This window comes from Pseudomonas sp. VEM90, assembly GCF_054611535.1.
Genome location: NZ_JBTRAR010000024.1, coordinates 57,005 through 114,484, shown reverse-complemented (window position 1 = coordinate 114,484; position 57,480 = coordinate 57,005). Strand labels below are relative to the sequence as shown.

Here is a 57,480-nt window from a genome sequence, read left to right as displayed (position 1 = left end):
CACGGCTGATGGAGCAGCCCGAAGTGCGCGAGGCGGTGGTGCTGGCGGTGGAGCTGGCCGGCAGCCTGCAACTGGTGGGCTATGTGGTACCGAGCGAGGCAGGCACCGATGAGCAGGCCCTGCGCGAACAACTGCAGAGCGCACTGCGCCGGGTGCTGCCGGAGTACATGGTGCCGATGCACCTGCTGTGCCTGGCGCAGATGCCGCTGAGCCCCAATGGCAAGCTAGAGCGCCGGGCATTGCCGGGTGTCGATGCGCTGCTGGCGATGCGTACCTTCCGTGCCCCGCAAACCGAGCTTGAGTGCCAGGTGGCGACCATCTGGGCGGATATCCTGCAGTGCGAAGCGGTCGGGCTGGATGACGATTTCTTCGCCCTGGGTGGCCATTCGCTGTTGGCTACCCAACTCATCGCCCAGGTACGTGAGCAGTTGCAGGTGGATATTGCGCTCAAGTCGGTGTTCGCGGCCACTGACTTGCGCAGCTTCTGCGACGTGATCCAGGCCGCGCAGCAGGCCCATGCGCCGGTGCAGGATGAATTGGCTAAATCTCTGGAGGCCCTCAAACGTTTAACAGGAGATGAGCTGGAACAGCTAATTTCTTGACGAGGGTAAGGGTGTGCAAGAGTTGATCGGAGCGGTAGGGGAGCTGTCGCCAAAGGAACGCAAGGCTTTGGCGATCATGCTGAAACAGAAAGGGATCGATCTGTTCAGCATTGCGCCAGTGTTCAGGCGAGACTCCAGTGAACCGGCACGCCTTTCCTTCGCGCAGGAGCGACAGTGGTTTCTCTGGCAGCTCAAGCCGGACAGCACGGCCTACCATGTGCCGACCGCGCTGAGGTTGCGTGGGGCGCTGGACGTGGTGGCCTTGCAGCGCAGCTTCGATGCGCTGTTGGAGCGCCACGAGTCCTTGCGCACCACCTTCGAATCTACCGAGCAGGGGCCTCTGCAGGTCATTCATCCCGCGACGACGCTACCGATTGTCCAGGAAGACTTCAGTGCCGGCCCCCCCGAAACCCTGCAGGCCCGTCTGCAGCAGCGGGCGCTGGCCCTGACCCAGGAGCTGTTCGACCTGCAGGCCGGGCCGTTGTTGCGGGCGCGCCTGCTCAAGATTGCCAGTGAAGACCATGTACTGGTGCTGACCCAGCACCATATCGTTTCGGACGGTTGGTCGATGCAGGTGATGGTCGACGAGCTGGTGAGCGGCTATGGCGCCTTCAGTCAGGGCCAGCTGCCTCAGTTGCCGGCGCTGCCGGTGCAATATGCCGACTATGCCGCCTGGCAGCGTCAGTGGATGGAGGCCGGCGAGCGCGAGCGTCAACTGGCGTACTGGACCGAGCGCCTGGGTGGCAGCCAGCCGGTGCTGGAGTTGCCGCTGGACCATGCACGTCCGCAAGAGCAGAGTTTTCGCGGCGCGCGTGAGGCCGTTGAACTGCCGCTCGAGCTGGTGGCCGGGTTGCGCGGGCTGGCCAGGGCGCAAGGCGTCACCCTGTTCAGCTTGTTGCTGGCCAGCTTCCAGGTGTTGTTGCATCGCTACAGCGGCCAGGCTGACATCCGTGTCGGCGTGCCGGTGGCCAACCGCGGGCGTGCCGAGATCCAGCGCCTGATCGGCTTTTTCGTCAACACCCAGGTACTCAAGGCCGATATCGACAGCGGCATGCCGTTCGCCACGCTGTTGCAGCAGGTCAAGGAAGCGGTGCAGCAGGCCCAGGGTCATCAGGATCTGCCGTTCGAGCAACTGGTCGATGCGTTGCAGCTCGAGCGCAACCTGGGCCAGGCTCCGTTGTTCCAGGTGATGTTCAACCACCAGAGCGAGGACCGTGAGCGCGCCACCGGGCAACTGCGTGGTTTGAATGTGGAGGCCCTGGCGTTGCCGCGCACCACTGCGCAGTTCGACCTGACCCTGGATACCCATGAGTCCCCCGAGGGGCTCAGTGCGTCCCTCAGTTATGCCCTTGACCTGTTCGAGCCTGCGACCATCGCGGCCATGGGCGAGCACTGGCGCAACCTGCTGGAAGGCATCGTCGCGCAGCCGCAACAGCGCATCGGTGAGCTGCCGATGCAGGCCCCGGCAGCCATAGGCCGGGCCATCGCCGAATGGAACCCGGCGCCGCGCGGCTGGGCCATTGATGACAGCCTGCACCAGCGGATTGCCGCCCAAGCAGCGCGGGCACCCGACGCGGTGGCACTGAGCTGGGAAGGGCAGGCGCTGACCTACGCGCAGCTGGAATGCCAGGCCAACCGTCTGGCCCACCGGTTGATCGGGCAGGGTGTCGCGCCCGAGGTTCGGGTGGGCCTGGCCTGCGAGCGCGGCGTGCCGATGCTGGTGGCCATTCTCGCCATCCTCAAAGCCGGTGGCGCCTATGTGCCGCTGGATCCGCAATACCCGGACGAGCGGCTGGCCTACATGATCGAGGACAGCGGCATCGCCCTGTTGCTGGCCGACCCGCAGTTGATCGGGCGCCTGCCGGTACCGCCGGGGTTGGTCCTGCTGTCGCTGGCCGAGCCGCTGGACGCTTATCCGCAGCATGCGCCCGAGGTGGCGGTGACGCCGGACAACCTGGCCTATGTCATCTATACCTCGGGCTCCACCGGCAATCCCAAGGGCACATTGTTGGCGCACCGTAACGTGCTGCGCCTGTTCGCCGCTACTGAGCATTGGTTCGGCTTTGCCAGTGATGATGTGTGGACGCTGTTCCACTCCTATGCCTTCGACTTCTCGGTGTGGGAGATCTTCGGTGCGCTGCTGTACGGCGGGCGGCTGGTGATCGTGCCCCATGAAACCAGCCGCTCGCCGCAGGCGTTCCTCGAGCTGTTGGTCGAGCAGCGGGTTACGGTGCTGAACCAGACGCCTTCAGCCTTCCGCCAGCTGATGCAGGTGGCCTGCGACCCGAGCATGGCCAAGCCGGAACTGGCCTTGCGGCACGTGGTGTTCGGTGGCGAGGCGTTGGAAGTGAAGGCGCTACGGCCATGGTTCGAGTGTTTCGGTGACAGTGCGCCACGCCTGGTGAACATGTACGGCATCACCGAAACCACGGTGCATGTGACCTACCGTCCGTTGTCGTTGGCCGACCTCGAACTGGCCGCCAGCAGCCCGATCGGCGAACCGATCGCCGACCTGTCCTGGTATCTGCTCGACGGCGACTTGAATCCGGTGCCCAAGGGCTGTATCGGTGAGTTGTTCGTTGGTCGTGCGGGCCTGGCCCGGGGTTACCTGAACCGCCCCGATCTGAGCGCCGTACGTTTCGTGCCGGACCCGTTCGGTGAATCGGGTGCGCGCTTGTACCGCACCGGTGATCTGGCGCGTTACCGTCAGGACGGCGTGATCGAGTACATCGGGCGAATCGACCATCAGGTGAAGATCCGCGGCTTCCGTATCGAGTTGGGTGAGATTGAGGCGCGCTTGCAAGCCTGCGTTGGCGTGCGCCAGGCGGTGGTATTGGCGCAGCCAGGGCCTTCCGGCCAGCAGTTGGTGGGCTACGTGGTGGCACAGGAGCCGGCGCAGGATGCAGCCGGCCTGCGGGAAGGCCTGCGCCAGGCGCTCAGGCGCGACCTGCCCGACTACATGGTGCCGGCCCATTTGCTGCTGATCGAGCATTTGCCGCTTACCAGCAACGGCAAGCTCGACCGTAAGGCGTTGCCGCAGCCGGATGCGAGCGAGCTGCAGCAAGCCTATGTGGAGCCGGAAACGGTACTGGAGCAGCAGATAGCAGCGATCTGGCAGGACGTACTCAAGCTTGAGCGAGTAGGCCTTGCCGACAACTTCTTCGAGCTCGGTGGTGATTCGATCATCTCCATCCAGGTGGTCAGCCGGGCGCGTCAGGCGGGTATCCACTTCACTCCCAAGCAATTGTTCCAGCACCAGACAGTACAGGGGTTGGCCGGTGTCGCTCGTCAGGGCAGCGAAGCCAGTGTGGTCGATCAGCGGCCGGCGAGTGGTGTCAGCGCCTTGCTGCCAATTCAACAGCGCTTCTTCGAAGCCGCGATTGCCGAACCTTCGCACTGGAACCAATCGGTGCTGCTCAAACCTCGCGAGCGCCTTGAGACGGCGGTTTTGCAGGGGGCGCTAAAAGCCTTGCTGAACCATCACGATGCCCTGCGCCTGCGCTTCGTACATGCCGTCCACGGCTGGACTGCCAGCTTCCAGTCTGTCGTCGATGTGGCGGATGTGTTCAGGCAGGAGCAACTGGCCGATCTGGACGCGCTGCCAGCGTTGGCTGAGCGCGCTCAGCGCAGCCTGGATATCGCTGTTGGTCCACTACTGCGCGCGGTGTTGGTCGAGCTGGGTAATGGCGAGCAGCGCTTGCTGCTGGTGATCCACCACCTTGCGGTCGATGGTGTATCGTGGCGGGTCCTGTTCGAGGACCTGCAGCAAGCCTATACCCAGATCCTGGCTGGCCAGGCGCCGACCCTTCCTGCCCGTACCTCGTCGGTGCAGGCCTGGGCTGAGCGATTGCTGGAGCATGCCGATAGCCCGGCGGTCAAGGCGCAGCTGCCTTATTGGCTGGCCCAGCAGGCTGGCGTTGAGAGCGCTTTGCCGCTGGACTACCCGCAAGGTGGGCTCGCGCAACATTCGGCTCGCACCGTGCACTGCCAGCTTGACCGCGACACCACGCGTCGTTTGCTGCAGGAGGCGCCGGCAGCCTACCGCACCCAGGTCAATGACCTGTTGTTGACCGCTCTGGCCCGTGCCCTGGTGCGTTGGACCGGCGCGCCTTCAGCTGTGGTGCAACTGGAAGGACATGGCCGTGAGGAGTTGTTCGAGGCAGTCGACCTGACCCGCACCGTCGGTTGGTTCACCAGTGTATTCCCGGTCAGCCTGAGCCCAGCCGAAGGCCTCGGCGACTCGCTGAAGATGATCAAGGAACAACTGCGTGCGATCCCTGACAAAGGGCTGGGTTATGGCGTGTTGCGTTACCTGGGCGATGCCCAGGCGCAGGCTGCGTTGTCCGGCATGCCCCAACCGCAAGTGACGTTCAACTACCTTGGTCAGTTTGACGGCAGCTTTGACGATCAGGCTGCCTTCCTGCGCCCGACTGGCGAGCCACGCGGCCTGGAGAAGAGCCCCCTGGCGCCGCTCGAGGAACAGCTGGCGATCAATGGCCAGGTATACGGCGGCGAATTGAGCCTGGGCTGGACATTCAGTGAAGCGCAGTTTGACAGTGCCACCATTCAGGGGGTGGCTGACGCGTTCGTGGCCGAGTTGCGTGCCTTGGTCGACCATTGCTGCGACCCTCGAGTGCAGGGTGTGACGCCGTCGGACTTCCCGCTGGCGGGTCTCAGTCAGACCCAGCTGGACGATTTGCCGTTACCCGCGGGGCAGCTGGAGGACCTTTACCCATTGGCTCCCATGCAGCAAGGCATGTTGTTCCACACCTTGTATGAGCAGCAGGCTGGTGACTACATCAATCAGATGCGCATCGAAGTCGATGGTCTGGACCCGGAGCGTTTCCGCCAGGCCTGGACGGCCGCGCTGCAGGCCCATGCGGTACTGCGCACCGGATTCCTCTGGCAGGGCGCGCTGCAGACCCCGTTGCAATGGGTGAGCAAGGCGGCGGTGTTGCCGTTCATCGAATACGACTGGCGCGAGCGCGACGACCTGCCGGCGGCGCTGGAGGCATTGGCGCTGGCGCAGCGTCAACAAGGTTTCGACCTTGGTCAGCCGCCGCTGTTGCGTCTTGTACTGGTACGCACCTCGGCTCAGGGCTACCACCTGATCTACACCAATCACCATGTGCTGATGGACGGCTGGAGCAACTCGCACTTGCTCGGAGAAGTACTGCACCGCTACAGCGGCGTGCAGCCTGCTACCCAGCCGGCTCCATACCGCGACTACATTCAGTGGCTGCAGGCCCAGGACGCGGATGTGAGCGAGCAGTTCTGGAAAGGCCAGGCCCAGGCGCTGGAGCAACCCACGCTGTTGGCCCGTGCCTGCTCGGCTGGCGCGTTGCTTGAGCAGGGGTATGAGGATCATCGTCACAGCCTGGAACAAGCGTCCACCCGGCAGCTGACCGACCTGGCAAAACGTGCCAAGGTCACCGTCAACACTGTGTTGCAGGCGGCATGGCTGTTGCTATTGCAGCGTTATACCGGTCAGTCGACCGTGTGCTTTGGTGCCACCGTGTCGGGGCGACCCGCGGAGCTCAAGGGGGTCGAAGGACAGATCGGTCTGTTCATCAATACCTTGCCGGTGATCGCCACGCCGCAAGCGCAACAGAGCCTGGGCAACTGGCTGCAGACATTGCAGGCGCAGAACCTGGCGCTGCGCGAGCAGGAGCATACGCCGCTGTTCGAGGTCCAGCGCTGGGCTGGGCAAGGTGGCGAAGCACTGTTCGACAATATCCTGGTATTCGAAAACTACCCAGTGGCAGAGGCCTTGCAGGAGGCTTCGCCGCAAGGCTTGCGTTTTGGTGAAATCGGCAACCGCGAGCAGACCAATTATCCGCTGACCTTGGCCGTGGCGCTGGGCGACTGCCTGGCGCTGCACTACAGCTACGATCGTGCCAGCTTCGATGCCGCGACCATCGGGCAGCTTGACCGGCATCTGACTAACCTACTGGCTCAGATGTGTGCACTTGGCGAGTCGGCATGCCTGGACGAACTCAAACTGATTGATAGCGCAGAGCAGCGCGTCACACTGAACGATTGGAACCCAGTCCCACGTAGCTGGCCGGCACAAGGCAGCCTTCATGCCCGCATCGCCGAACAGGCCGCGCGCAACCCGCAGGCCGTTGCGCTGAGCTCGGGTGGGCTGCATGTGACTTATGGCGAGCTGGAGTGCCGCGCCAACCGTCTTGCTCATCGCCTGGTGGAGCTGGGTGTGGTGCCGGAAGTACGGGTGGGGCTTGTCTGTGAGCGAGGCCCGGACATGCTGGTGGCGATCCTGGCGATCCTCAAGGCTGGCGGTGCCTACGTGCCGCTGGACCCGCAGTATCCGCAGGAGCGTCTGGCCTACATGATCGAGGACAGCGGCATTGCCTTGCTGTTGGCCGAGCCAGGGCTGGTGGGTGGGTTGCCGGTGCCTGCCGGGGTCGCCCTGGTGGCGCTGGGCGAGTCGCTGCAAGGTTATGCCGAATACGCGCCACAGGTGACGGTCACTGCTGATAACCTGGCATACGTGATCTATACCTCTGGCTCTACCGGCAAGCCCAAGGGGGTATTGCTCCCCCACGCCAACGTCTTGCGCCTGTTTAGTGCCACCGAGCACTGGTTCGATTTCGGCGCGCAGGACACCTGGACATTGTTCCACTCCTACGCATTCGACTTTTCGGTATGGGAGATCTTCGGCGCATTGCTGTACGGAGGGCGATTGCTGATTGTGCCGCACGAGACCAGCCGCGCGCCGGAGGCATTCCTCGAACTGCTGGTCGAGGAGCGGGTCACGGTGTTGAACCAGACCCCATCAGCATTCCGTCAACTGATGCAGGTGGCCTGCGCGCCAGAGCGAGGCGTGCCGGAGCTGGCCTTGCGCCACTTAGTGTTTGGCGGCGAGGCGCTGGACGTGAAAGGCTTGCGACCGTGGTTCGAGCGTTTCGGTGACAGCGCGCCACGCCTGGTGAACATGTACGGCATCACCGAAACCACGGTGCATGTCACCTATCGTCCGCTGGTGTTGGCTGACCTGGAGTTGGCAGCCAGCAGCCCGATCGGCGAGCCGATCGCCGACTTGTCGTGGTACCTCCTGGATGCCGACCTCAACCCGGTGCCAATGGGCTGTACGGGGGAACTTTACGTTGGGCGCGCGGGCCTTGCCCGCGGCTATCTGAACCGCGCCGAGCTGACAGCTACACGCTTTGTGCCCGATCCCTTCTGCGCTGACGGCGGACGGCTGTATCGCACTGGTGACCTGGCGCGCTACCGGCGAGATGGCGTAGTGGAGTATGTCGGGCGCATCGATCACCAGGTGAAGATCCGCGGCTTCCGTATCGAACTGGGTGAAATCGAAGCGCACCTGCAGGCTTGCGATGGCGTGCGCGAGGCGGTAGTGCTGGCCCAGCAAGGGCCTTCTGGCCAGCAACTGGTGGGTTATGTGGTGGCCAGCGATGCGTCGGTAGATACCGCCAGCCTGCGCCAGGCACTAAAGCGCGACCTGCCGGACTACATGGTGCCTACACATCTGCTGTTGATCGACCAACTGCCGTTGACCAGCAACGGCAAGCTGGATCGCAGGGCACTGCCGCAACCGGATGCAAGCCAGTTGCAGCAGGCCTATGTGGCGCCTGAGAGCGCGCTGCAGCAACAGCTCGCGACAATCTGGCAGGAGGTACTCAAGCTGGAGCGGGTTGGCCTGGCCGATAACTTCTTCGAGCTGGGCGGGCACTCGCTGCTGGTGGTCAACGTGGTGTCGCGCATTCAGCTCGAACTCGGCCTGCAGCCGACACCGCAGCAACTGTTCCAATTTCCGACGCTGGGCGCCTTCGCCGAGCAACTGGCCGATTCCGGTGAGCAATTGAATACATCGAAACTGAGCATGCTTGAGAGCCTGTTCGACGAAATGGAGGAAGTGTGATGGACGCTGGTGCAGCTGTGCGGATCGCCAAGCGGTTCATTACCCTGCCGCTGGAAAAGCGCAAGGCCTTCCTGGCCAGAATGCTCGAGGAGGGAGTATCGCCGGCAAACCTGCCGATCCCCGAGGTCCGTCAGGATTTCGCGACATTGCCGTTGTCCTACGCCCAGCAACGGCAGTGGTTTCTTTGGCAACTGGAGCCACAGAGCCCGGCCTACAACCTGTCGGCAGCCTTGCGTCTGCGCGGCGAGTTCGACGTGGCCTTGCTCGAGTACTGCCTGAATCAGCTGGTGGTGCGGCACGAGGGCTTGCGCACGCGCTTCGTTACCGAGGATGAACAGACCCGCCAACAGGTTGATGCGCAACTGCAACTGAAGGTACAGGTGCAGGCTGCTCACGCCGCGCTGGCCGAACGTGCCGAGCGTATCGAGGCGTTTGTCGATGTTCAGGGCAGGCAGCTGTTCGACCTGCAGGCCGGGCCATTGATGCAGGTGGCGGTACTGGAGCTGGCCGACGATGATCGTGTGCTGATGCTGACTCAGCACCACATCATCAGTGATGGCGTTTCGCTGCGTGTGCTGGTCGAGGAACTGATCACGCTGTATACCGGTGCCGTGCAGGGCCAGCAGGTGACCTTGCCGCCGCTGGCAATCCAGTACGCCGACTATGCCATCTGGCAGCGGCACTGGATGGAGGCGGGCGAACTGGAGCGCCAGTTGTCCTACTGGACCGACTACCTGGGTCATGAGCAGCCGGTGCTGGAGCTGCCCATCGATCATCCACGGCCGATGGAGCAAAGTTTCCGTGGAGGCCAGTACCGCCTGACAGTGGACAACACCTTGCTTCATGGCCTGCAGCGCTTGGCGCAAAGCGAAAGTGCCACCCTGTTCATGGTGTTGCTGGCGGCGTTGCAACTGTTGTTGCAACGCTACAGTGGCCAGCACGACATCCGCATCGGCGTACCCATGGCCAACCGCAACCGGGTGGAGACCGAGGGTACGGTAGGCTTCTTCGTCAATACCCAGGTGCTGCGCGGGCAGGTCGACCCGCAGCAGGACTTCATCGCTTTACTGCGCCAGGCTCGTATCTCCACACTGGGTGCCCAGGCACACCAGGATCTGCCGTTCGAACAACTGGTCGACGCACTGCAGCCGGAACGCTCCCTTAGCCGCAATGCGCTGTTCCAGGTGATGTTCAACCACCAGCGCTCGGCTCAGCGGGATACCCGCTTGCCGAACCTGGCTTTGCCGGGCCTACAGGTCGAAGGGCTTGAGCGCGACAACCTGACAGCCCAGTTCGACCTTACACTCGATACCTTCGAGCATGAGAACGGGCTGTCGGCGACCTTCAACTATGCGGCCGACCTGTTCGAGCCTTCTACCATCGAACGCCTGGCGGGGCATTGGCACAACCTGCTGCAGGCCATCGTCGCTGCGCCACGTGAGCGAGTTGGTGAGTTGTCGATGCTCGGCGCCACTGAACGCCAGGCGTTGCAGCAGTCGGCACCGAACAAGGTTGCGCAAGTGCTCAGCGTACCGGCAATGATCGCTGACCATGCGCGGCGCAATCCTGAGCAACCTGCGGTGTTGTCAGCGGATGCCACGCTGAGCTATGGCGAGCTGGAGCGACAGGCCTGCCGTTTGGCGGCCGACCTGCTGGCCCGTGGCGTCGGCCCCGACGCTCGCGTGGGCATCGCCCTGGAGCGTGGCCCACAGCTGTTGGTTGCGGCGTTGGCGGTGCTCAAGGTCGGTGCGGCTTTCGTGCCGCTGGACAGTGGCTATCCGCATGAACGCCTGGCCTACATGATCGCAGACAGTGGCCTGATGTTGCTGCTGAGCCAGACCAGCCTGCTGGCGCAACTGCCCGTCACCGAGGGCATCGATACGCTGCTGGTCGATGACCTGCAGGTCACTGATGAAAGGCTGGGGAACGAATTTGACCTGTGCCTCGATGGCCTGGCGTACGTCATCTATACCTCTGGCTCTACTGGCCAGCCAAAGGGTGTGGCAGTGAGTCACCGCGGGTTGGCGATGCACTGCCAGGCCGCTGCGCAGGTGTATGGTATCGATTCGCGCGACTGCACCTTGCAGTTCGCCTCGCCCAGTTTCGACGCAGCCTGGGAGCAGATGTTCATGCCACTGTGTCAGGGAGCGCGGGTGGTCATGGAGGAGGTCGGGCAGTGGTCGCCCGAACGCCTGTGCCTGGCGGTTACCGACTACGGCATCAGCGTACTCGACCTGCCACCGGCCTACCTGCTCCAGCAGGCCGTAGCGCTGCGCGAGTTAGGCCTTTCGTTGCGGGTGCGAGCCTGCATTCTGGGAGGCGAAGGCTGGGACCGACGGGCTCTGGAGGCGCTGCAGGTATTGCGTGCAGAGCAATTGTTCAACGCCTATGGGCCGACCGAAGCGGTCATCAGCCCATTGATCTGGCGCTTCGATGCGGCAGACACCTTCACCGGTTTTGCGCCGATCGGATTGGCGGTTGGCGCGCGATCGGTGCAGATTCTCGACGACAGCTTCAACCTGATACCCAACGGGCATGTCGGCGAGATCCACCTTGGTGGTGAAGGGTTGGCTCGTGGCTACCTTGATCGCCCTTCATTGACGGCACAGCAGTTCGTGCCCGACCCCTTCTCGACGGTGCCTGGTAGCCGCCTGTACCGTTCTGCCGACCTGGGGCGGCGGCGTACGGATGGCATTGTCGAATACCGTGGCCGTAGCGACGATCAGGTGAAGATCCGCGGGTTGCGCATCGAGCTAGGCGAGATCGAGGCGCGCCTGTTGGCCTGTACTGGTGTGCGCGAGGCCGTTGTGTTGGCCCAGCCGGGGGCCAGTGGTCAGCAACTGGTTGCCTACGTGGTTCACGGTAGTGTCGACGAGGAGCACGGCGTGTTGCGCGATGCGCTCAAGCGCGAGCTTAAGCGCGACTTGCCGGACTACATGGTGCCAGCCCACCTGATGTTCCTCGAGCAGCTCCCTCTGACCCGCAACGGCAAACTGGATCGCAAGGCACTGCCAGTGCCTGATGCCAGTCAGCTGCAACAGACCTATGAGGTACCGCGAAGTGAGCTGGAGCAACGCATCGCAGCGATCTGGCAGGATGTACTGCGGGTTGAGCGCGTGGGCCTGAGCGATAACTTCTTCGAGTTGGGCGGCGACTCTATCGTGTCTATCCAGGTGGTCAGCCGTGCTCGCCAGGCAGGCATCCATTTCAGTCCGAAGCAGTTGTTCCAGCATCAGACCGTGCAGGGGCTGGCCAGCGTGGCCCAACAGGGTGACCAGGCGCAGGTGATCGACCAGCGCCCGGCCAGTGGCGAAACAGCCTTGCTGCCGGTGCAGCAGGCGTTCTTCGAGAGTGCCCATCCACAGCCCTCGCATTGGAACCAATCAGTGCTGCTCAAGCCTCAGGCCCCGTTGCAGGCCGCTGCGCTGGAGGACGCGTTGCTGGCGCTTGTGGCCCAGCATGATGCCCTGCGCCTGCGTTTCGAGCAGGCTGGCAATGGCCAGTGGCGCGGTCGCTTTGGCGAGCAGCCAGAGCGGGGGGATCTGCTTTGGCAGGCCGATGTGGAGGACCTGCAGGAACTCGATGAGTTGGCCGGACGTGCGCAGCGCAGCCTCGATCTGGAGCAGGGGGTGTTGCTACGTGCGGTACTGGCCCAGGTGGCCGGCCACGGCCAGCGTTTGCTGCTGGTGATCCACCACCTGGCGGTGGACGGCGTCTCGTGGCGGATCCTGTTCGATGACCTGCAGAGCGCTTACCGTCAGGCTTTGACCGGGCAGTTGATCCGCTTGCCGGGTCGCACCAGTTCGGTACAGGCATGGGCGACACGCCTGCATGATCATGCGCGAAGCGTGGCGTTGCTGGGTGAACTGGATTACTGGCAAATGCAGCAGGCTAAGGGCAATGCGCCGTTACCGCTTGACCGACCCGATGGAGGCTGTCAGCAACGTCATGCCCGCACCGTGCATTGCCAGCTGGATCGCGACAGTACGCGACGCTTGTTACAGGAATCCCCCGTGGCCTACCGTACCCAGGTCAATGATCTGCTCTTGACGGCACTGGCGCGTGTATTGACGCGCTGGACCGGCCAGCCGCATATCCAGGTTCAGTTGGAGGGACACGGCCGTGAGGGGTTATTCGATGATATTGACCTGACTCGCACCGTGGGCTGGTTCACTAGCCTGTTTCCGGTGCTGCTGACGCCGGCCAGCTCTTTGGGCGATTCGCTCAAGGCCATCAAGGAGCAACTGCGAGCCGTACCGGGCAAAGGCCTGGGTTACGGGGTGTTGCGCTACCTGGGCGATGCGTCGGTGCAGGCCGCTTTGCGAGCGCCGGCATTGGCGCAGGTGACCTTCAACTACCTGGGCCAATTCGATGGCAGCTTCGATGATGCCGAGGCGCTGCTGCGCCCCAGTGGCGAGGCGCATGGCCAGGAACAGAGCGACCAGGCGCTGCTCAGCGAGGTGCTGGGCATCAACGGTCAGGTCTTCGATGGCAGGCTGAGCCTAGGCTGGACCTTCAGCGGTGAACAGTTCGATGACCGCACGATCCAGACCTTGGCCGATGCCTATGTCGCGGAGCTGCGGGCACTGGTCGAACACTGCTGCGCCTGCCAGGGCGTGACGCCTTCGGACTTCCCGTTGGCGAACCTTGACCAGCTCGCCCTGGATGGGTTGCCGGTGCCTGCCGGGCAGGTGGAAGACCTCTATCCGTTGTCACCGATGCAGCAAGGCATGCTGTTCCACAGCTTGTATGAGCAGGGTGCGGGCGACTACGTCAACCAGATGCGCCTGGACATCCACGGCCTGGATCCCGAGCGTTTCCGACAGGCTTGGCAGGGTGCCCTCGATGCCAATGAAATCCTGCGCACAGGTTTCCTCTGGCAAGGACAACTGGAGAAACCGCTGCAACTGGTGCACCGCCAGGCGTCCGTGCCATTCACCTTGCTCGACCGACGCGGTTGCACCGACCTGGACCGCGAACTGCAAGAGCTGGCGCGCGTGGAGTACGCAACGCCGTTCGACATGACTTGTGCACCGCTGTTGCGCTTGGTGCTGGTACGTATTGCCGATCAGAGCTATCACCTGATTTACAGCAACCATCACATCCTGCTTGATGGCTGGAGCAACTCGCAGTTGCTCGGTGAAGTGCTGCAGCGTTACAACGGCCAGGCACTACCGGAGCGTCATGGGCGGTATCGGGACTATATAGGCTGGTTGCAGGAACGGGACGCCGAGGCCACCGAGCAGTTCTGGCGTGCGCGCCTGGCGGGGTTGGAGGAGCTTACACTCCTGGCCAAGGCATTGCCGAGGCCGGCCAGGGGCGTCAGCGGGCATGCTAACCATTACCAGTGGTTCGACGCTGAGCATAGCCGCGCCCTGGAGGCATTCGCCCGGGCGCACAAGGTAACGGTAAACACATTGCTCCAGGCGGCCTGGTCACTGTTGCTGCGCCAGTACAGCGGGCAGCAGGTGGTATGCTTTGGCGCGACGGTATCGGGTAGGCCGGTGGACCTGAAAGGGGTCGAACAACAGATAGGCCTGTTCATCAACACCTTGCCGGTGATCGCCGAGCCACACGGCCAACTGACCGTTGTGCAATGGCTGCACGAGGTGCAGGCGCTTAACCTGATGCTGCGCGAGCAGGAGCATACACCGCTCAACGATATCCAGCGCTGGGCAGGGCAGGGTGGTGAGGCCCTGTTCGACAGCCTGCTGGTGTTCGAGAACTACCCGGTTGCCGAAGCCCTTGAGCAGGGTGCCGGTGAAACCTTGCGTTTCGGCGCGGTTAGCAACTTCGAGCAGACCAACTATGCGTTGACGTTGTCGGTGAACCAGGGGCAGGCGATGAGCTTGCACTACAGTTTCAACCTGGCCGATTTCACCCAGCCGATGATCGAACGGGTGGGGAGGCATCTGGAACAGCTGTTGCAATCCATGCTGGATGAGCCCAGCCAGCGGTTGTGGCAGCTTGAACTCCTCTCGGAACAGGAACGTGTGCAAGCGATCTGCGGCTTCAACGCCACCGCCACCGAGTACCCGCTGGGCACTCCGGTGCAGCGCCTGATCGAGGCCCAGGTGCAGCGCACCCCGGACGCCGAGGCGCTGGTGTTCGGCACTGTACGCCTGAGCTATGCCCAGCTCGATGCCCGCGCCAACCAGCTGGCCAACCGCCTGGTCGCAGCCGGTGTAGGCCCGGACGCGCTGGTGGGCATTGCCGCCGAGCGCAGTCTCGAAATGGTGGTCGGCCTGCTGGCCATCCTCAAAGCTGGCGGCGCTTATGTGCCGTTCGACCCGGAACTGCCGACCGAGCGCCTGAGCTACCTGTTCGAGGACAGCGGCATCGAGTTGCTGCTGACCCAGAGCCACCTCACGTTGCCGCTGCCCGAAGGGCTGACCGTGCTGGCCCTGGATCAACTGGACCTGAGCGGTTACTCGACTGATAACCCGAACATCGCCGTGGCCCCGGAAAACCTGGCCTACGTGATCTACACCTCGGGCTCCACCGGCAAGCCCAAGGGCGCCGGCAACCGCCACAGCGCACTGACCAACCGCCTGTGCTGGATGCAGCAGGCCTATGGCCTGGACGGCAGCGACACGGTGCTGCAGAAAACGCCGTTCAGCTTCGACGTGTCGGTGTGGGAGTTCTTCTGGCCGCTGATGACTGGCGCCCGCCTGGCAGTTGCAGGCCCTGGCGACCACCGCGACCCGGCAAGACTGGTGGAGCTGATCCACCAGCACGACGTCACCACGCTGCACTTCGTGCCGTCGATGCTCCAGGCGTTCGTGCTGGATGCGCAGGTGGCCAGTTGCAGCGGCCTCAAGCGCATCGTCTGCAGCGGCGAGGCACTGCCGGTGGATGCCCAGCAGCAGGTGTTCGCCAAGCTGCCGCAGGCCGGGCTGTACAACCTGTACGGCCCGACCGAGGCGGCGATCGACGTGACCCACTGGACCTGCCGCGAGGAGGGCGCCGATACGGTGCCGATCGGCCAGCCGATCGCCAACCTGGCGACCTACGTGCTGGATGCCGAGCTGAACCCGGCGCCGCTGGGGGTGATCGGCGAGCTGTACCTGGGTGGCGAAGGCCTGGCGCGCGGTTACCACCGCCGCCCGGCGCTGACCGCTGAGCGCTTCGTCACCAGCCCGTTCGGTGCTGGCGAGCGGCTGTACCGCACCGGCGACCTGGCCCGCCAGCGCGTCGACGGGGTAATCGAGTACGCCGGGCGCATCGACCACCAAGTGAAGATCCGCGGCTTGCGGATAGAGCTGGGGGAGATCGAAGCTCGGCTGATGGAGCTGGACGCGGTGCGAGAGGCTGTGGTGGTGGCTGCCGAAGGGGCCCGCGGTACACGTTTGGTAGGGTACGTGGTGGCCGCCGATACGCAGGCTGATGAAGCGATATTCACTCAGGGTCTGGCCCGTGATCTTGCCGTCAACTTGCCTGAATACATGCTGCCGACCCAGTGGGTGCTACTGGCGCAGATGCCGCTGAGCCCCAATGGCAAGCTTGACCGCAAGGCGCTTCCTGCCCCAGGGCAAATGATGGGCGGCGAATTCGTCCTGGCGCAAACGGCCATGGAACGTGCGCTTGTCGAGATATGGGCAGCAGTGTTGGGCCTGGAGCAGGTCAGCGTCACTGACAACTTCTTTGAGCTCGGCGGTGATTCGATCACCTCGATCCAGGTGGTCAGCCGTGCCCGTGCCCTCGGTATCACGCTTGCGCCAAAAGATATCTTCCAGCAGCGCACCGTACGCCAGCTGGCACGTTTAATCGAAGCCGGCACAGCGGGCGACGCGCCGATTGCGCCGGCAACATTGGCGCCGGTGGCCCTGCATGGCCTGGATGAGCGGCAAGTCGCAGCGCTGGACCTCGATCACCAACGGGTCACCGGACTGTACCGGCTGTCGCCGATGCAGCAGGGCATGCTGCTGATGTCCCTCGATGTCGAAGGATTGTACGTCAACCAACTGTCGCTGCCGATCCAAGGCCTGGACACCGAGCGTTTCAAGGCAGCCTGGATTGCGGTGAGCCAGCGCCATGACGCCCTACGTACCGGCTTTTATTGGCAGGGGCTGGATGAACCTGTGCAGTTCGTGATGGACGAGCTGAGCGTGCCGGTTCATGAACTGGACTGGTCGCAGCGCCAGGCATCTGTCGAGCAAATCGAGGCACTGGCCGATGTCGACCGGCGCCTGGGCTTCTCCATGGACCGACCGCCCTTGCAGCGGCTGACCCTGGTACGGACCGGCCCGGACAGCCATCAGTTGATCTGGACGTACCATCACATCCTGCTCGATGGCTGGAGTGTTTCGCAAATGCTTGGTGAGGTGTTGGCCCTGTATAGCGGGCAGGCACTTGAACCGGTGGTTCCCTATGCAGACTACATTGCCTGGTTGCAACGCCAGGACCCGGCAGCCAGTGAAATGTTCTGGCGCGAACAGTTGGGAGCGCTGGAGGCGCCTACTTACCTGGCCAACGCCCACCCGGTACGTCAGGGCGGCAGTGGCTTCAAGGCTATCTACAGCCACTTCGGTGCTGCTCGCACCGAGTGCTTCAAGGCCTTTGCCCGTGAGCAGCAGGTGACCCTCAATACCCTGGTTCAGGCCGCCTGGTTGCTGCTGCTCAGCCGTTACAGCGGTCAACGTCAGGTGGTGTTCGGCGCCACCGTCGCGGGACGCCCGGTGAACCTGGAACAGGCCGAACGCATGCTGGGTTGTTTCATCAATACCTTGCCGGTAGTCGCCGAGGTGACGCCGCATGCCCAGGTGGGCAACTGGCTGCGTGGGCTGCAGGATTACAACCTGGCGCTGCGTGAGCTCGAATACACGCCGCTTAACGATGTGCAGCGTTGGGCCGGACAGCCTGGCCAGGCTCTGTTCGATACCATCATCGTGTTCGAGAACCACCCAGTGGAACAGAGCTTGCAACGCTGGAGCGAGCAAGCGGTGAGCTTCGGCCAGAGCAGCAGTGCCGGCCTGACCAACTTGCCGATGGACCTGATGGTTACCCTCGAGGAAGGTCTGGTCATCGAGTACGCCTATTTGCGTGAGTTTTTCGACGATGCCGTGGCCGAGGCGATACGCATCGACATGGAGGGGCTGTTGGACGCCCTGAGCCAGGGCGCCGAGCGTTGCCTGGGCGAGATCGGCCTGCCGCGTGGCGAAGCCCGTGCACGGCTGGGTAACCCAGCGCGAGTGGAACAGGGGCAGCCAGTACATCTGCGCATCGCTGCACAAGCGCAGCAACTGGCTGGCAAGCCGGCAGTGATCAGTGACGGCCGCCAGCTCAGTTTCGCCGAGCTGGATCGCCAGGCCAACCGCCTGGCCAATGCCCTGGTGGCACAAGGTGTTGGTCCGGAGGTACGGGTCGGGATCGCGTTGCCACGCAGCGAGCAGACGTTGGTAGCCATGCTGGCGGTGCTCAAGGCAGGTGGTTGCTACATTCCGCTGGACATCAGCCATCCTGCGGAGCGTCTAGCCTACATGATGATCGACTCAGGCATGACACTGCTTTTGTGCGATGGTGGTTTCGACCCTTGCCTGGTAATTCCAACAGGTGTGCGCAAGTTGCTGCTTGAAGAGCGCATGCTCGATGGGTTCAGCGCGGCGCCGCCCGCCACTGTTATCGACCCGGGCAATCTGGCTTACGTCATTTACACCTCTGGCTCCACCGGCCAGCCCAAGGGGGTGGCAGTGGCCCATGGCCCGTTGGCAGCCCATTGCCGTGCCATTGGCGAGCTTTATGAGATGGGACCGGACGATTGCGAGCTGCACTTCATGTCGTTTGCCTTCGATGGTGCCCAGGAGCGCTGGATCACCGCCCTGTCCCAGGGGGCGCGTCTGGTAGTGCGTGACGATACGCTGTGGACCCCGGAGCAAACCTACCAGCAGTTGCACCAGCACGGCGTGACGGTAGCGGCTTTCCCTCCGGTATACCTGCAGCACTTGGCCGATCACGCCGAACGCGAAGGGAATCCTCCAGCTGTGCGGATTTACTGTTTCGGGGGGGACGCGGTGCCGGAGGCCAGCTTCGACCGCGTCAAGCGGGCCCTGGCTCCGAAAGCGATCTTCAACGGCTACGGCCCGACCGAGACCGTGGTTACACCACTGCTGTGGCGCGCTGGCCCCGGGCAGGGCTGCGGTGCCCCTTACGCGCCGATCGGCGAATTGGTGGGGCAGCGCACCGCCCATGTGCTGGATGCCGACCTCAACCCGCTGCCGGCGGGGATCGCCGGAGAATTGTACCTAGGGGGGCATGGTGTGGCCCGCGGCTATTTGGGCCGACCGGGGCTGAGTGCCGAGCGTTTCATTGCCGATCCGTTCGTGCCGGGCGGGCGCCTGTATCGCACCGGCGACCTGGTGCGTGAGCGTGCCGACGGGGTGTTCGATTATCTGGGCCGTATCGATCATCAGGTAAAGATTCGCGGTTTCCGCATCGAACTGGGTGAGATCGAGGCGCGTCTTTGCGATCAGCCTGGTGTAGCCGAAGCGGTGGTCGTGACCCACGACGGCACATTGGGCAAGCAACTGGCCGCTTATGTGGTGGCCGAGCCCGGGCTGGATGTTGCCGGGTTCTGCGAGCGCGTGCGTGAGGCTCTGAAGCAGGTACTGCCGGACTACATGGTGCCGGCGCACCTGATGCTGCTCGAACGCTTGCCACTGTCGCCCAATGGCAAGCTCGACCGCAAGGCATTGCCTGTACCCCAGGTCGTGGCCGAGCGCGTGTATGTGGCGCCGTGCAGCGAGCTGCAGCGCGCGTTGGCAGAGGTTTGGCAGACGGTGTTGAAGATCGAGCGCGTTGGCATGACCGACAACTTCTATGAGTTGGGCGGTGATTCGATTCTCAGCCTGCAAGTGGTGGCTCGGTGCCGAGCCCTGAAGAAACTGGGCTTGAACTTGAAACTGCGTGATCTGGTACAGAAACCGACGATCGCCGAGCTCACGGCTGACGATGCGCCGATGGCGGGGTTGCTGTCGCTCAACAGCGATGCTCCCGGCGCACCGACGCTGGTTTGCGTACATGCCGGCTTCGGTACCGTATTCGATTACGAGCCTCTGGCACGGCGCTTGGACTCCCGTTGCAAGGTCTTGGCCATCCCATGCCGAATGCTGTTCGACAACGCCTGGCGTGACGTCTCGCTCGAGATGATGGCCAAGGACTATGTGGCGCTGGTACGCGAACGCCAGCCGCAGGGGCCCTATCATTTGTTGGGGTGGTCTTTGGGGGCAACCCTGGCGGCGCTGATGGCGGCCGAGCTTGAGGGCATGGGCGAGCAGGTGGCGTTTCTGGGCTTGGTGGATGGTTTTGTGCCGGGTACCGCCGAGGCGATGTTGGCGGATAACTGGCAGGGCGATCTCGAGGACTTTCTCGACTTGTTATCGCCTGGCCTGTCGCGGCAAGTACCGGGCTTGGCACAGGAGGAGGAGCATCAGGACTTCAACGGGCTGTTCCAGATGTTACTTGATACCTTGCCGGCCACACAGATACAGGCATCACGCTACCTGGGCATGGGTGCCGAAGAGTTGGCAAACCTGTTCGTCGTGGCCCGGCGCCTGGTGAGACTGTCGCGTCAACTGCCAGCCTGTCACCCAGTCGAGGCGCCAGTCCATGCCTGGTGGACGCCCGGTCGCCAGGCGGATGGTGAATTGCTGGCGCGTCAACTTGGGCAGCCAGGGCTGGCAGCCGACACCATCGCCTGCGGGCACTTCCAGATCCCGCGGGACGAACGTTGGTTGCAGGCTTTGGCGCAGGCGCTGGACGAAGTTGTGGCAGTAAGCGCAGAACAACAATTTGTATGAAACCAGCGGCCGGGTTAACCCGACCGCGCTCGAGAGTGAAGCAGAATGTCAGTAAATCCCGATATCGCCGCTTACCTGCAACTGGTCAAAGCCGGGCGCGACAACGGCAAGAGTCAGGCCATGCACCAGTTGAGTCCGGCCCAGGCGCGCCTGCAGTTCGATCAATCCTCGCAGCTGATGGGCATGGGTGGGCAGGGGTTGTGCGTGGTCAGCGCGTTGCAACTGCCTACCCGTGATGGTCGGTCGTTAGATGCACGTCTCTATCGCCCCGACGATGCCGAAGGCGTATTGCCGGTGCTGCTGTACTTCCATGGGGGTGGGTATGTGGTTGGCAGCCTCGACTCCCACGACGCCATTTGCCAGGGGCTGGCTGAGCGTGCCAGCTGCCTGGTGCTGTCGGCCGCCTATCGGCTAGCTCCTGAGTGGAAGTTTCCCACGGCGTTGGAGGATGCCGAGGACGCCTGGCGCTGGCTGGGTAACCAAGCTGTGGCTCTGGGCGGCGATCCTGAACGGTTGGCCCTGGCCGGCGACAGTGTCGGTGGCAGCCTAGCGACCCTGGTGGCCCAGTCAGCGGGTTCGCAGCCGCGCCTGCAGGTGCTGATCTACCCGGTCACCGATGCCAGCCGTGGCTACCCTTCCATTGACCGTTATGCCGAGGGGTTCCTGCTTGAGAAGGACACCCTGGAATGGTTCTACACCTTGTACGCACGTAACCCCGAGGACCGCCAGGCACCGGGCTTTTCGCCCTTGCTGGCAGCGCTGGACCCGGGCCAGGCTCCGGCACTCATGGTGCTGGCGCAATGCGACCCATTGTTCGACGAAGGTCAGGCCTACGCGGCGGCGCTGCGCGAGGCCGGCGTTACTGTGCAAGTGCAGGTATATGCGGGCATGACCCATGACTTCCTGCGCATGGATGCCCTGGTGGATGAGGCCGACGAAGCGCTGGACGCTGTTGCCGAGGCACTGCGTAACGCCTTCGCGAATTGATCGACAAGGCACTGAAAAAAGCCGCGCCCCAATAGGGAGCGCGGCTTTTTTACAGCGTTGTGCATCAGCTCGCGGCTATGGCGGGGGCCGGCAGGCCCCAGCTGTTCAGAAGAACTTGTAGCGCGCGGTGACCATGAAGTTGCGTGGCTCGCCAAAGAAGTTGCTTTCGGTCGGTGCCGTGATGGTCGAGTAGTAGCGTTTGTCGAACACGTTGTTCAGATTGAAGTTCAGGTCCAGGTGTTGGTTGACGGCGTAGGCGGTATTCAGATCGAAGATCGTGTAGCCGCCTTGTTTGACACCGTAAGGCGAGTAGATGCGGCTTTGCGTGCGCATCGCGCCGCCCACTTTCCATTGGTCCATCTCGCCAGGCAGACGGTAGGTGGTGGCCACCTTGAACAGGTTTTCAGGCAGGTTGGTGCCATACCGGTCGCCACTGCTGAACGTGCCGATGGGGGAATAAGACGATTCCTTGAGACGCTCCGCGCGGTTGTAGGTGTAACCAGCGGAGATCTGCCAGTTCTCGGTCAGTGCCCCCGTGGCTTCGAACTCGATACCACGGCTGCGAATTTCGCCGGCGGCGGTGTAGCAACTGGTAAAGGCGTTCTGGCATTGCGAACTTGGCAGGGCGTCGGGTAGGTTCTCGAGGTTGACCTGGAAGATCGCGACACTGGTATTCAGGCGGCCGCCGAAGTGTTCGCCCTTGAGGCCGATCTCGTAGTTGGTGCCCTGAATCGGCTCGAGGACGCCGCCACCAGGTGTTTGCTCGCTTTGCGGCTGAAAGATACGAGTCCAACTGGCGTAGACCGAGTAGGTGTCGTTCAGATCGTACACCAGGCCCGCATAGGGTGTGACTTCCCGCACAGCCTTGTAGTCGGCTTCACCATATGGGAAACCGCCGTCGTGCTGAATTACCTCAAGGTGGTACCAGTCCACGCGGCCACCGACGATAAGCGTGAGCGGATCGGTCAGGCTGAAGCGTGCGGTGGTATAGACACCGGTCTGTTCGATGCGTTGCTTGCGGTCCCAGGCACTCATGTCGATGCCGCTCGGCTTGGGCACCGAGTTCGGGTCCCAGGTGATCGGGTTGAAGGTAACCAGATCGAAGTTGCCATTGGTGAGAATCGGGCCGCCGATGTCGTTCCACTTGCTGACGCGACGGCTGGCACCGACTACCAGCGAGTGGGTACGTCCGGCCAGCTCGAACGGTCCGCTGAAGTAGCCATCGAAGCTGTACTGGTCGCGGTCGTAATTGTAGGCGCCGCCGCGCAGGGTCATGCTTGGGGTGCCTTGGGCGTCAACGGTGCTTGAGTTGATGAAGGTGCCCAGCATGTCCATTTCACTGGTGATGTAGGTAGCAGCGCCCTTGGCCTTCCAGTCGTTGTCGAAGCGATGTTCGATATCAGCGAACACCGTGGTGCTTTCCTTGTTCCAGTAAGACCAGCTTGGGCTCATGCGGTCGGAGCGCGAGATTGGCAGAAAACTGCCGTCGGGGTAGGTGCCCACGCCGTTCCAGTCAGCCCCTGGATTATTCTCATCGCTGTAGGAGATACCCAGGCTCATCGTGGTGGCGTCGGTCAAGTCGGCTTCCAGCACACCATAGAGCAGGGTGCGTTCGTTGCTGGAGTAGTCGGTGAAGGAGTCCTTTTTCTGATAGCTCAGCACGGTCCGACCGCGAAAGGTCCCTTGCTCGTTCAATGCCGAACCTGCGTCCAGTTCGAAGCGGCTGTTGTCCCAACTGCCATAGCTGGCCGTTACATTGACCTGTGGTGCGGTCGTGGGGCGTTTGCGGATGAGGTTGATCGAGCCCGACGGCAAACCGGCACCCTCCATCAGCCCGGTTGCCCCGCGAACGATCTCGACACGGTCATACATGGCCAGTGCCCCGGTTGAAAGGGCAGCCTCTTCATAGGCTACCGGCACGCCATCGAACATCAGGTTCTCGATGCCGAAGCCACGTGCATTGAAACGTGGCCGTTCTGCCCCCCACTGGTTGAGAGTCAGGCCGGGTGTGTTCTTGACCACATCGCTGAGGGTGGTCATGCCTTGGTCGTCCATGCGTTGACGAGTGATTACGCTGGTGGACTGCGGCGTTTCCCGCGGGGACAGGTTGAATTTGGTGGCAGTGTTGCTGCTGCCGGTCGTATAGGAACCGGTGTTTTCGGTAACCGCGCCCAGTCCTTGGCCGGTAATGTTGGTAGTGCCCAGTTGCACGGCGGCAGAGTTATCGCTGCCGGTGATGGTAATGGTGTCGCCTTGCAGGGTATAGCGCAGGCCGCTACCAGTCAGGAGCTGGTTGATGGCGTTCGCAACGCTCATGGTGCCATTGACGGCATTACCCCGCAGGTTCTGCAAGCTCGAGGGTTCGAACAACACCTGCATGTTTGCCTGTCGACCGAACTCGAGCAGGGCGCTACGCAGGGGCTGCGCTTCGATGCGGAATTGGGCTTGCTGAGCCTGGACCATCATTGGCAGTGCCAGGGTAGCGCCAAGCGCCACATGGAGCAGCGCCGGCCGGAACAACCGACGCAGTTTGATGGCATTGGCGAGGGGCGTTAACGTGGGGAATGCGGGCATTGGTCGAGCTCTGTAGAGTGTTATTGATAATGATTTGTATTGGCATGAATAGGACGTAATAAAAACCAAAAACCGGAAAAGAATTTCCGGTTTTCGTTGTTCGCGACTCAGGCAGGTTGTAGTTCGTTGACGATCTTCCCGGCATGCAGCCGTACCAATTGGTCGGCCATGTCGAAATAACGATCGTCGTGGGAGATGACGATGATGGTCTTGCCCAGGCGTTTCAGGTCCGGCAGCAGTTCGGTGTAGAAGATGCGACGGAAGGTCGGGTCCTGGTCGGCGGCCCACTCGTCGAACACCAGCACCGGGCGTTTTTCGATCCAGGCATTGACCAGCGCCAGGCGCTTGCGTTGCCCGGTGGAGAGGTCGGTGGTGTTGAACTGACCGTCCTCGACCTTTACCTTGTGGGCTATCTCCAGCCGCTCCAGGTACTGGTTGGCATCGTCCGGGATCTCCTGGTCGCCCTGTACCAGGTCGTCGAACAGGTAGTAATCGGCAAAGACCGTGGTGAACAGCTGGCGGTAGTCGTCCCGGGACGTGGCATCCACTGCCACCCCGTTGACCTTGATCTGCCCCTGGTGTGGCGCGTACAAGCCCAGCAGCAGCTTGATCAGGGTGGTCTTGCCGCAACCGTTCTCGCCGACGATGAAGACGATATCGCCCTGTGCGATTTTCAGGCTCACCGGGCCCAGGCCAAACGGCTTGTTGTCACCCACCGGCGGGAAGCTGTAGCGCACATTGTCCAGTTCCAGGCTGTACACCGGTTGTGCCGATGCGCCGTTGTCCGCCAGCAGCAGGTGCGGTTCGGGGTTGGCGAACTGCTCCGACAGCTCGGCGATACGTGCGAAGGCGATGCGTGCGCGGCCGATGATCGGCAAAGTGCTGATCAGATGTTCCAGCGGCCCCTTCATGTACAGCAGCACCAACACGAAACCGCTCATAACGCCGGCATCACCGCTTGGCCACAGCGACTGCAGCACAAGGCCGATGCCGATCACCACGAAGAACAGCATCGAGCCCAGGCTTTTGGCGATCACGAAGGTGTTGATCGAACGGGTCTGCAGGTCGCGAATCCGTTCGGCGGTGGCACCGATGCCATGTTGGAACATGCGCTGGCGTCGCGGGCGATGGATGCGCAGTTCCTTGGCACCGGCGGCAATGGCGCTGTAGTGCTTCTGCAATTGATCTTCGCTGTCGCGAGCCGCCATGAAACCGCGAATGCCTCGTGACTGAGCTACCGACTGGATGGCGATACCGATCGACAGCGCCACCAGCATCATCAGGAACATCGGCCATGACAGCATCGCCAGGTAACCCATGCAGCCAAGGGTGACTGTCAGGGAGATAGCCAGCGGCGCGAAGGCGAAGGCGAAGTCGCTGATGGTGTCCACGTCATGGGTCAGCACCGGGATCAGTCGGTGGCTGCGAAAGCGTTCGATCTGCTCTATCGGCGCCGCCAGCACCTTCTCACCCAGCTCCTTGCGCAGCCGGGCGATGATGTGCTGGCCGACATGGTTGGTACCGATGTCGGAGAGGATGGTGCTGACCAGCGCCAGGGCGCACAGCCCGACGAAGCCCAATACCAGGCCTTGGCTCAGCCCGTCCTGGGCGTGCAGGCCGTTGTTGATGGTGGCGAGCAGGGCGGTGACGCTGAGGCCACCCACCATGCCCAGCACGATCGACAGTGTGACCACCGGCCAGAAGGGCCGTAGCAGGGCCAGCAGCTCGCGCAGGGCCCCGCGGGGTTGATTGCTCATATATAGCTTCCCGTTGTCACGCGCTGGTGGCGCGCAGGGCGGCCGGGGCGCTGCTGGCGTGCTTGCCCAGGTGCTGATACAGCGACTGACCGATTTCCTGGGCACGGGCCGGCAGCACCGACAGCAGGGTGTCGGACAACCCGTGGGAGGCCTCGCAGAAACCTTGCAGGTACACACCGGCACCGAACTCGGCGCTGGCCAAGGCGCGGTAGTCGCGGCCTACCTCGAAGTCCTTCAGGTGCTGCTGCAGCGGCGCCAGCAGCTCGCTCTGGATGGCCAGGGTATTGCCGTGCCAGCGGTAATCGGTCTGCTTGTCGATGAACAGGGCGTCGAGGGCGTGACCGTTGGTTTCGGCGAGCTCTTCCAGGACGATGGCCAGCGCCAGGTTGGAAGGGCCGAAGCCTACGCCGATGGGATCGTGGATGTTTTCCGAAGCGGAGTTCTGGCTCATGGTTGCGGTTCCTTGGATGGTGGGTGGGGCACCGTCACGCGGCGCCCCGGGTCCTGCGCAAGTACACCGATAGGAACGAGCCGGGGGAGGGAGAATTTACCGCCGGCCGGCGGCTCAGAGCTCCCGTGCTACGCGAAAACCAATCCAGTCCCCGCGGTTGTCGGCATAAGCGTTGTTGCGGTTGCCCGAGCGCGAAAAGATCGGCGCCTCGCCCCAGTCGTTGCCGCGGATGCTCACCAGCTTGCAGCCGGCCTCCTTCCAGGCACTGCCGTCGACGGGGGCGCCGGAATAGCTGTCGTGATAGCAGTCCGCGACCCACTCGTAGACGTTGCCGTGCATGTCGTACACGCCGAAGGCATTGGCCGGGAAGCTGCCCCCCGGTGAGCTGTAGCTGAAGCCATCCTTGGGCCCATACACGTTGGCGTTCTTGCTGATCTCGAAATTGGCGTCCGGCTCGAACGGGAACATGCCGGTGCTGCCGCCTCGTGCGGCGTATTCGCGCTGGGCCTCGCTGACCATGCTGTAGTGCTCGCCGGTCTTTTTCGACAGCCAGGCCACGTATTGCTCGATATCGTGGTAGCTCATGCACACCGCTGGCTGGCGCGGGCCCTGCTTGTAGCTGGGCTTGCTGTTGGTGCAGCGTCGTCCGGGGCGGTCGTCGCCGTCAGCGATGACCACGCCGGCCTCCCTCTGATAAGCCGCCCATTCCCCGGCTGTAACCTGGAAACGGCTGATGGCGAACGGTTTGGCGAAGGTCACCGGATGCTGCGGACCTTCGTCATCCTGGCGGCCCATTTCGTCGGCCGGGGTGCCCATGGTGAAGGTGCCAACCGGCAGCACGACCATCTCGGGGCAGGTCTTTTCGCAGTCACGGAATACCGTGCCTGGTTTTTCGGACGGCTGTGCGGCGAGGGCCGGCAGGCTACAGGCTGCCAGCACGGCGGCGAGGGTGAGGCGGTACACAGGTGCGCTCATGGAGATGCCTTGTTCACAGTTGCTGGGTAATCAGGGCCATGGCCCGGTCGATCTGCTGCTCATCGTTGAGCAGGCTCGGGGCCAGGCGGATCACCGGGCCGACATCGCGGTACACCGCGTCGCACATCACCTTGTTGGCGGTAAGATGGGCGGCCACAGCGTCCGGGTCGCGGTCCTTGATCCGGAAGAAGGTGAAACCGGCGGAAAACTGCTCGCTGCGTGGGCTCACCAACTGGATCTGGCGGTGTTCGGCCAGGCGCTCCTTGAGCAGGCTGTTGAGTTGGTGGATGCGTTGCTGCACGTCGGCCTTGCCCAACTGCAGGTGCAGCTTGAAGGCTTCGCCCGCGGCCCAGCGGTGTTCGAAGGCGTGATAGCCCCCAGGGGTCATGATGGTGGCGAAGTCTTCGTCGCGGGAGAAGGTGGCGATGGAGGGCGTCAAGTGCTCCATGTTGGTGGAGGCGGCGCAGATGATGCCGGTGCCGCGCGGGCCGAACATCCACTTGTGGGTGCCGGCGATGAAGTAGTCGCAGTTGAAGTCGGCGAAACGTGCGTTCTCCACGCCGAACCCGTGCACTCCATCGACCACGTAGAGGATGCGCTCGGCTTCGCCGCGGTTGCGGTTGTGCCGGCGCACCAATTCGCCAATCTCGCCCACCGGCAGCTTTACGCCGCTGCCGGAATGCACCCAGGTCATGCCCAGGACCCGGGTTTCCGGTTTGATCGCCTTGTCGATGGTGCTCAGTACCTGGTCGGTGGAGATCGTCCAGGGCTCGTCGAACAGGCGGATCTTGCGCACAGGGGTGCCCTGGCGTTCGCTACGGAAGGCCAGCGCCTTGTGCGCCGAGTAGTGCTCGTGTTCGGTGACCAGAATCTCCTGCCCAGCACCGACCTTGAGACCACCGTAGATCATCGCCAGGCCTTCGGTGGTGCTGCCGGTGAGGGCGATCTGCCGCTGGCCGACTTCAAGATAGCGTGCGGCCCAGTCGCGGACCTCGTCTTCGCGCTTCCATTCGTACTGGCTTTCCCAGTCCATCAGCGCGGCGGGGTTGCGATCCAGGTCGGCGCGGTGACGGTCGATGGCTTCCTGTACCGGGCGCGGATGGGCGGTGACCAGGAAGTTGGCGAAATGCGCAATCTGCGGGTCGAGTGGAAACAGCTCGCGCAGGTTGTGCCACTTGTCGGCACCGGCCAGCGGCTTGGTGGGTTGGGCCAAAGCCTGGGGTAGCAGTGGCAGGCTGGCGGCCAACAGCCCGGCCTGTTTGAGGAAGGTACGGCGGTTGCTCATGTGTGTGCGGGCCTTGCTCAGCGATTGGCGACGGGGTGGGCGGATTTTTGTACCTGTTCCCAGACGCGTAGGAAGTTGCCCGCCCAGAGTTTCGCGATGTCCGTTTCGCTGTAGCCTCGGGTCAGCAGCTCGGCGGTGACGTTGCGGATTTCGCCGACGTTGCTCCAACCGTCCAGGCCGCCGCCGTCGTTGAAGTCCGAGCTGATGCCGACATGGTCGATGCCGACTTTCTTCACCGTGTAGTCGATGGCGTCGACGTACTGCGCGAGGGTGGCCTTGGGTTCTTCTTCCAGAGTGCTGTACAGCGCGCTTGCATATTCGCCGAAACGCGCTTCGGGCCAGATGGCGATCACTGCATCGCCCGGCATCAGGGCGTTGGCCAGGCCCTGCAGGGGTTGCAGGTCGAAGCGCGCGCGCAGGGCGTCGAGTTTTTCCATCACCGGCTTGCTCAGGGGCTTGAGGTACTGGCCGAAGCCGACCACCTGGATGACACCGTCGCTGTCCTTGATCAACTGCATCTCCTTATCGGAGAGGTTGCGAGGGATGTCTACCAACGCCCGGGGTGCGGAGTGCGAGGCGACCATTGGCGCGCGGGTAAGGCGGGCGACATCTTCAAGCGCCAGGGTGGACATCTGCGATACGTCGATGATCACGCCCAGATCGTTGAGTCGCTTGACCGCCTGCTCACCCAGCGGCGACAGGCCGCCGAGGGCATCGGCGGTGTCGTTGAAGAACGGCAGCGGGCGCGAGGAGTCGGCCCATTCGTTGTTGCCTGTGTAGCTGAAACCGAACATGCGCATGCCACGCGCAGCCCACAAGTCCAGCTGCGACAGGTCGTGGCCCAGCGGGTAGGCGTTGAGCATGCTGATGAAAATGGCGAACTTGCCTTCACCATTGAGCCGTCGGAAATCGTCGGGGGTGTAGGCGATGCCGACTTGGTTGGGGAAATCACGGACCATCCCGCTGATGATCTTGTAGCGGGCTTCCTGTTCCTGCCGGGCGGCATCGACGAAGCCGGGGGTAGGGCGGTGCGGGGCGTTTGGACCGTTCCAGATTTCCGGCCAGCCAAAGATCGTCAGCGCCGCACCGGACAGGCGGCCACGGTTGGCCTTGACCAGGTCGAATTGGCCCGGGCCATCCTTATCGACTTCGTGGCCCGCGCTGCCCAAATCGAGGGGCACGGTGACGTGGCTGTCGAACGACAGCATGTGCTCGTGCAGTTCGTTGGCTTGTTGCACGATTTTCAGCGGGTAGCCGGCGTGCTGCTGTTGCCAGAAGAAATAGCCGGCGGCACTGCCCAGGGCGGCCACCAGGGCCAGGGGTAGGCCGATGTACAGGGCCTTGCGGGAACGGGTCTTGGTCATTGCCATCTCGTTGCACGATTGATCGGGGCGGCCTGCCGACACAAAACGTGCTGCTCGGGCAGGGCTTGGGTATCAGGTGAACGAGCGACGGCCGAGCAAATTTATCGCCAGCTTCGCAGCTGGCCGAACCACGTCTAGCGCTAAATTTCTCCGAGGGCGCAACGTTCTAGCCTTGGACGGGCCGTGCTCCATGGCCGCAATGAATGCTCAGGTAGTTGCAATGACGATTTCTCGACGCGGGTTCATCGCCGGTGTGGCATTGGCAGGCGTGGCGGTGCCCGGAGCGATGTATGCGCAGCACGTGCAGCGCCAGCGGTTCGACGAGCAGTTTCCAGAAACCCCAGGTGAGGCAGTGGTGGAACTGGCCGACGCGGCGCTGCAGCAATTGGGCGACACCTTGCGCGGCATCTGGCGTTTTACCCTGCAAGGGGAAGATGCCGGGCTGCCCGGCCTACCCGAGGGTGAGTTGGAAATGCTTCTCGACGTCGCCCCCAGTGGACGCGGCCTGCGTGGTTACCTGGACACGCCTGAGCGCCTGCGTGGCTCCGAGGAACCACGTTACCGAGTGATCGGTGACCTGCTGGTGGATACCGACAGGGCCTTGCGTTGGCGGCTGTTTCCTACTTGGCCGGGGGAAGACCATGCGGACTATCAATGCACGGTGGTGCTCGACGAAGTCTGGGGTGGGTTCGGTAATGCCGGGCAGGCCACCCTGAACGGGCGCATCGCTGCGCTGGGTCGTTCGTTGACCCTGCCCGTGCAGGACAACAAATTTCTTGCGCTCAAGCGCAGTTTCCCCGAGGCGCGCGAGCGCACGCCATTGTCGTCGGCCTTGCTGGCCTGGCTGATTGCGCCGGAACACCGGCTGTTCCATCAGTTGTGGCATGCATCGCGTGACAAGTGGCACAACCTCGACAAGGACAAGCAGGCGGCACTGCGCGGCCTGGGTTGGCAACCTGGGCCACGCGACCAGGAGCGTGACGCCCGTGGGCGGCACAAGGATCGCAACGGCTCGGGCGAGGACTTCTTCTTCATGCACCGGCACATGCTGCGTGCCGCCCGGGCCATCCAGGATCTGCCGTCGTGGGCACGTTTCCCACTGCCGCAGCCAGAACTCGAACGCGACCGTGTCGGCTTCGCCCGCTATTTCGATAACCATGACGGTACGGCCTTGCCACCCACGTGGCTGGCTTCGGACGATGCCGCATATACCCAGTGGGTGCGCGATATCAAGACGCCGGATACCTTCCACGGTAACTTCCAGGTCTGGGAGTCGAGGTACACCGACCCGCATTACCTGAGCACCCTCACCCTCGGGCAGTTCGGTTCGGAGATGGAGTTGGGTCTTCACGATTGGTTGCACATGCGCTGGGCCTCGGTGCCGCGCGACCCGTCCAGCGGCTTGCCAGTGCCGTTCGCACGCCAGCCGGAGGACTTTGCCGCGCGCTGGTTCGAGGCGGAAAATGATTTTCTCGGAGACCCGTTCTCGTCCCATGTACACCCGGTGTTCTGGCACTTCCATGGTTGGATCGATGATCGTATCGAAGACTGGTTCCGCGCCCATGAGCGTGTGCATCCCGGCCAGGTGCGGCGCGCTGAGGTCAACGGTGTACCGTGGTTCGCGCCGGGGCGCTGGGTAGAGGTATCCGACCCATGGCTGGGGCCGGATACCCATGGCTGTTCGACTGTGCCGGGGCTGCGGCCGGGGCGCAGTGTGGAGATGGACCCAGAGACCATGAAGCTGGCGCTGCGCATCATCTTCGCTGATGACGATCTGTTTGCCAGCTTGCGGCCGAAGGTGCCGCAGCGGCCCTGGTATGCGCGCAACCTGAAACTGGCGCGGCGCTGACACCGCGCGGGTTTAGCCTAATGCCAGTGTTAGGTAACCTTGGGCCGCTCGCGGCCCATCGCAGCGGTTCGTCGCAGGCGTTTCGCCTACCCTCCTGTAGGAGCGGCTTTAGCCGCGAACACCGGCGCAGCCGGTGCCATACACCGCGTCACATTCTTCGCGGGCACGCCCGCTCCCACAGGGTAAAGCGGCGCTCGCTGAGGCTTTGTTCTCTGCGCGACAGCGCAGCCCGGAAGGGCTGGGTGAACTCCTACGCGTATTGCGCCCCACATCGTTGCTGTGGGAGCGGGCGTGTCGAGGCGTCGAACCGCCGCGAACACCGGCGCAGCCGGTGCCATACACCGCGTCACATTCTTCGCGGGCACGCCCGCTCACACAGGGTAAAGCGGCGCTTGCTGAGGCTTTGTTCTCTGCGCGACAGCGCAGTCCAAAATCTCGAATACATCCTGTTCCATAAAGCTATCTGACAGGCATCAACGCTCGACCTGCCAGCCCCCCCCCAATGCCTTGTACAACGCTACGCTGCCCTGCAGCCGAGCCAGGTGCAGTTGCGCCTGTTGGTCTTGGGCGGCATACAGCGTGCGCTGGGTCTCCAGCACGCTCAGCAAGGTCTCGGCGCCAGCGGCATAGCGCTGCTGGGCCAAGTCGAAAGCGATGCGTGCCTGTTCCACCTCCTGGTCCTGCCACTGCTGCTGGCGGTCCACGCCATGGATCGCATTGAGCGCTTTTTCCACGTCTGCGAAGCCTGCCAGGATTGCGGCGCGATAATCGTGCAGTAGCTCTTCCTGTTCGGCGCCGGCCAGCTCGCGTTCGGCACGCAGGCGGCCGTTGTTGAAGATGGGCGCGGCAATGCCGGCAGTGAGGGTATAAAAGGGGCTGTCGAGGATATCGGCGAAGGTTCGTGCACCGCTGCCCAGGTCCGCTCCCAGGGTCAGCTTGGGCAGCATGGCGGCCCTGGCCACTTGTACGTTGGCGTTGGCGGCGGCCAGGCGGGCTTCGGCGGCGGCAATGTCGGGGCGCCGGCCGAGCAGGTCGCTGGGCACGCCGCTGCCGATCGCCGGCCAGCGCAGGGCGCCGATGGATTCGTTGGTGTCCGGCAATGCCTGCACCGGATCACCGAGCAAGGTGGCGAGGGTTACCCGGTTGTCCTGCCATTGCTGCTCCAGCAGGGGCACTTGGCGCTCTTGGGCCGCCACCAGGCTGCGCTGCTGCGCCAGCTCCAGGCGCGTGGCCGAGCCAGAACGCTGGCGTGCCTCGACCAGGCCCAGTACGTCCCGGGCATTTTCGAGGTTGAGACGAGCGATACGCAGCTGTTCCTCCAGAGCCAGGCCCTGCAGGTAGCTATCGGCGACGGCGCTGGTCAGGGTCAGCTCCACCGTCTGGCGATCGAAGCGGCTGGCGTCCAGGCCATGCAGGGCGCTGTCGCGGGCGGCGCGGATGCCGCCCCAGAAATCGACCTCGTAGCTGGCGCTCAAGCGCGTGCCGAATGAGGTGCTGGTGCGCTCGCTGCTGCTGGCGTCGAGTTGGTCGTTGCCGTCACCGCGCAACAGGCGCTGGCGGCTGCCGTCCAGGCCGAACGTCAGTTCCGGCAGCAGCGGAGCGCCGGCGATCACGGCTTGGGCTTGGGCCTGGCGCACCCGTGCCGCGGCGGCGGCCAGGTCGTGGCTGTTGTGCCGGGCGCGTTCGATCAGGCGGTCCAGCTCGCGGCTGGCGAAGGCTTGCCACCAATGGGCATCCGGCAGGGCCTGGCTGGGAGCGTCGGCACGGGATTGCCAGGTTGGCGGCGCGGCAATGCCGGCCTCGGGGGCAGGCGGTGTGCTGCAGGCGGCCAGGGCCAGGCTGAGGGTCAACAGGCTGATGCGGCTTGGCAATGTCATGGGCTATACGCTGGTAAGGGCTTTGACCGGATCGAGGCGAGCAGCCTTGCGGGCCGGCATGAAACCGAACACTACGCCGGTGATGACGGCGCAGGTGAAGGCGCCGAGAATGGCGGGTAGGGCGAATGCCACGGCGATGCCGGCGAGCATCAGGCCGCCACCGATGCACAGTGCCAGTACGATACCCGTCACCCCGCCGACCATCGACAGCATCACCGCCTCGCTGAGGAACTGGCGCAGGATATCGCGCTGGCGGGCGCCGGTGGCCATGCGGATGCCAATCTCGCGAGTACGTTCGCGCACGGTCATGAGCATGATGTTCATCACGCCGATACCGCCGACCAGCAGGGAAATGGCGGCGATGGCACCGAGCATCAGCGACAGGCTGTTCTGCGTGCGCGCCTCGGCCTGGATCAGCGCGGCGTCGTTGGTCAGTTCGAAGTCTTGCTTGCCTTGGTGGCGCTGGCGCATCAGGTGGGCGATTGCCCGTTCGGTTTCGCTCACCCGGCTCGAATCGGCTGCGGCGATGATCACGTATTCTGGATCGTGCTTGCCGAACAGGCGCACGCACGCGGCGGAGTAGGGCACCACGATGCGCTCGTCGCTGTCCTGGTCGCCGGAGCTGGCACCCTTGCCAGCGAGCAGGCCGACCACCTGGAAGGGCACATTGCCGATCAGCAGGTACTGGCCCAGCGGATCGCTGCCAGGCTCCATGAGCTTGTCCCGGACCTTCTGGCCGATCACCGCGACGGCAGCGCCAGTCTGTTCGTCGGCTTCGGTGAAGAAGCTGCCTGCGACGACTGGCCAGTTGAGAATCTCGGAGAACTGGGTGTTGTTGCCGCCGACATAGAACTGCTGGTTGTTGTTGCCGTGGCGCACGGTCAACTGGTCGCCGATCACCGGCATGATGCGCTGGACCTGGGGTAACTGGGAGATGGCGGCGACATCGTCCAGCGTGACGATGCCGGCCGGTTCGCGCAGCGTGGCGTGGCGGCCACTGAGGTAGAGGATGTTCGAGCCGAACGCCGCCATCTGCGCCATGACCTGGCGTTTGCTGCCTTCGCCGACAGCCAGCATCACCACCACCGAGGCCACGCCGATGACGATGCCGAGCAGGGTCAGGGCGGTGCGGAAGCGGTTGACCCACATGACCCGCCATGCCGCTTGCAGGGCTTCGAGCAATTCGCCCTTCCAGGCCCCGCGCAAGGTGGCGCCGCGGTCCAGTCGCTGGCGCAGGTCGTCGGCCTGCAGGCCTGGATGCGTTGCGTCGGGGGGCTGGTCGGCCGCCGAGTCGCTGATCATCAGGCCGTCGCGGATCTCGATCACCCGTCGCGCCCGGGCCGCTACTTCACGGTCGTGGGTGATGAGGATGATCACATGGCCCTGGCTGGCCAGTTCGTCGAGCAGGGCCATGACTTCGGCGCCGCTGTGGCTGTCCAGGGCGCCGGTGGGTTCGTCGGCGAGGATGATGTGGCCGCCGTTCATCAGGGCTCGGGCGATCGACACCCGCTGTTGCTGGCCGCCAGACAACTGGTGCGGCCGGTTGCACGTGCGGCTGGCCAGGCCGAGGCGTTCGAGCAGGGCTGCGGCGCGGGCATGGCGCTCGGCGGCCGGGGTGCCGGCATAGATGGCTGGCATTTCGACGTTTTCCTGGGCCGAGCCGGAGGGGATCAGGTGGTAGCCCTGGAATACGAAACCAAAGGCTTCGCGCCGCAGCCAAGCCAGTTCGTCGCTGTCCAGTTCGGCAACGTCCTTGCCAGCGAAGCGAAAACTACCGCTGGTGGGGTGATCGAGGCAGCCAAGGATGTTCATCAGGGTCGACTTGCCCGAGCCGGAGGCGCCGACGATGGCGACGAACTCGCCAGGGTGGATGCTCAGGCTGATGCCGCGCAGCACTTCCACCTTCGGCGAATCGATGCCGCCGTAGTGCTTGCGGATGTCAGTGAGTTCAATCAGGGGCGCTGTCATTCAACCTCCGCTGGCGGCTGGGGCGCCGATGACCAGTTGCTCGCCTTCGGCGAGGCCATCGAGTATCTGCACACGCAGGCGGTCGCTCAGGCCGGTGCGCACCTTGCGCTGTTCGATCTTGCCGTCACGGGTGAACACCTGGGCCAGGCGCAGGCCTTCGTCTTCGGCATCATCCAGGGCTGCCAGCGGCGCGGTGAGCACTTGGCTGGCCTGGCCGGCGACGAAGAATACCTGGGTGGTCATTTCGGCCATCAGGGCCCCATCCGGGTTTTCCACATCGAGCAGCACGGTGTATTGCACCACTTGGGCGCCAGTTGTGCCGGCGGTGGCGCTGGCGGGGCTGCCACCGCCCTGACTGGTCTGATCCAGCGGCCTGGGCGGGATCGGAAGGATTTGGCGCACGGTGCTGGTCCAGCGGCGCTTGCCGCCGGCCAGGGTGGTGAAGTAGGCGGTCATGCCGGGTCTGACCTTGCCGATGTCGGCTTCGGACACCTGTGCCCAGACGGTCATCGGCGAGAGTTTGGCGATGCGCAAGATCAGCGGTGTTTGCTGCTGGGCGTTGAGCGTTTGACCTTCGCGGGCATCCACCGCCACCACAGTGCCGTCCATGGGCGCATAGATGCGGGTGTAGCCCAGCTCTGCCTGGTCGCTGCGCAGGCTGGCCTGGGCCTGGAGGATCTGCGCCTGGTACATGTCGATGCGGGCCTGGGTCACCTTGAGCTGGGCATCGGCGATTTGCAGGTCTTCCTCGCGGGTGGCACCGGCAGCGGCCAGGTCGCGCTGGCGCTTGAGTTGTTGCTGGGCCAGGCGGTACTGGGCACGCTGCTCGGCCATCTGGGCCTTGAGGTTTTCGATCGAGTATCGGCCGGCATCAAGCCTGGCCTGCTGGGTGGAAGGGTCGATTTCCACCAGCAACTGGCCTTGGCGGACCTGGTCGCCCGCTTCAACATGCAGGCGACGGATCTGCCCGGAGGCCTGGGCGCCGACGTCCACATAGCGGCGTGGTTGCAGCGTGCCGAGGGCGGTGACGCTGCTTTCTATATCGGCGCGGGTCACGGCCACGGTGTTGACCGGATGATTGTCCAAGGGCAGGGTCTTCCAGGCCAGCAGGCTGCCCAGGCCAAGCAGGCCCAGGCCACCGAAGAGGATGCGGCGGCGAGTATTGGGTAAGCGTCTCATGCGGACTTCCAGCCATGGATGTTGGCCATACGCAGCCAATCGAGGCGCGCAGGGAGGTCCCAGTTAGACGAAGACGAGTGGGCGGGATTTACCCGCACTGGAGGGGGAGGCTGTGTGTTGCTGAGAATAATTATAATTTGTAAGATTGCAAGCTGATATCACACACTCCCGCGCCTCTGCCGCCGTCCAGGCAGGGTGGCGCCAGGTACCGTCGTGGAACATTATTATCGTGAACTGGTGAGCTTCCTTTCCGCACGTCTTGGCAGTCGCCAAGCGGCGGAAGACGTTGCCCACGATGCATACCTGCGGGTACTGGAGCGCACCGACACCGAGCGCATCGAGCACCCGCGTGCCTTCCTCTACCGCACCGCGCTAAATCTGGTGGTCGACCGCCACCGCCGCCACAGGGTGCGCCAGGTCGAGCCGCTGGAAGTGCTGGATAACGACGAGCGCTGGCATACCCCGGCGCCGGCCCACGACATGCAGCAGGACCAGCGCCTGGCGTTGATGCAGTGTGCCCTGGAGGAGCTGAGCAAGGTCTGCCGCGAGTGCTTCTTGCTGCGCAAGCTCGACGGCCTGTCGCACCAGCAGATCGCCGAGCACCTGGGCATTTCCCGCAGCCTGGTGGAAAAGCACATCGTCAATGCCATGAAGCATTGCCGGGTACGCATGCGCGAGTGGGAGTCCTGATTGCCGAGCTAAAGGCAAATGCAAATTCCGTCGGTCAATCACTTGATTTATGCGGCTTTCCCGACTTCTATCAAAGAAGACCACTGCCAGGCATGGCCCTGGCAATAGCCGTTACCGGCGCAGTATGGTCATGGAGCGCACCCATTACCCAACTGCCCAGGTCCCACCATGGCAAACAAGACCCTGCGCATCCTCATCGCCGACGCACACCCGTGCCAGCGCCTGCAGCTGGAGCGGTTGCTCAATGGCCTGGGCTATTACCGGATAGCCCCCGTGGATAGCTTTGAGGAGCTGCAGCGCCTGGTGCAATGTGCCTTGCAACCCTTTCACCTGCTGCTGGGCAATATCGAGCTGGCCAGCCATTGTGGCGTAGATCTGGAGCGCTTCTGCCGTGTCAGCACGCAAATCCAGCATGCCCTGCTTTACCATTCCAGCCAGTTGAAAGTGCCAGCAGTGCCGCAGACCGAGCGCCAGGCGGTCAGCCTGAGCCTGCCACAGGTGCCCGATAACGAGGCGCTGGAGACGTTCATGGCAATCATCGACGCACCGATGCTGGTCGGCAAGCTACCGCTGCCGGGCACCCTGTCGGCCAGTACAGCGCGGCCACGGCCGCGAGCCAACTTCGCGCATACGGTGTTCAACCGCTAGCGGTGCTGCCGGCGGGGCAATTGGGCAGCTATTTGTTATGCTCTTGCCCTTTGCCGATTTGCGGACCCTGCCATGACTGCCATCGATACCGCTCGCCCGCCCCGGTTCAGCCGCGGCGACCATCGGACCCTGGGCCTGGCGGCGCTGGGCGGCGCGCTGGAAATCTACGACTTCATCATTTTCGTGTTCTTCGCGCTGACCCTCAGCCAGCTGTTCTTCCCGCCGGAGATGCCCGAATGGCTGCGCCTGCTGCAAAGCTTCGGGATCTTCGTCACCGGCTATCTGGCGCGGCCGCTGGGCGGCATCCTGATGGCGCACTTCGCCGACCATCTGGGGCGCAAGCGGGTATTCAGCCTGAGCATCCTGATGATGGCCCTGCCGTGTCTGCTGATCGGGGTGATGCCGACCTATGCCGACATCGGCTATGCCGCCCCGCTGATCCTGTTGGCCTTGCGCATCCTCCAGGGTGCTGCCGTAGGCGGTGAAGTGCCAAGCGCCTGGACGTTCGTTGCCGAGCACGCGCCAAACGGGCGGCGCGGCTATGCCCTGGGCTTTCTGCAGGCCGGGCTGACCTTCGGCTACCTGCTGGGGGCGCTGACCGCAACCTTGCTGGCGCAACTGTTCACTCCGCAGGAAATCCTCGATTACGCCTGGCGCTATCCGTTCCTGTTGGGTGGGGTGTTCGGTGTGATTGGTGTGTGGCTGCGCCGCTGGCTCAGTGAAACACCGGTGTTCCTCGCCCTGCGCGCGCGTCAGGAGCAACCTGTGACGTTTCCGCTGCGGCGAGTGCTGGGCGAGCACCGCCGGGCGTTGATCCCTGCCGCGTTGCTGACCTGTGTGCTGACCTCGGCGGTGGTGGTGCTGGTGGTGATCACCCCGACGGTGATGCAGCAGCGTTTCGGCATGAGTGCCGGCCAAACCTTCGCCCTGAGCAGCGTGGGCATCGTCTTCCTCAACATTGGCTGCGTGCTGGCCGGGCTGCTGGTCGACCGTGTGGGTGCCTGGCGCGCGCTGATGTTGTATAGCCTGTTGCTGCCGCTGGGTATCGGCGCGTTGTACGCCAGCCTGGTGGGGCAGTGGGGCATGACCTGGCTGGCCTATGCGCTGGCGGGGTTGAGCTGCGGCGTGGTGGGGGTGGTGCCCTCGGTGATGGTGGGGCTGTTCCCGGCGCAGATCCGCGTATCGGGCATTTCCTTCACCTACAACGTGGCCTACGCATTGTGGGCCAGTACCACGCCGCTGGCACTGATTGCGCTGATGCCGTGGAGCCCGTGGGTGTGTGTCGGGTTTTGTCTGATCATGGGCGCGGTGGGGCTGCTGACAGCCTTGTATTTCGGGCGCCGTGAGCCATTGGTGTTTGCGGCTGAGCCGATGCCGGTCATGTGCGGCGACAAATGAGCCGGTAACGGCTGCGGGGCATTGGGGCAGACTTCCAGGTGGGGGCTATTGGAATAACCTATTAGCCAAATTTAACCTGGAAGGTTAATTTCTCATGGAAAAGAGAATGCCTCATTGCCCGCTGGAGCGGGTAAAAGCCCTGGCTGCGGCAAGGCGAATCCGTCCTACGGGTGCTGCATTGAAAGGCGCCAAGGCGCTGGGAATGGATTTTCCGGGCATGCTTGAGGCGATCACCAGCTTGAAGCGCACTGATTTCTACAAGAGCATGACCAGCCATATTGACCACCGGGTTTGGCAGGATGTGTATCGCCCGCTTACAGCAATTGGGTACGTTTATTTGAAATTGTCCGTGGTAGACGACGTGCTCATCGTGCCTTTCAAGGAGTTGTAACCATGAGATGTCCAATATGCGGCGGCTCGGAGCTTGCACCTGACATTCAGGGCATGCCCTATAGCTACAAAGGCGAGATGACAGTGATCCCGGAGGTAAGTGGCGATTACTGCTCCGCATGTGGTGAATGCGTACTGAGTCATGATGAAGCCATGCGCGTCAGTCACTTGATGACGGCATTCGAGCGCCAGGTCAACGCAAATGTTGTGGATCCTTCCTTTATTGCCTCCATACGCAGAAAGTTCGACCTCGACCAGCGTGAAGCGGGGGAAATCTTCGGTGGTGGGGTCAATGCGTTCTCCCGTTATGAAAACGGCAAGACCACCCCGCCAGTGGCGTTGGTGAAACTGCTCAAGCTGCTGGATCGCCATCCAGAACTCTTTGAGGAAGTGCGTACTGCCTGATAATGGCAGCCAACAAAAAGCCCCCGGCTCATGAGAACCGGGGGCTTTTTGTTGCCGCAAGGGCAGGGGCCTTACTTACATGTTCGGGTAGTTCGGCCCGCCAGCGCCTTCAGGGGTGACCCAAGTGATGTTCTGGGCCGGGTCCTTGATGTCGCAGGTCTTGCAGTGCACGCAGTTCTGCGCGTTGATCTGGAAACGCTTGTTGCCGTCTTCCTGGGTGACCACTTCGTACACGCCTGCCGGGCAGTAGCGCTGGGCAGGCTCGTCGTACAGCGGCAGGTTGCTGGCGATCGGTACGCTCGGATCGGTCAGCTTCAGGTGGCAGGGTTGTTCCTCTTCGTGGTTGGTACTGGAGAGGAATACCGAGCTGAGCTTGTCGAAGCTGAGCTTGCCGTCCGGTTTCGGGTAGTCGATCTTTTTCGAGTCGGCGGCCAGCTTGAGGCAGGCATAGTCCGGCTTGGTGTCGCGCAGGGTGAACGGCAGCTTGCCACCGAACCAGTTCTGGTCGACATAGTTGAACGCCGCGCCCAGCAGCGGGCCGAACTTGTGCATGGCCGGGCCGAAGTTGCGGCTGGCGAACAGTTCTTCGTGCAGCCAGCTGGCCTTGAAGGCGCTGACATAGCTGTTCAACTGATCGCCGCCTTCGCTACCGGCGATCAAAGCGTCGGCCACTGCTTCGGCGGCGAGCATGCCGGACTTCATCGCGGTATGGCTGCCCTTGATCTTGGCCACGTTCATGGTGCCCAGGTCGCAACCGATCAGCGCGCCACCATTGAAGACCATTTTCGGCAGCGAGTTGATGCCGCCCTTGGCCAAGGCGCGGGCGCCGTAGCTGATGCGCTTGCCGCCTTCGAGGTACTGGCTGATCACCGGGTGGTGCTTGAGGCGCTGGAATTCGTCGAACGGCGACAGGTAGGGGTTGGCATAGGACAGGTCAACGATCAGGCCGACCACCACCTGGTTGTTTTCCAGGTGATAAAGGAACGAGCCACCGGTGTTTTCCTTGGCCACCACGTCCAGCGGCCAGCCGGCGGTGTGCACCACCAGGCCCTGTTCGTGCTTGGCCGGGTCGATTTCCCAGATTTCCTTCAGGCCGATGCCGTAGTGCTGGACGTCGGACTCGCTGTCGAGGTTGAAGCGCTTGATCAGCTGTTTGCCGATATGGCCACGGCAGCCTTCGGCGAACAGGGTGTACTTGGCACGCAGTTCCATGCCTGGGGTGTACAGGCCATCCTTGGGGTTGCCTTCACGGTCGACACCGAGGTCGCCGGTGACGATGCCGCGGACCACACCGTTGTCGTCGAACAGCGCTTCCTGGGCGGCGAAGCCTGGGTAGATCTCCACGCCGAGGTTCTCGGCCTGCTGGGCCAGCCAGCGGCACAGGTTGCCCAGCGAGATGATGTAGTTGCCATGGTTGTGCATGGTCTTGGGCACGAACAGGTCAGGCACCTTGGTCGCGCTGCCGGCGTCCTTGAGCACGTAGATGTCATCGCGCTTCACTTCGGTGTTCAGCGGTGCGCCGAGCGCTTTCCAGTCGGGGAACAGCTCGTTCAGGGCGCGGGGTTCGAACACCGCGCCAGAGAGGATGTGGGCGCCGACTTCAGAGCCTTTCTCCACCACGCAGACGCTGATTTCGCTACCGGCTTCGGCGGCCTTCTGCTTCAGGCGGCAGGCGGCGGACAGGCCCGCCGGGCCGGCGCCGACGATGACCACGTCGAATTCCATGTATTCGCGTTCCACTGGTTCTCTCCTACTCATCAAGGCTCGTGCTGTTGCTTTGTCTTATGGGTGCGGGGCATTCGCGGCGGTTCTACGCAACGGCGGAACTGTAGCTGGGCAAATGACGGACTACACCGTTTTGTCTTGGCCGCGCATTATATCTACACCACTTGGCGGGTCCAATACAAACGTTTGTTTGAATTTGCCGTAGGCCAGTAAAATCACAGGAACGCGGCTGGAGGGTGACCGATTTGCCGTATTGACCGGAATGGGTGTTACGGTCAAGATACGAGCGGTTTTACGTTCGCCGTAGGCTTGCAGCCGGGCGCAGGTACACCTCTAAAGACCAGGTGTGGAGCAGGGTTTTGCGGGCTTGGGCCGGTTTGTAGTGGAGTTTACACGCCACGACAGGAAATGACCCGTGAGGATTTGTCGCAAGAGTCCGAACGAGACTGTTTGGTCACTGTGAAGTTGCTGCCACCCGATACGTTTTTAGAGGTGCCCTTGTACCCACGCGCATCGCCGGGCATGGCCCCAGGCGACTATCTATTCACCGGAGAGTAACGAGGAATCCATGAAGGTTCTTGTAGCTGTCAAACGAGTGGTCGACTACAACGTCAAGGTTCGCGTCAAAGCGGACAACTCCGGCGTCGACCTTGCTAACGTCAAGATGTCCATGAACCCCTTCTGCGAAATCGCCGTGGAAGAAGCCGTACGCCTCAAGGAAAAAGGCGTTGCGACCGAGATCGTCGTCGTTTCCGTCGGCCCGACCACTGCCCAGGAGCAACTGCGTACTGCCCTGGCCCTGGGTGCCGACCGTGCCATCCTGGTAGAAGCCGCTGACGAACTGAACTCCCTGGCCGTGGCCAAGGCGCTGAAGGCCGTTGTCGACAAGGAGCAGCCGCAGCTGGTCATCCTCGGCAAGCAGGCTATCGACAGTGACAACAACCAGACCGGCCAGATGCTGGCCGCGCTGACTGGCTTCGCCCAGGGCACTTTCGCGTCCAAGGTCGAAGTCGCTGGCGACAAGCTGAATGTCACCCGTGAAATCGATGGCGGCCTGCAGACCGTTGCACTGAACCTGCCAGCGATCGTCACCACCGACCTGCGCCTGAACGAGCCACGCTACGCGTCGCTGCCGAACATCATGAAGGCCAAGAAGAAGCCGCTGGAGACTGTTACTCCAGACGCACTGGGCGTTTCCCTCGCCTCCACCAACAAGACCGTGAAGGTTGAAGCCCCGGCTGCCCGCAGTGCTGGCATCAAGGTCAAATCGGTGGCCGAACTGGTCGAGAAGCTGAAGAACGAAGCGAAGGTAATCTAAATGACTATCCTGGTTGTCGCTGAATACGAGAACGGTGCCGTAGCCCCGGCCACCCTGAACACTGTCGCCGCAGCCGCCAAGATCGGTGGTGATGTGCACGTGCTGGTCGCCGGCCAGAACGTCGGTGGCGTTGCCGAATCTGCTGCCAAGATCGCTGGCGTGGCCAAGGTGCTGGTTGCCGACAACGCGGCCTATGCCCACGTGCTGCCGGAAAACGTCGCGCCGCTGATCGTCGAGCTGGCCAAGGGATACAGCCATGTGCTGGCCCCGGCTACCACCAATGGCAAGAACATCCTGCCGCGCGTTGCCGCGCTGCTGGACGTGGACCAGATCTCCGAGATCATCTCGGTCGAGTCCGCCGACACCTTCAAGCGCCCGATCTACGCGGGTAACGCCATTGCCACCGTGCAATCGAGCGCGGCCATCAAGGTGATCACCGTACGTACCACCGGCTTCGACGCCGTGGCCGCCGAAGGTGGTTCGGCTGCTGTCGAAGCTGTTGGCGCTGCGCACAACGCCGGTATTTCGGCTTTCGTTGGCGAAGAGCTGGCCAAGTCCGACCGCCCAGAGCTGACCGCTGCCAAGATCGTCGTTTCCGGCGGCCGTGGCATGGGCAACGGTGACAACTTCAAACACCTGTACAGCCTGGCCGACAAGCTCGGTGCCGCTGTCGGTGCTTCGCGCGCCGCAGTCGACGCAGGCTTTGTGCCGAACGATATGCAGGTCGGCCAGACCGGCAAGATCGTTGCGCCACAGCTGTACATCGCCGTCGGTATCTCTGGCGCGATCCAGCACCTGGCCGGCATGAAAGACTCCAAAGTGATCGTGGCGATCAACAAGGACGAAGAAGCGCCGATCTTCCAGGTGGCCGACTACGGCCTGGTCGCTGACCTGTTCGAAGCGGTTCCAGAGCTGGAAAAGCTGGTCTGATCCGCCTGCTTCACTTATAAAGAACCCGGCCCTCATTTTGAGGGTCGGGTTTTTTTATGGGTTGAGGAGTAAGGCATGACGTTGCGCGGAACGGGCAGGGTGCTGGCATGCGTGGCGCTGTTGCTGCCGCCACTGGCGATGGCAGCAGGCAAGTGCGAACGCCTGGTGGCGACTGGCAGTCCTGATGCGCCGCCCTATTCCTGGCAAGATCCGAAAGACCCCAGGCACCTGATAGGCGCCAACGTTGACCTGTTGCGCCAGGTGGCTGGCGAACTGGGTGTGAAGGTCGAGGTGCTGAGTGCTGGTCGCCGTGATCAGGCGCTGGAAGAGGTACGCAGTGGGCGCATGGACCTGCTGCTCGACACCCCTATGCAGGTGGAGCAACTGACCGCGCTGGACTACATCCATCCGCCGTTGCAGCTCAATGAGTACCTGGTGTGGACCCGCCATGATGCAGTGGTGATCTTTGATGGCCCGGCCGATCTGGCCAGGTACCAGGGCAGTCTGTCCGACCGTGCGCGCCTGACCCCGGCCTTTACGGCGTTCGCCAAGGCCCAACTCAAGCTGGTGCCGGCGCAGAACCTGACCCAGGCGTTCCAGAAGCTGGTACTCGGCCAGGTGGACTATGTGCTGGCTGGCCGTTACTCCGGTATGGCCATGGCCCAGAGCCTGGGCATGAGCAATGACCTGATAGCCCGCGGCTTGCCGATGGACAGGCCGGGCCTGTACCTGGCGCTGTCGCACAACTCGGCGTGCAATGACAGCTGGTTGCGTGGGCAATTGGCAAAAAAACTGACAGAATTGCCGATCTCTGGTGCATCCGAAGCTGTACTGCAACGTAATCTCGAGCGCTGGAAAGCGCAGTTGCAGGTGCCGGCGGACGCCCCCAAACACTAGGAAGATTGCGTGAGAACCCAACCACTAATCCTTGCCCTGGCCGTGCTCGGCCTGGCTGGCTGCGCCAATGATCCGGCCCCTGACGAGCAGATGCGCATTTCCGAACAGGCACTGGACCAGGCCAAGGCCGTCGGCGCCACTGAGCAGGTCGAAACGCTGAAACTGGCTGAAGACAAGCTGGCCCGCGCCAAGGCCAACATGCTTACCCAAGACTACCGCGATGCGCGCATGCGCGCCGAGCAAGCCGAGCTGGATGCACGGCTGGCCGAGGCCCAGGTGCTGAACCAGAAGAGCGAAGAGCAGTTGCAGGTACTGCAGTCGCGGATCAAGCGCTTGCGCAAGCAGTTGGAGGTGCAGCCATGATCCGGCGTACGCCTTTGGCTGCACTGGTATTGTTGGCGCTGACGGCAGGCTTGCAAGGTTGCGCCAGCCAGCGCAGCAGTGCCGCGCTGGATGAGGCCGCTGTCGCCTTCCAGGGGGTCAAGGATGATTCCGATGTGCTGCGCAGCGCGCCGCGCGACGTGATTCGCGCGGGTGAATCGCTGGCCCGCGCCGAGCGCTTGTCCAGCTACATCGGCACCGGTTCTGATGTGCGGCATTATGCGTACCTCAGTCAGCGCTACAGCGAGATTGCCAGCGAGCATGCCAAGCTGGCGCTGAACCAGGAACGCCAGGCCAAGCTTGACCTGGAGCGTCAGCGCCTGCAACTGGCTTTGCGTGAGGCCAAGCTGGCCAGCGTGCAGCAGCAGGGCCAGTGGGTCGAATCGCAGATTGCCGCATTGGCTTCGGAACAGGCCGACCGTGGCTTGGTGATGACGTTGGGCGATGTGCTGTTCGATACCGGCAGTGCCGACCTGAAGAACTCGGCCAGCCGGACTGTGCTCAAGCTGGTGCAGTTCCTGCAGCTCAACCCGCGCCGGGTAGTGCGCATCGAGGGCTATACCGACAGCACTGGCGCGGGCGAGGACAACCTTAAGCTGTCGCGCGATCGGGCGCAGTCCGTGGCCGACATGCTTGTAGACCTGGGTATCGACGAAAAGCGCCTGCAGGTTGAAGGTTATGGCGATCAGTACCCGATTGAGGCCAATGCCTCGGAGCGGGGCAGGGCGCAGAACCGACGGGTTGAGATCGTATTCTCCGATGACAAGGGTCGGCTCGCGCCAGCGCGCTGAGTCTTTCGGAAAAGGGGCCGCTTTGCGGCCCGTTTTATGTCGGTTTAATCGTTTCGATAGCTGCCACGCTGTTGTATTGTCGACTATGTTGCAATCTGTCCCAGTACACTTTGCAACTGTTACGGTATCCTTTACCGTCAGTGACCCGTACAAGAACAACGAGCATGTCGACATGACCAACCTGCTGCTGTACCAGCGTATCGCCCAGCAACTGGCCGATGATATCCGTCGCGGTGTCTACCAGCCAGGCGAGCGGGTACCCTCCGTGCGCAAGATGAGCGCCCAGCTCAATGTCAGTCATGCCACGGTGTTGCAGGCCTATGCCAATCTCGAGGACCAAGGGCTTATCCGGGCGCGGCCGCAGTCTGGCTACTACGTGCACCAGACACCTGCCTTGACCGCGCAAACGCCGGACATCGCCCGGGTGGAGCGCCCCGGCCTGGTCACGCGCGCCAGCATCATTCAGCAGGTGCTGACTGAGGCGCGTCGCGATGGTGTGTTCCCGTTTGGCGCTGCAGTGCCGCATGTCGACTATCTGCCCGTGCGCGCCCTGCATCAGCAAATCGCCAAGGTGACGCGCTTCCATAGCCCGCGCGCCTTCAGCTACATGTTCAGCCCTGGTTTCGAGCCGCTGCGCCGACAGATCGCCATACGCATGCGCGATGCCGGCGTGTTGGTCGACCCGCGTGAAGTGATCGTCACCCATGGGTGTGTAGACGCCCTGCAGATGTCGCTGCGTGTGCTGACCCGTCCAGGTGACCTGATCGCCGCCGAGTCGCCGACCTATTACGGCTTGCTGCAACTGGCTGACCTGCTGGGTTTGAAAGTGATCGAAATTCCCAGCGATCCGTCCACCGGTATCAGCCTCGAAGCCTTGCAATTGGCGGCTAACCAGTGGTCGATAAAGGCTTTGGTGCTGACTGCGCGCTTGAGCAACCCGCTGGGCGGCACCGTCCCGGAAGAGCGGCAAAAGCAATTGCTGCGTCTGGCCTCGGACTTCGATATCCAGATCATCGAGGATGACATCTACGGTGAACTGATGTTCGAGCAGGGCAAGACCAAGGCGCTGAAGGCGTTCGACCGGCTGGACCGGGTCATCTACTGTTCGAGCTTCTCCAAGACGTTGTCCCCCGGCGTGCGCGTTGGCTGGATGATCGCGGGGCGTTACCAGGACGAGATTCAGCGCTTGCAGACTTTTACCACCCACTCGGCTTGCAGCGTGACGCAGATGGGGGTGGCAGCCTACCTGGAAAATGGCGGCTACGACCGGCATCTTCGCTTCATGCGCCAGGAGTATCGCAAGAACCTCAGCGCCTATCAGCTGGCAGTGCAGCAACACTTCCCCGAGGGCACCCAGATGACTCGGCCGACAGGTGGCTTCATCCTCTGGGTAAGCCTGCCAGGTCGGGTCAATACCCAGGAGCTGCATGTGCGCGCGCTGGAGCAGGGTATCAGCATTGCACCAGGACTAATATTCAGTAACACAGAGCAGTTCAACCACTGTGTACGACTCAATTGCGGCATTCCATGGAATAAAGAGGCCGAACGGGCTGTGATTACGCTCGGTTTGCTGGCGCAGCAGTTGTGCAGGGAGACTGCGGTCACGCTTTTGTAAGGCTTGCAAGCCGTCTGTGGAACAGGGAGCATACGCACTTTTCCTGCCAGTCTGTCCATTTGCCATGAACGCTTCGCGCTGCTTCGTTCTGATCGTGTGCCTTTTGCCGTTCTGCTGCCCGGTCGCCCCCGCTTTGGCTGCGCAACCGGCAAGCCAGGCTCAGGCCGCTCAGGGTAAGCAGGTGCCAAAAAAGGCGACAGCCAAGCCCGCGCACAAGCCGCTCAGCAAAGCGGTTGCCAAACCATTACCCAAGACGGAGCTGGACCTCAGCCTGCCAGTTGATATGGTCAACAACCTTGAGCCGAATGTGGGCACGCCTTCGCCAATCCAGCGGCGCAAACCATTGTTGCCGCCCATGTTCACAGAAAGACCAGAGACCAATGACAGCCCGTTCCAGCTCAATGGTCGGCTGATCAACAACGAAATGCAGCTGCAACTGCGCAATGACAGCCGTCATGACGTGGAAGGAGCAGCCATCGATTTCGAGTATCGCCAATAGGCGCGAACTGACTGCCGGGTCACAGCAGATTTCATCGTGCCAGCAATTTCAAACGTCTGTTTGAGCCGTTACTATCCAGGGACGTTCGTCCCGTTTTGTTCCAGGGAGTCCTGATTTTGGTGAACAGTCATGAAATGCCGTGAGGGCTGTGGTGCCTGCTGCATCGCCCCGTCCATCACTTCCGCGATGCCGCGAATGCCCAATGGCAAGCCGGCAGGAGAGCGCTGCCTGCACCTGACTGCGGCCAACCTTTGCGACCTGTTCGGCAAGCCTGAGCGGCCCGCGGTGTGTGGTGGTTTCAAGGCAGATGTCGAGGTGTGTGGCAGTGATCGTGACGACGCAATCAGGATTCTTGGCTGGTGGGAGCAGATGACGGCGGCGTGACAGGCTGGATCTTCGACAACAAGGATAAACATGATGAGATCGTTCAAGCGTATTGCACTGCTGTGTGGCGTGGGTGTTCTGCTGTCGCCTGTGGCCTGGGCTGAAAACTGGCAAGTGGCCAAGGACGAGGAGGGCATCAAGGTGTCCCTCAGTGAGGTGGCCGGGTCCAAGTACAAGGCCTATCGCGGTGTGACCGTGATCAAGGCGCCGCTGGCCAAGGTCGAGGCGCTGCAGGAGGACGTGTCCGGGGCCTGTGCCTGGATTCACGAATGCAAGTCGCAGAAGCTGCTCAAGCACGAAGGTGACCAGAGCTGGACCTATACCCAGTTCAATACGCCATGGCCGGTGACGCCGCGTGATTCCGTGCTGCACATTACGACCGTCAAGGAGGCGGATGGCAGCCTGACCCGTAACCTGAAAGAAGAGCCGACTTACCTGCCGGAAGAGAAGGGTTTTGTTCGGGTGGCAAAAGTCGACGGCTTCTGGAAGCTGGTGCCCAAGGGTGACAGCACTGAAGTGACCTACCAGGTGCACACCGAGCCAGGTGGTAGCGTGCCGGCGATGGTGGCCAACAAGTTCGTGGTGGATGCGCCGTTCAATACCCTGAAAGGGCTGCGCGAGCGGGCGGAGAAAAACTGAGGTTTTGTGGTGTCTGTGCCGGCCTCTTCGCGGGCTTGCCCGCTCCCACAGGTACAGCGCAGCCCTCGAGATCTGTGCAGTACCTGTGGGAGCGGGCAAGCCCGCGAAGAGGCCGGTACAGGACAAATAAAAAAGGCTGCCCGAGGGCAGCCTTCTTGCGTTCGGCTACTGCAGCTTACTTGCGGTCCTTCAGGGCAACGAGGTCGCGCTTTTGCTCGCCGGTGTACAGCTGGCGCGGACGGCCGATCTTGTACGGGCTGGAGAGCATTTCTTTCCAGTGCGAGATCCAGCCCACGGTACGTGCCAGGGCGAAGATCACGGTGAACATGCTGGTCGGAATGCCGATTGCCTTGAGGATGATCCCCGAGTAGAAGTCGACGTTCGGGTACAGCGAGCGCTCGATGAAATACGGATCGGTGAGGGCGATCTCTTCCAGGCGCATGGCCAGTTCCAGCTGCGGGTCGTTCTTGATGCCCAGCTCGCGCAGGACTTCGTCGCAGGTCTGCTTCATCACGGTGGCGCGCGGGTCGCGGTTCTTGTACACGCGATGACCGAAGCCCATCAGCTTGAACGGGTCGTTCTTGTCCTTGGCCTTGGCGATGAATTTGTCGATGTTCGAAACATCACCGATTTCATCGAGCATGGTCAGTACGGCTTCGTTCGCACCGCCGTGGGCCGGGCCCCACAGTGCAGCGATACCGGCGGCGATACAGGCGAACGGGTTGGCACCCGACGAGCCGGCCAGGCGCACGGTGGAGGTAGAGGCGTTCTGCTCGTGGTCGGCGTGGAGGATGAAGATCCGGTCCATTGCCTTGGCCAGCACCGGGCTGATCGGTTTGATCTCGCACGGGGTGTTGAACATCATGTGCAGGAAGTTTTCCGCGTACGACAGGTCGTTGCGCGGGTACATCATCGGCTGGCCCATGGAGTACTTGTAAACCATCGCGGCCAGGGTCGGCATCTTGGCGACCAGGCGCACCGCGGAAATTTCGCGGTGTTGCGGGTTATTGATGTCCAGGGAGTCGTGATAGAACGCCGACAGGGCGCCGACTACGCCGCACATCACTGCCATGGGGTGAGCGTCGCGGCGGAAGCCGTTGAAGAAGGTCTTCAGCTGCTCGTGAACCATGGTGTGGTTCTTGACGGTGCTGACGAACTGGGCCTTTTGCTCGGCATTCGGCAGTTCGCCATTGAGCAGCAGGTAGCAGGTTTCGAGGTAGTCGGACTGTTCGGCGAGTTGCTCGATCGGGTAGCCGCGGTGCAGCAGGATACCTTTGTCGCCGTCAATATAGGTGATCTTCGACTCGCACGAGGCAGTCGCCATGAAACCTGGGTCGAAGGTGAAGTGACCAGTGGCCCCTAACCCGCGGACGTCGATTACATCAGGACCAACGGTGCCGGTTAAAATGGGCAGCTCGACGGGGGCAGCGCCCTCGATGACCAACTGCGCTTTTTTGTCAGCCATGTGGCCTCCTATTAATGCTTGAAATCATCAGACAGACCCCCCACGCAGGGCCCGCACCACTATAGAGGGATAAATTCAGATGTCAATTTGCCTAAAGGCTTGTTGAATCAAGCATTCAAGCCTGATTTTTCCCGAAATTCTCGCCCATTTACGCCTTTTGTTCATTAAAGGCAATGCGCTATTTGGGCTACCCCGTCACGTTGTCATAAGCAGCCTAACTGTCTATACTCGGCACCCGACCGCCAGGGGCTTGCAAGCCCGAACTGCTGGGGGTCGCCGTTCCCTGGGTGGTGGGTACCTGACCAGTACACTTACCAACAACTTTGCCCTGATTCGCTAGGGGCTCTTCAGTGTGAAAAAAGCCGTGAAAAGCCAACGACCTGTAAACCTAGACCTAAGGACCATCAAGCTCCCCGTCACTGCGTACACGTCCATCCTGCACCGTATCTCCGGCGTCATCCTGTTCATCGGCCTTGCCATCATGCTTTATGCACTGGGCAAGTCGCTGGGTTCCGAGGAAGGCTTCGGTGAGGTGAAGGCGTGTCTGACCAGCCCGCTGGCCAAGTTCGTGACCTGGGGTCTGCTGTCCGCCCTGCTTTATCACCTCGTGGCAGGTGTTCGACACCTGATCATGGACATGGGTATCGGTGAGACGCTGGAAGGCGGCAAGCTGGGCTCGAAAATCGTGATCGTCATCTCCGTGGTGCTGATCGTTCTGGTGGGAGTTTGGGTATGGTAACCAATGTCACGAACCTGTCGCGTTCGGGCCTCTATGACTGGATGGCGCAGCGCGTTTCTGCGGTCGTTCTCGCGGCTTACTTCCTCTTCCTGATCGGCTACGTGGTCGCCCACCCAGGCATCGACTACACCCAGTGGCATGGTCTGTTCTCCAACAACGCGATGCGGATCTTCAGTCTGCTGGCCCTCGTTGCCCTGGGCGCTCACGCCTGGGTCGGCATGTGGACCATTGCAACCGACTACCTGACGCCTATGTCGTTCGGCAAGTCGGCAACTGCGATTCGTTTCCTGTTCCAGGCGGTATGCGGCGTTGCGATGTTCGCTTACTTCGTCTGGGGTGTGCAGATTCTCTGGGGTATCTGATCCATGGCTAGCATTCCAACCATTTCCTTCGACGCCATCATCATCGGTGGCGGCGGCGCCGGCATGCGCGCAGCGCTGCAACTGGCTCAAGGCGGCCACAAGACGGCCGTAGTCACCAAGGTCTTCCCGACCCGTTCGCACACCGTATCCGCCCAGGGCGGCATCACCTGCGCCATCGCTTCGGCCGACCCGAACGACGACTGGCGCTGGCACATGTACGATACCGTCAAGGGTTCCGACTACATCGGTGACCAGGACGCTATCGAATACATGTGTCAGGAAGGCCCGGCTGCGGTCTTCGAACTGGATCACATGGGTCTGCCGTTCTCGCGCACCGAAACCGGCCGCATCTACCAGCGCCCGTTCGGCGGTCAGTCCAAGGACTTCGGTAAAGGTGGTCAGGCCGCCCGTACCTGTGCCGCTTCGGACCGTACCGGTCACGCGCTGCTGCACACCCTGTACCAGGGCAACCTGAAAGCTGGCACCACGTTCCTCAACGAGTACTACGCAGTTGACCTGGTGAAAAACCAGGACGGCGCATTCGTTGGTGTGATCGCCATCTGCATCGAAACCGGCGAAACCCTGTACATCAAGTCCAAGGCCACCGTGCTGGCCACTGGCGGTGCGGGCCGTATCTACGCTTCCACCACCAACGCCCTGATCAACACCGGTGACGGTATCGGCATGGCCCTGCGTGCAGGCGTGCCGGTGCAGGACATCGAAATGTGGCAGTTCCACCCGACCGGTATCGCCGGCGCTGGTGTACTGGTCACCGAGGGTTGCCGCGGTGAAGGTGGCTACCTGATCAACGCCCACGGCGAGCGCTTCATGGAGCGTTACGCGCCGAACGCCAAAGACCTGGCCGGCCGCGACGTGGTTGCCCGTTCCATGGTCAAGGAAATCATCGCCGGCAACGGCGTGGGCCCGAACAAGGACCACGTACTGCTGAAGCTGGACCACCTGGGCGAGGAAGTGCTGCACAGCCGCCTGCCAGGTATCTGCGAGCTGTCCAAGACCTTCGCCCACGTCGACCCTGTGGTCGCGCCGGTGCCGGTCGTGCCGACCTGCCACTACATGATGGGCGGCGTTGCCACCAACATTCATGGCCAGGCCATTACCATGGACGCCGACGGCCAGGATCACATCATCCCGGGCCTGTTCGCCGTAGGTGAAGTGGCGTGCGTATCGGTTCACGGTGCCAACCGCCTGGGCGGCAACTCGCTGCTCGACCTGGTGGTGTTCGGCCGTGCTGCCGGCCTGCACCTGGAGAAGGCATTGAGCGAAGGCGTGGAATACCGCGACGCCAGCGACACCGACGTCGATGTTGCCCTGAACCGCCTGAACAAGCTCAACGAGCGTACCAGCGGTGAAGACGTTGCCAGCCTGAAGCGCGAGCTGCAGAGCTGCATGCAGAACTACTTCGGTGTATTCCGTACTGGCGAATACATGCAGAAGGGTATCGAGCAGCTGGCCGGTCTGCGTGACCGTATCGCCAACGTCAAGATCAACGACAAGTCCCAGGCCTTCAACACCGCGCGTATCGAAGCGCTGGAGCTGCAGAACCTGCTGGAAGTCGCCGAAGCTACCGCCATCGCGGCCGAAGCCCGTAAAGAGTCCCGCGGTGCTCACGCCCGTGAAGACTTCGAAGACCGTGACGACGAAAACTGGCTGTGCCACACCCTGTACTACCCGGGTGAGAAGCGCGTTGCCAAGCGCGGCGTCAACTTTGCGCCGAAGACTGTTCCAGCCTTCGAACCAAAAGTCCGGACTTACTAAGGGTGGCTGCTATGTTGAAAGTCGAAGTTTATCGTTACAACCCGGACACCGACTCTGCGCCGAAAATGGAGTCGTTCGACGTCGATACCGGCGGCAAGGACCTGATGGTGCTGGATGTATTGGCACTGATCAAGGAAAAGGACGAGGGTTTCTCGTATCGTCGCTCCTGCCGTGAAGGCGTCTGCGGTTCCGATGGCATGAACATGAACGGCAAGAACGGCCTGGCCTGCATCACCCCGCTGTCGGCGGTGGTGAAGGGCGGCAAGCTGGTTCTGCGTCCGCTGCCAGGCCTGCCAGTCATTCGTGACCTGGTGGTCGATATGAGCATCTTCTACAAGCAGTACGAGAAGGTGAAGCCGTTCCTGCAGAACGACACTCCGGCACCGGCCATCGAGCGCCTGCAGTCGCCGGAAGACCGTGACAAGCTGGACGGCCTGTACGAGTGCATCCTGTGCGCTTGCTGCTCGACTTCCTGCCCGTCGTTCTGGTGGAACCCGGACAAGTTCCTGGGCCCGGCAGCACTGCTGCAAGCTTACCGCTTCCTTGCCGACAGCCGCGATACCAAGACTCAGGAGCGCCTGGCGTCCCTGGATGACCCGTTCAGCGTATTCCGCTGCCGCGGGATCATGAACTGCGTAAACGTTTGCCCGAAAGGTCTCAACCCGACCAAGGCAATCGGTCACGTACGTAACATGCTGCTGCAAAGCGGCACCTGATACAAAGTGTTGTACCTGCAATAAGCCGAGGTGCGGGTGGTGAGCCCGCACTGAGGTAAAACCCGAACAAGGGCCCACAAAGCCCGCGTTCATTACCTATGAAGATATGAGACCAGCAGGGGCTTTCCGGGCTGGTACCCGGAAAATCAGCAGGATCCAGGTGGCGTGGTTCAGTCGCTGTTTTCGGACTTTTCCAGGTTTGCTGTGGCTCTCGCCGATCAGTCCCCTAATCGAGGGTGACCAAGCATGCAAGAAAGCGTGATGCAGCGCATGTGGGATAGCGCCCACCTTTCAGGTGGTAACGCTGCATATGTGGAAGAGCTCTACGAGCTCTACCTGCACGACCCTAACGCTGTGCCAGAAGAGTGGCGCACTTACTTCCAGAAGTTGCCAGCCGACGGCAGCACCGCTACTGATGTATCGCACTCGACAATCCGCGACCATTTCGTACTGCTGGCAAAGAACCAGCGCCGCGCCCAACCGGTTTCCGCCGGGAGCGTGAGCAGTGAACACGAGAAGAAGCAGGTTGAAGTTCTGCGACTGATCCAGGCCTATCGTATGCGCGGCCATCAGGCTGCCAAGCTCGACCCGTTGGGGTTGTGGCAGCGCCCTGCGCCAGTAGACCTGTCGATCAATCACTACGGCTTGACCAATGCCGATCTTGATACGACCTTCCGTGCCGGCGACCTGTTCATCGGCAAAGAGGAGGCGAGCCTACGCGACATCTTCGATGCACTCCAGAAGACATATTGTCGCACCATTGGCGCCGAATTCACCCACATCGTCGATTCCGAGCAGCGCAGCTGGTTCCAGCAGCGTCTTGAAAGCGTGCGCGGCCGTCCGGAGTTTTCCGCTGACGTGCAGGCCCACCTGCTTGAGCGCGTGACCGCCGGTGAGGGCCTGGAAAAGTACCTGGGCACCAAGTACCCGGGCACCAAGCGTTTCGGCCTTGAAGGCGGCGAGAGCCTGATTCCGATGCTGGATGAAATGATCCAGCGTTCCGGCTCTTACGGCGCCAAGGAGGTCGTGATCGGCATGGCCCACCGTGGCCGCCTGAACGTGCTGGTGAACACCTTCGGCAAGAACCCGCGCGAGCTGTTCGACGAGTTCGAAGGCAAGAAGATGAACGAGCTGGGCTCCGGTGACGTGAAGTATCACCAGGGCTTCTCCTCGAACGTGATGACCCCGGGTGGCGAAGTGCACCTGGCCATGGCGTTCAACCCGTCCCACCTGGAAATCGTTTCGCCGGTGGTCGAGGGTTCGGTGCGCGCCCGTCAGGACCGCCGCAACGACACCGTTGGCGACAAGGTGCTGCCGATCTCGATCCACGGCGACGCTGCGTTCGCTGGCCAGGGTGTGGTCATGGAAACCTTCCAGATGTCGCAGACCCGCGGTTTCAAGACCGGCGGTACCGTGCACATCGTGATCAACAACCAGGTTGGTTTCACCATCAGCAACCCCCTGGATGCGCGCTCCACCGAGTACGCGACCGACGTTGCCAAGATGATCCAGGCACCGATCCTGCACGTGAACGGCGATGACCCGGAAGCCGTGCTGTTCGTCACCCAGTTGGCCATCGACTACCGCATGCAGTTCAAGCGTGACGTGGTCATCGACCTGGTCTGCTACCGTCGCCGTGGCCACAACGAGGCTGACGAGCCTAACGGCACCCAGCCGCTGATGTACCAGCAAATCAGCAAGCAGCGCACTACCCGTGAGCTGTATGCCGAGCAACTGATCCAGGCCGGTCGCATCGACGCCGAGCGCGCTCAGGCCAAAATCGACGAGTACCGCAACGCGCTGGACAATGGCCTGCACGTGGTGAAGAGCCTGGTCAAGGAGCCGAATCGCGAGCTGTTCGTCGACTGGCGTCCGTACCTGGGCCATGCCTGGACCGCGCGTCACGACACCCGTTTCGACCTCAAGACCCTGCAGGATCTGTCGGCCAAGCTGCTCGAGCTGCCGGAAGGTTTCGTGGTCCAGCGTCAGGTGTCGAAGATCTACGAAGACCGTCAGAAGATGCAGGCCGGTGGCTTGCCGATCAACTGGGGTTATGCAGAGACCATGGCTTACGCCACCCTGCAGTTCGAAGGTCACCCGATCCGCATGACCGGCCAGGACATCGGCCGTGGCACCTTCTCGCACCGTCACGCGGTGCTGCACAACCAGAAGGACGCCAGCACCTACATTCCGTTGCAGAACCTGTTCCCGGGCCAGCCACGTTTCGACCTGTACGATTCGTTCCTGTCCGAGGAGGCGGTACTGGCCTTCGAATACGGCTACTCCACCACCATGCCGAACGCGCTGGTGATCTGGGAAGCCCAGTTCGGCGACTTCGCCAACGGTGCGCAAGTGGTGATCGACCAGTTCATCACCAGCGGTGAGCACAAGTGGGGTCGCCTGTGCGGTCTGACCATGCTGCTGCCACACGGCTATGAAGGGCAGGGGCCGGAGCACTCCTCCGCGCGTCTGGAGCGTTACCTTCAGCTGTGCGCCGAGCACAACATCCAGGTCTGCGTACCGACTACGCCAGCACAGATTTACCACCTGCTGCGTCGCCAGGTGATCCGCCCGCTGCGCAAGCCGCTGGTAGTCCTGACGCCGAAGTCGCTGCTGCGCCACAAACTGGCCATCTCGACTCTGGAAGACCTGGCAGAAGGCTCGTTCCAGACTGTGATCCCGGAAATCGACGCAATCGATCCGGCCAAGGTCGAGCGTCTGGTGCTGTGCAGCGGCAAGGTCTACTACGACCTGCTGGAAAAGCGCCGTGCCGAAGGCCGCGAAGACATTGCCATCCTGCGTATCGAGCAGCTGTATCCGTTCCCTGAGGACGATCTGGTCGAAATCCTCGCGCCTTACACCAACCTCAAGCATGCGGTCTGGTGTCAGGAAGAGCCGATGAACCAGGGCGCCTGGTACAGCAGCCAGCACCACATGCGCCGTATCCTGGGCCGCCACAACAAGGCACTGACCCTGGAATACGCCGGTCGCGACGCTTCTGCCGCGCCAGCCTGTGGTTACGCTTCGAAGCACGTCGAACAGCAGGAAAAACTGCTGCAAGACGCCTTCACTGTCTAACGCCTTCGCGCACCTGAAACCGAATTTAAGGAAACACAGATAATGGCTATCGAGATCAAAGCCCCAAC

The 57,480-nt window shown here is 62.5% G+C and carries 35 protein-coding genes and 1 pseudogene (1 of these 36 running past the window's edge); 25 read left to right on the top strand and 11 right to left on the bottom strand.

Annotated features, from left to right (window positions below; translation table 11 throughout):
* The 4 genes from ACYCCG_RS21170 to ACYCCG_RS21155 form a co-directional block, all read left to right on the top strand.
* Positions 1-602 (top strand): phosphopantetheine-binding protein (locus tag ACYCCG_RS21170; protein ID WP_459671658.1); only part of this gene is annotated, 602 nt, incomplete at its 5' end.
* Between the two features lie 13 nt (positions 603-615).
* A complete protein-coding gene (locus ACYCCG_RS21165; protein ID WP_459671657.1) occupies positions 616-8,505 on the top strand; it encodes an amino acid adenylation domain-containing protein in 7,890 nt (2,629 codons plus the stop codon).
* Positions 8,505-20,300 (top strand): amino acid adenylation domain-containing protein, encoded by an 11,796-nt coding sequence (locus ACYCCG_RS21160; protein ID WP_459671655.1) that lies wholly within the window; start codon positions 8,505-8,507, stop codon positions 20,298-20,300. Before ACYCCG_RS21165 ends, ACYCCG_RS21160 begins: the two co-directional genes overlap by 1 nt.
* Before the next feature lie 45 nt (positions 20,301-20,345).
* Positions 20,346-21,287: an alpha/beta hydrolase gene (locus ACYCCG_RS21155; protein ID WP_459671653.1), complete on the top strand. Its 942-nt coding sequence runs from the start codon at positions 20,346-20,348 to the stop codon at positions 21,285-21,287.
* 105 nt (positions 21,288-21,392) lie between these two features.
* On the opposite strand, the gene ACYCCG_RS21150 is transcribed toward ACYCCG_RS21155, so the two are convergent.
* The 6 genes and pseudogenes from ACYCCG_RS21150 to pvdM all read right to left on the bottom strand — a co-directional run bounded on the left by ACYCCG_RS21150 (position 21,393) and on the right by pvdM (position 29,693).
* Positions 21,393-23,861 carry a TonB-dependent siderophore receptor gene (locus ACYCCG_RS21150; RefSeq protein ID WP_459671651.1) on the bottom strand — a complete coding sequence of 823 codons (2,469 nt, stop codon included), beginning with the start codon at positions 23,859-23,861 and terminating at the stop codon, positions 21,393-21,395.
* A 107-nt stretch (positions 23,862-23,968) separates the two neighbouring features.
* Positions 23,969-25,618: a cyclic peptide export ABC transporter gene (locus tag ACYCCG_RS21145; protein ID WP_459671649.1), complete on the bottom strand. Its 1,650-nt coding sequence runs from the start codon at positions 25,616-25,618 to the stop codon at positions 23,969-23,971.
* 259 nt (positions 25,619-25,877) lie between these two features.
* A pseudogene (locus tag ACYCCG_RS21140) lies at positions 25,878-26,069 on the bottom strand (SidA/IucD/PvdA family monooxygenase); the annotation flags it as partial.
* A 114-nt stretch (positions 26,070-26,183) separates the two neighbouring features.
* A complete protein-coding gene (pvdO, locus tag ACYCCG_RS21135) occupies positions 26,184-27,044 on the bottom strand; it encodes a dihydropyoverdine dehydrogenase (protein ID WP_459671647.1) in 861 nt (286 codons plus the stop codon).
* Positions 27,045-27,057: 13 nt separating this feature from the next.
* A complete protein-coding gene (pvdN, locus tag ACYCCG_RS21130; RefSeq protein ID WP_459671646.1) occupies positions 27,058-28,329 on the bottom strand; it encodes a pyoverdine-tailoring periplasmic protein PvdN in 1,272 nt (423 codons plus the stop codon).
* A 17-nt stretch (positions 28,330-28,346) separates the two neighbouring features.
* Positions 28,347-29,693, bottom strand: coding sequence for a pyoverdine-tailoring dipeptidase-like protein PvdM (pvdM, locus tag ACYCCG_RS21125; RefSeq protein ID WP_459671644.1), 1,347 nt, complete (start codon positions 29,691-29,693; stop codon positions 28,347-28,349).
* Positions 29,694-29,913: 220 nt separating this feature from the next.
* Here pvdM and pvdP point away from each other — a divergent pair, with 220 nt between their 5' ends.
* Positions 29,914-31,542, top strand: a complete 1,629-nt coding sequence (gene pvdP, locus ACYCCG_RS21120) for a pyoverdine maturation tyrosinase PvdP (protein ID WP_459671643.1) — start codon at positions 29,914-29,916, stop codon at positions 31,540-31,542.
* A gap of 473 nt (positions 31,543-32,015) precedes the next feature.
* Here pvdP and ACYCCG_RS21115 read toward each other — a convergent pair whose 3' ends face one another.
* Genes ACYCCG_RS21115 through ACYCCG_RS21105 form a run of 3 tightly spaced genes read right to left on the bottom strand, consistent with a single transcriptional unit; the run spans position 32,016 to position 36,566 of the window.
* On the bottom strand, positions 32,016-33,419 hold the full coding sequence (locus ACYCCG_RS21115) for an efflux transporter outer membrane subunit (protein ID WP_459671641.1): 1,404 nt from the start codon (positions 33,417-33,419) through the stop codon (positions 32,016-32,018).
* Positions 33,420-33,422: 3 nt separating this feature from the next.
* Positions 33,423-35,387 carry a MacB family efflux pump subunit gene (locus ACYCCG_RS21110; RefSeq protein WP_459671638.1) on the bottom strand — a complete coding sequence of 655 codons (1,965 nt, stop codon included), beginning with the start codon at positions 35,385-35,387 and terminating at the stop codon, positions 33,423-33,425.
* Positions 35,388-36,566 carry an efflux RND transporter periplasmic adaptor subunit gene (locus ACYCCG_RS21105; RefSeq protein WP_176682162.1) on the bottom strand — a complete coding sequence of 393 codons (1,179 nt, stop codon included), beginning with the start codon at positions 36,564-36,566 and terminating at the stop codon, positions 35,388-35,390. It lies immediately after the preceding gene.
* 213 nt (positions 36,567-36,779) lie between these two features.
* Here ACYCCG_RS21105 and ACYCCG_RS21100 point away from each other — a divergent pair, with 213 nt between their 5' ends.
* The 5 genes from ACYCCG_RS21100 to ACYCCG_RS21080 all read left to right on the top strand — a co-directional run bounded on the left by ACYCCG_RS21100 (position 36,780) and on the right by ACYCCG_RS21080 (position 40,097).
* Positions 36,780-37,256 carry a sigma-70 family RNA polymerase sigma factor gene (locus tag ACYCCG_RS21100; protein WP_459671637.1) on the top strand — a complete coding sequence of 159 codons (477 nt, stop codon included), beginning with the start codon at positions 36,780-36,782 and terminating at the stop codon, positions 37,254-37,256.
* A gap of 168 nt (positions 37,257-37,424) precedes the next feature.
* The gene (locus tag ACYCCG_RS21095; protein ID WP_392546360.1) at positions 37,425-37,904 is read left to right on the top strand and encodes a histidine kinase; all 480 of its coding nucleotides are present in this window, start codon (positions 37,425-37,427) and stop codon (positions 37,902-37,904) included.
* Between the two features lie 72 nt (positions 37,905-37,976).
* Positions 37,977-39,302: an MFS transporter gene (locus tag ACYCCG_RS21090; RefSeq protein WP_209967217.1), complete on the top strand. Its 1,326-nt coding sequence runs from the start codon at positions 37,977-37,979 to the stop codon at positions 39,300-39,302.
* Between the two features lie 94 nt (positions 39,303-39,396).
* Complete coding sequence (locus ACYCCG_RS21085; RefSeq protein ID WP_209967216.1) at positions 39,397-39,693, top strand: type II toxin-antitoxin system MqsR family toxin; 297 nt, start codon at positions 39,397-39,399, stop codon at positions 39,691-39,693.
* A gap of 2 nt (positions 39,694-39,695) precedes the next feature.
* Positions 39,696-40,097 (top strand): type II TA system antitoxin MqsA family protein, encoded by a 402-nt coding sequence (locus ACYCCG_RS21080; protein WP_003254235.1) that lies wholly within the window; start codon positions 39,696-39,698, stop codon positions 40,095-40,097.
* Between the two features lie 75 nt (positions 40,098-40,172).
* Here ACYCCG_RS21080 and ACYCCG_RS21075 read toward each other — a convergent pair whose 3' ends face one another.
* A complete protein-coding gene (locus ACYCCG_RS21075; RefSeq protein WP_176682165.1) occupies positions 40,173-41,855 on the bottom strand; it encodes an electron transfer flavoprotein-ubiquinone oxidoreductase in 1,683 nt (560 codons plus the stop codon).
* Between the two features lie 535 nt (positions 41,856-42,390).
* On the opposite strand from ACYCCG_RS21075, the gene ACYCCG_RS21070 reads away from it, so the two are divergent.
* The 9 genes from ACYCCG_RS21070 to ACYCCG_RS21030 all read left to right on the top strand — a co-directional run bounded on the left by ACYCCG_RS21070 (position 42,391) and on the right by ACYCCG_RS21030 (position 49,276).
* Positions 42,391-43,140 carry an electron transfer flavoprotein subunit beta/FixA family protein gene (locus tag ACYCCG_RS21070; protein WP_003254232.1) on the top strand — a complete coding sequence of 250 codons (750 nt, stop codon included), beginning with the start codon at positions 42,391-42,393 and terminating at the stop codon, positions 43,138-43,140.
* Positions 43,141-44,070, top strand: a complete 930-nt coding sequence (locus ACYCCG_RS21065) for an electron transfer flavoprotein subunit alpha/FixB family protein (protein WP_021784840.1) — start codon at positions 43,141-43,143, stop codon at positions 44,068-44,070.
* 75 nt (positions 44,071-44,145) lie between these two features.
* Positions 44,146-44,967 carry a substrate-binding periplasmic protein gene (locus ACYCCG_RS21060; protein WP_459671632.1) on the top strand — a complete coding sequence of 274 codons (822 nt, stop codon included), beginning with the start codon at positions 44,146-44,148 and terminating at the stop codon, positions 44,965-44,967.
* Between the two features lie 9 nt (positions 44,968-44,976).
* Positions 44,977-45,330: a DUF4398 domain-containing protein gene (locus ACYCCG_RS21055; protein ID WP_176682167.1), complete on the top strand. Its 354-nt coding sequence runs from the start codon at positions 44,977-44,979 to the stop codon at positions 45,328-45,330.
* Entirely contained in the window at positions 45,327-46,139 is an 813-nt protein-coding gene (locus tag ACYCCG_RS21050; protein ID WP_176682168.1) for an OmpA family protein, read from the top strand. Before ACYCCG_RS21055 ends, ACYCCG_RS21050 begins: the two co-directional genes overlap by 4 nt.
* Positions 46,140-46,311: 172 nt before the next feature.
* A complete protein-coding gene (locus ACYCCG_RS21045; RefSeq protein WP_176682169.1) occupies positions 46,312-47,754 on the top strand; it encodes an aminotransferase-like domain-containing protein in 1,443 nt (480 codons plus the stop codon).
* A gap of 64 nt (positions 47,755-47,818) precedes the next feature.
* A complete protein-coding gene (locus ACYCCG_RS21040) occupies positions 47,819-48,253 on the top strand; it encodes a hypothetical protein (RefSeq protein ID WP_209967210.1) in 435 nt (144 codons plus the stop codon).
* A gap of 129 nt (positions 48,254-48,382) precedes the next feature.
* A complete protein-coding gene (locus ACYCCG_RS21035) occupies positions 48,383-48,637 on the top strand; it encodes a YkgJ family cysteine cluster protein (RefSeq protein ID WP_176682171.1) in 255 nt (84 codons plus the stop codon).
* Positions 48,638-48,670: 33 nt separating this feature from the next.
* Positions 48,671-49,276, top strand: coding sequence for an START domain-containing protein (locus ACYCCG_RS21030; RefSeq protein ID WP_043195569.1), 606 nt, complete (start codon positions 48,671-48,673; stop codon positions 49,274-49,276).
* Between the two features lie 175 nt (positions 49,277-49,451).
* On the opposite strand, the gene gltA is transcribed toward ACYCCG_RS21030, so the two are convergent.
* A complete protein-coding gene (gene gltA / locus ACYCCG_RS21025; RefSeq protein WP_021784847.1) occupies positions 49,452-50,741 on the bottom strand; it encodes a citrate synthase in 1,290 nt (429 codons plus the stop codon).
* A gap of 352 nt (positions 50,742-51,093) precedes the next feature.
* Here gltA and sdhC point away from each other — a divergent pair, with 352 nt between their 5' ends.
* From sdhC to odhB, 6 genes are all read left to right on the top strand, one after another.
* On the top strand, positions 51,094-51,480 hold the full coding sequence (gene sdhC / locus ACYCCG_RS21020) for a succinate dehydrogenase, cytochrome b556 subunit (RefSeq protein ID WP_008091902.1): 387 nt from the start codon (positions 51,094-51,096) through the stop codon (positions 51,478-51,480).
* Positions 51,474-51,842, top strand: coding sequence for a succinate dehydrogenase, hydrophobic membrane anchor protein (gene sdhD / locus ACYCCG_RS21015; protein ID WP_003254214.1), 369 nt, complete (start codon positions 51,474-51,476; stop codon positions 51,840-51,842). The genes sdhC and sdhD overlap by 7 nt, the downstream gene beginning before the upstream one ends.
* A 3-nt stretch (positions 51,843-51,845) precedes the next feature.
* The gene (gene sdhA, locus ACYCCG_RS21010) at positions 51,846-53,618 is read left to right on the top strand and encodes a succinate dehydrogenase flavoprotein subunit (protein WP_003254213.1); all 1,773 of its coding nucleotides are present in this window, start codon (positions 51,846-51,848) and stop codon (positions 53,616-53,618) included.
* Positions 53,619-53,629: 11 nt separating this feature from the next.
* Positions 53,630-54,334 (top strand): succinate dehydrogenase iron-sulfur subunit, encoded by a 705-nt coding sequence (locus ACYCCG_RS21005; protein ID WP_003254212.1) that lies wholly within the window; start codon positions 53,630-53,632, stop codon positions 54,332-54,334.
* Positions 54,335-54,580: 246 nt separating this feature from the next.
* Complete coding sequence (locus tag ACYCCG_RS21000) at positions 54,581-57,412, top strand: 2-oxoglutarate dehydrogenase E1 component (protein WP_021784848.1); 2,832 nt, start codon at positions 54,581-54,583, stop codon at positions 57,410-57,412.
* Between the two features lie 42 nt (positions 57,413-57,454).
* On the top strand, positions 57,455-57,480 hold the beginning of the coding sequence (gene odhB, locus ACYCCG_RS20995) for a 2-oxoglutarate dehydrogenase complex dihydrolipoyllysine-residue succinyltransferase (protein ID WP_021784849.1). It continues 1,198 nt past the right edge of the window; 26 of the gene's 1,224 nt are visible here — the first part of the coding sequence; it begins with the start codon at positions 57,455-57,457; the stop codon falls past the right edge of the window.

Bases quoted from the DNA above. Each gene is read 5' to 3' on its own strand.
- pvdO (WP_459671647.1), bottom strand. From the start codon at position 27,044: ATGAGCGCACCTGTGTACCGCCTCACCCTCGCCGCCGTGCTGGCAGCC.
- ACYCCG_RS21080 (WP_003254235.1), top strand. From the start codon at position 39,696: ATGAGATGTCCAATATGCGGCGGCTCGGAGCTTGCACCTGACATTCAG.
- sdhD (WP_003254214.1), top strand. From the start codon at position 51,474: ATGGTAACCAATGTCACGAACCTGTCGCGTTCGGGCCTCTATGACTGG.
- ACYCCG_RS21095 (WP_392546360.1), top strand. From the start codon at position 37,425: ATGGCAAACAAGACCCTGCGCATCCTCATCGCCGACGCACACCCGTGC.
- ACYCCG_RS21040 (WP_209967210.1), top strand. From the start codon at position 47,819: ATGAACGCTTCGCGCTGCTTCGTTCTGATCGTGTGCCTTTTGCCGTTC.
- gltA (WP_021784847.1), bottom strand. From the start codon at position 50,741: ATGGCTGACAAAAAAGCGCAGTTGGTCATCGAGGGCGCTGCCCCCGTC.
- ACYCCG_RS21060 (WP_459671632.1), top strand. From the start codon at position 44,146: ATGACGTTGCGCGGAACGGGCAGGGTGCTGGCATGCGTGGCGCTGTTG.
- ACYCCG_RS21045 (WP_176682169.1), top strand. From the start codon at position 46,312: ATGACCAACCTGCTGCTGTACCAGCGTATCGCCCAGCAACTGGCCGAT.
- ACYCCG_RS21090 (WP_209967217.1), top strand. From the start codon at position 37,977: ATGACTGCCATCGATACCGCTCGCCCGCCCCGGTTCAGCCGCGGCGAC.
- pvdP (WP_459671643.1), top strand. From the start codon at position 29,914: ATGACGATTTCTCGACGCGGGTTCATCGCCGGTGTGGCATTGGCAGGC.
- ACYCCG_RS21160 (WP_459671655.1), top strand. From the start codon at position 8,505: ATGGACGCTGGTGCAGCTGTGCGGATCGCCAAGCGGTTCATTACCCTG.
- ACYCCG_RS21105 (WP_176682162.1), bottom strand. From the start codon at position 36,566: ATGAGACGCTTACCCAATACTCGCCGCCGCATCCTCTTCGGTGGCCTG.
- pvdN (WP_459671646.1), bottom strand. From the start codon at position 28,329: ATGAGCAACCGCCGTACCTTCCTCAAACAGGCCGGGCTGTTGGCCGCC.
- ACYCCG_RS21085 (WP_209967216.1), top strand. From the start codon at position 39,397: ATGGAAAAGAGAATGCCTCATTGCCCGCTGGAGCGGGTAAAAGCCCTG.
- ACYCCG_RS21030 (WP_043195569.1), top strand. From the start codon at position 48,671: ATGAGATCGTTCAAGCGTATTGCACTGCTGTGTGGCGTGGGTGTTCTG.
- ACYCCG_RS21150 (WP_459671651.1), bottom strand. From the start codon at position 23,861: ATGCCCGCATTCCCCACGTTAACGCCCCTCGCCAATGCCATCAAACTG.
- sdhA (WP_003254213.1), top strand. From the start codon at position 51,846: ATGGCTAGCATTCCAACCATTTCCTTCGACGCCATCATCATCGGTGGC.
- ACYCCG_RS21155 (WP_459671653.1), top strand. From the start codon at position 20,346: ATGTCAGTAAATCCCGATATCGCCGCTTACCTGCAACTGGTCAAAGCC.
- ACYCCG_RS21145 (WP_459671649.1), bottom strand. From the start codon at position 25,618: ATGAGCAATCAACCCCGCGGGGCCCTGCGCGAGCTGCTGGCCCTGCTA.
- ACYCCG_RS21110 (WP_459671638.1), bottom strand. From the start codon at position 35,387: ATGACAGCGCCCCTGATTGAACTCACTGACATCCGCAAGCACTACGGC.
- ACYCCG_RS21005 (WP_003254212.1), top strand. From the start codon at position 53,630: ATGTTGAAAGTCGAAGTTTATCGTTACAACCCGGACACCGACTCTGCG.
- ACYCCG_RS21065 (WP_021784840.1), top strand. From the start codon at position 43,141: ATGACTATCCTGGTTGTCGCTGAATACGAGAACGGTGCCGTAGCCCCG.
- ACYCCG_RS21035 (WP_176682171.1), top strand. From the start codon at position 48,383: ATGAAATGCCGTGAGGGCTGTGGTGCCTGCTGCATCGCCCCGTCCATC.
- pvdM (WP_459671644.1), bottom strand. From the start codon at position 29,693: ATGACCAAGACCCGTTCCCGCAAGGCCCTGTACATCGGCCTACCCCTG.
- ACYCCG_RS21070 (WP_003254232.1), top strand. From the start codon at position 42,391: ATGAAGGTTCTTGTAGCTGTCAAACGAGTGGTCGACTACAACGTCAAG.
- ACYCCG_RS21115 (WP_459671641.1), bottom strand. From the start codon at position 33,419: ATGACATTGCCAAGCCGCATCAGCCTGTTGACCCTCAGCCTGGCCCTG.
- ACYCCG_RS21050 (WP_176682168.1), top strand. From the start codon at position 45,327: ATGATCCGGCGTACGCCTTTGGCTGCACTGGTATTGTTGGCGCTGACG.
- ACYCCG_RS21075 (WP_176682165.1), bottom strand. From the start codon at position 41,855: ATGAGTAGGAGAGAACCAGTGGAACGCGAATACATGGAATTCGACGTG.
- ACYCCG_RS21000 (WP_021784848.1), top strand. From the start codon at position 54,581: ATGCAAGAAAGCGTGATGCAGCGCATGTGGGATAGCGCCCACCTTTCA.